At 38.2% G+C, this 57,671-nt stretch carries 58 protein-coding genes (1 of these 58 running past the window's edge); 34 read left to right on the forward strand and 24 right to left on the reverse strand.

All coding sequences use genetic code 11. The features are described from left to right. Positions 1–477 precede the first annotated feature (477 nt). The 4 genes from EGI31_RS09280 to eutC are packed head-to-tail and all read left to right on the forward strand — an operon-like array spanning position 478 to position 3,959. The gene (locus EGI31_RS09280) at positions 478–1,314 is read left to right on the forward strand and encodes an amino acid permease (protein ID WP_255036953.1); all 837 of its coding nucleotides are present in this window, start codon (positions 478–480) and stop codon (positions 1,312–1,314) included. A 30-nt stretch (positions 1,315–1,344) separates the two neighbouring features. Beyond that, positions 1,345–1,809 carry an APC family permease gene (locus tag EGI31_RS09285; RefSeq protein ID WP_255036954.1) on the forward strand — a complete coding sequence of 155 codons (465 nt, stop codon included), beginning with the start codon at positions 1,345–1,347 and terminating at the stop codon, positions 1,807–1,809. 13 nt (positions 1,810–1,822) lie between these two features. Further along, complete coding sequence (locus tag EGI31_RS09290) at positions 1,823–3,199, forward strand: ethanolamine ammonia-lyase subunit EutB (RefSeq protein WP_255036955.1); 1,377 nt, start codon at positions 1,823–1,825, stop codon at positions 3,197–3,199. Next, the gene (eutC, locus tag EGI31_RS09295; RefSeq protein ID WP_255036956.1) at positions 3,189–3,959 is read left to right on the forward strand and encodes an ethanolamine ammonia-lyase subunit EutC; all 771 of its coding nucleotides are present in this window, start codon (positions 3,189–3,191) and stop codon (positions 3,957–3,959) included. The genes EGI31_RS09290 and eutC overlap by 11 nt, the downstream gene beginning before the upstream one ends. A gap of 30 nt (positions 3,960–3,989) precedes the next feature. Here eutC and EGI31_RS09300 read toward each other — a convergent pair whose 3' ends face one another. Together EGI31_RS09300 and msrC are read right to left on the reverse strand one after the other, a co-directional pair. Next, positions 3,990–4,490 carry a hypothetical protein gene (locus EGI31_RS09300; protein ID WP_255036957.1) on the reverse strand — a complete coding sequence of 167 codons (501 nt, stop codon included), beginning with the start codon at positions 4,488–4,490 and terminating at the stop codon, positions 3,990–3,992. A gap of 157 nt (positions 4,491–4,647) precedes the next feature. Beyond that, entirely contained in the window at positions 4,648–5,136 is a 489-nt protein-coding gene (gene msrC, locus EGI31_RS09305; RefSeq protein ID WP_255036958.1) for a free L-methionine (R)-S-oxide reductase MsrC, read from the reverse strand. A 94-nt stretch (positions 5,137–5,230) separates the two neighbouring features. Here msrC and EGI31_RS09310 point away from each other — a divergent pair, with 94 nt between their 5' ends. The 4 genes from EGI31_RS09310 (at position 5,231) to EGI31_RS09325 (ending at position 7,478) form a co-directional block, all read left to right on the forward strand. Beyond that, the gene (locus tag EGI31_RS09310; RefSeq protein ID WP_255036959.1) at positions 5,231–6,154 is read left to right on the forward strand and encodes a carbohydrate kinase family protein; all 924 of its coding nucleotides are present in this window, start codon (positions 5,231–5,233) and stop codon (positions 6,152–6,154) included. Between the two features lie 97 nt (positions 6,155–6,251). Next, the gene (locus EGI31_RS09315; protein WP_255036960.1) at positions 6,252–6,656 is read left to right on the forward strand and encodes a transcriptional regulator; all 405 of its coding nucleotides are present in this window, start codon (positions 6,252–6,254) and stop codon (positions 6,654–6,656) included. A gap of 48 nt (positions 6,657–6,704) precedes the next feature. After that, positions 6,705–7,073 carry a DoxX family protein gene (locus EGI31_RS09320; protein WP_255036961.1) on the forward strand — a complete coding sequence of 123 codons (369 nt, stop codon included), beginning with the start codon at positions 6,705–6,707 and terminating at the stop codon, positions 7,071–7,073. A 42-nt stretch (positions 7,074–7,115) separates the two neighbouring features. Further along, the gene (locus EGI31_RS09325; protein WP_255036962.1) at positions 7,116–7,478 is read left to right on the forward strand and encodes a DoxX family protein; all 363 of its coding nucleotides are present in this window, start codon (positions 7,116–7,118) and stop codon (positions 7,476–7,478) included. A gap of 64 nt (positions 7,479–7,542) precedes the next feature. On the opposite strand, the gene EGI31_RS09330 is transcribed toward EGI31_RS09325, so the two are convergent. Genes EGI31_RS09330 through EGI31_RS09340 form a run of 3 tightly spaced genes read right to left on the reverse strand, consistent with a single transcriptional unit; the run spans position 7,543 to position 9,631 of the window. Beyond that, a complete protein-coding gene (locus EGI31_RS09330; RefSeq protein ID WP_255036963.1) occupies positions 7,543–8,154 on the reverse strand; it encodes a hypothetical protein in 612 nt (203 codons plus the stop codon). Between the two features lie 42 nt (positions 8,155–8,196). After that, a complete protein-coding gene (mazG, locus tag EGI31_RS09335; protein WP_255036964.1) occupies positions 8,197–9,012 on the reverse strand; it encodes a nucleoside triphosphate pyrophosphohydrolase in 816 nt (271 codons plus the stop codon). A 1-nt stretch (position 9,013) separates the two neighbouring features. Next, entirely contained in the window at positions 9,014–9,631 is a 618-nt protein-coding gene (locus EGI31_RS09340) for a thioredoxin family protein (protein ID WP_255036965.1), read from the reverse strand. 131 nt (positions 9,632–9,762) lie between these two features. On the opposite strand from EGI31_RS09340, the gene EGI31_RS09345 reads away from it, so the two are divergent. The 3 genes from EGI31_RS09345 (at position 9,763) to EGI31_RS09355 (ending at position 12,757) form a co-directional block, all read left to right on the forward strand. Continuing rightward, the gene (locus EGI31_RS09345) at positions 9,763–11,241 is read left to right on the forward strand and encodes a zinc-binding dehydrogenase (protein ID WP_255036966.1); all 1,479 of its coding nucleotides are present in this window, start codon (positions 9,763–9,765) and stop codon (positions 11,239–11,241) included. 281 nt (positions 11,242–11,522) lie between these two features. After that, positions 11,523–11,723 carry a hypothetical protein gene (locus EGI31_RS09350; RefSeq protein ID WP_255036967.1) on the forward strand — a complete coding sequence of 67 codons (201 nt, stop codon included), beginning with the start codon at positions 11,523–11,525 and terminating at the stop codon, positions 11,721–11,723. A gap of 2 nt (positions 11,724–11,725) precedes the next feature. Beyond that, positions 11,726–12,757 carry a hypothetical protein gene (locus EGI31_RS09355; RefSeq protein ID WP_255036968.1) on the forward strand — a complete coding sequence of 344 codons (1,032 nt, stop codon included), beginning with the start codon at positions 11,726–11,728 and terminating at the stop codon, positions 12,755–12,757. A 159-nt stretch (positions 12,758–12,916) separates the two neighbouring features. On the opposite strand, the gene EGI31_RS09360 is transcribed toward EGI31_RS09355, so the two are convergent. Then, the gene (locus EGI31_RS09360; RefSeq protein WP_255036969.1) at positions 12,917–13,306 is read right to left on the reverse strand and encodes a VOC family protein; all 390 of its coding nucleotides are present in this window, start codon (positions 13,304–13,306) and stop codon (positions 12,917–12,919) included. 124 nt (positions 13,307–13,430) lie between these two features. Here EGI31_RS09360 and EGI31_RS09365 point away from each other — a divergent pair, with 124 nt between their 5' ends. Together EGI31_RS09365 and EGI31_RS09370 are read left to right on the forward strand one after the other, a co-directional pair. Then, the gene (locus tag EGI31_RS09365) at positions 13,431–14,138 is read left to right on the forward strand and encodes a 2-phosphosulfolactate phosphatase (RefSeq protein ID WP_255036970.1); all 708 of its coding nucleotides are present in this window, start codon (positions 13,431–13,433) and stop codon (positions 14,136–14,138) included. Between the two features lie 69 nt (positions 14,139–14,207). After that, complete coding sequence (locus EGI31_RS09370) at positions 14,208–14,477, forward strand: hypothetical protein (RefSeq protein ID WP_255036971.1); 270 nt, start codon at positions 14,208–14,210, stop codon at positions 14,475–14,477. Here the strand turns inward: EGI31_RS09370 and EGI31_RS09375 are convergent. The 4 genes from EGI31_RS09375 to EGI31_RS09390 all read right to left on the reverse strand — a co-directional run bounded on the left by EGI31_RS09375 (position 14,474) and on the right by EGI31_RS09390 (position 20,713). Then, a complete protein-coding gene (locus EGI31_RS09375) occupies positions 14,474–16,840 on the reverse strand; it encodes a PA14 domain-containing protein (protein WP_255036972.1) in 2,367 nt (788 codons plus the stop codon). The genes EGI31_RS09370 and EGI31_RS09375 overlap by 4 nt on opposite strands. A gap of 5 nt (positions 16,841–16,845) precedes the next feature. Next, the gene (locus tag EGI31_RS09380; RefSeq protein WP_255036973.1) at positions 16,846–18,360 is read right to left on the reverse strand and encodes a DUF1501 domain-containing protein; all 1,515 of its coding nucleotides are present in this window, start codon (positions 18,358–18,360) and stop codon (positions 16,846–16,848) included. Between the two features lie 3 nt (positions 18,361–18,363). After that, positions 18,364–20,271, reverse strand: a complete 1,908-nt coding sequence (locus tag EGI31_RS09385) for a DUF1800 family protein (RefSeq protein WP_255036974.1) — start codon at positions 20,269–20,271, stop codon at positions 18,364–18,366. Positions 20,272–20,362: 91 nt separating this feature from the next. Beyond that, positions 20,363–20,713 carry a YraN family protein gene (locus EGI31_RS09390; protein WP_255036975.1) on the reverse strand — a complete coding sequence of 117 codons (351 nt, stop codon included), beginning with the start codon at positions 20,711–20,713 and terminating at the stop codon, positions 20,363–20,365. A gap of 126 nt (positions 20,714–20,839) precedes the next feature. On the opposite strand from EGI31_RS09390, the gene lipB reads away from it, so the two are divergent. The 5 genes from lipB (at position 20,840) to EGI31_RS09415 (ending at position 26,603) form a co-directional block, all read left to right on the forward strand. Continuing rightward, positions 20,840–21,541: a lipoyl(octanoyl) transferase LipB gene (gene lipB / locus EGI31_RS09395; RefSeq protein WP_255036976.1), complete on the forward strand. Its 702-nt coding sequence runs from the start codon at positions 20,840–20,842 to the stop codon at positions 21,539–21,541. Further along, positions 21,538–22,548, forward strand: a complete 1,011-nt coding sequence (locus EGI31_RS09400; protein ID WP_255036977.1) for a dipeptide epimerase — start codon at positions 21,538–21,540, stop codon at positions 22,546–22,548. The genes lipB and EGI31_RS09400 overlap by 4 nt, the downstream gene beginning before the upstream one ends. Before the next feature lie 151 nt (positions 22,549–22,699). Next, positions 22,700–23,221 carry an META domain-containing protein gene (locus EGI31_RS09405; RefSeq protein ID WP_255036978.1) on the forward strand — a complete coding sequence of 174 codons (522 nt, stop codon included), beginning with the start codon at positions 22,700–22,702 and terminating at the stop codon, positions 23,219–23,221. A 112-nt stretch (positions 23,222–23,333) separates the two neighbouring features. After that, positions 23,334–24,338, forward strand: a complete 1,005-nt coding sequence (locus EGI31_RS09410; RefSeq protein WP_255036979.1) for an SMP-30/gluconolactonase/LRE family protein — start codon at positions 23,334–23,336, stop codon at positions 24,336–24,338. Positions 24,339–24,470: 132 nt separating this feature from the next. Beyond that, entirely contained in the window at positions 24,471–26,603 is a 2,133-nt protein-coding gene (locus EGI31_RS09415) for a peptidylprolyl isomerase (protein WP_255036980.1), read from the forward strand. A 139-nt stretch (positions 26,604–26,742) separates the two neighbouring features. On the opposite strand, the gene EGI31_RS09420 is transcribed toward EGI31_RS09415, so the two are convergent. Next, positions 26,743–28,116, reverse strand: coding sequence for a Gfo/Idh/MocA family oxidoreductase (locus EGI31_RS09420; protein WP_255036981.1), 1,374 nt, complete (start codon positions 28,114–28,116; stop codon positions 26,743–26,745). Between the two features lie 213 nt (positions 28,117–28,329). Beyond that, positions 28,330–30,426, reverse strand: coding sequence for an ATP-dependent DNA helicase RecG (recG, locus tag EGI31_RS09425; protein WP_255036982.1), 2,097 nt, complete (start codon positions 30,424–30,426; stop codon positions 28,330–28,332). A gap of 74 nt (positions 30,427–30,500) precedes the next feature. On the opposite strand from recG, the gene EGI31_RS09430 reads away from it, so the two are divergent. Continuing rightward, the gene (locus EGI31_RS09430; protein WP_255036983.1) at positions 30,501–32,309 is read left to right on the forward strand and encodes a MutS-related protein; all 1,809 of its coding nucleotides are present in this window, start codon (positions 30,501–30,503) and stop codon (positions 32,307–32,309) included. A 10-nt stretch (positions 32,310–32,319) separates the two neighbouring features. On the opposite strand, the gene EGI31_RS09435 is transcribed toward EGI31_RS09430, so the two are convergent. After that, positions 32,320–33,102 carry an alpha/beta fold hydrolase gene (locus tag EGI31_RS09435; RefSeq protein WP_255036984.1) on the reverse strand — a complete coding sequence of 261 codons (783 nt, stop codon included), beginning with the start codon at positions 33,100–33,102 and terminating at the stop codon, positions 32,320–32,322. 174 nt (positions 33,103–33,276) lie between these two features. Between EGI31_RS09435 and EGI31_RS09440 the strand changes: the two genes are divergently transcribed. After that, entirely contained in the window at positions 33,277–33,792 is a 516-nt protein-coding gene (locus EGI31_RS09440) for a YceI family protein (protein ID WP_255036985.1), read from the forward strand. Between the two features lie 106 nt (positions 33,793–33,898). On the opposite strand, the gene prfB is transcribed toward EGI31_RS09440, so the two are convergent. From prfB to EGI31_RS09475, 7 genes are all read right to left on the reverse strand, one after another. Further along, a protein-coding gene (gene prfB, locus EGI31_RS09445) for a peptide chain release factor 2 (RefSeq protein WP_255036986.1) occupies positions 33,899–34,976 on the reverse strand; the annotation gives its coding sequence in 2 pieces (ribosomal slippage) (positions 33,899–34,924 and positions 34,926–34,976; 1,077 coding nt in all). A 127-nt stretch (positions 34,977–35,103) separates the two neighbouring features. After that, positions 35,104–36,324, reverse strand: a complete 1,221-nt coding sequence (locus EGI31_RS09450) for an ISL3 family transposase (protein WP_255036987.1) — start codon at positions 36,322–36,324, stop codon at positions 35,104–35,106. 88 nt (positions 36,325–36,412) lie between these two features. Then, a complete protein-coding gene (locus EGI31_RS09455; RefSeq protein WP_255036988.1) occupies positions 36,413–36,769 on the reverse strand; it encodes a hypothetical protein in 357 nt (118 codons plus the stop codon). Between the two features lie 185 nt (positions 36,770–36,954). Continuing rightward, positions 36,955–40,311 carry an efflux RND transporter permease subunit gene (locus EGI31_RS09460; protein WP_255037016.1) on the reverse strand — a complete coding sequence of 1,119 codons (3,357 nt, stop codon included), beginning with the start codon at positions 40,309–40,311 and terminating at the stop codon, positions 36,955–36,957. Between the two features lie 79 nt (positions 40,312–40,390). Further along, positions 40,391–41,530: an efflux RND transporter periplasmic adaptor subunit gene (locus tag EGI31_RS09465; RefSeq protein ID WP_255036989.1), complete on the reverse strand. Its 1,140-nt coding sequence runs from the start codon at positions 41,528–41,530 to the stop codon at positions 40,391–40,393. Positions 41,531–41,552: 22 nt separating this feature from the next. Further along, positions 41,553–42,893 carry a TolC family protein gene (locus tag EGI31_RS09470; RefSeq protein ID WP_255036990.1) on the reverse strand — a complete coding sequence of 447 codons (1,341 nt, stop codon included), beginning with the start codon at positions 42,891–42,893 and terminating at the stop codon, positions 41,553–41,555. A gap of 5 nt (positions 42,894–42,898) precedes the next feature. Further along, positions 42,899–43,495 (reverse strand): TetR/AcrR family transcriptional regulator, encoded by a 597-nt coding sequence (locus EGI31_RS09475; protein ID WP_255036991.1) that lies wholly within the window; start codon positions 43,493–43,495, stop codon positions 42,899–42,901. A gap of 307 nt (positions 43,496–43,802) precedes the next feature. Here EGI31_RS09475 and EGI31_RS09480 point away from each other — a divergent pair, with 307 nt between their 5' ends. From EGI31_RS09480 to porT, 3 genes are read left to right on the forward strand one after another with little or no spacing between them, the layout of a single operon-like run. Beyond that, complete coding sequence (locus EGI31_RS09480) at positions 43,803–44,828, forward strand: quinone-dependent dihydroorotate dehydrogenase (protein ID WP_255036992.1); 1,026 nt, start codon at positions 43,803–43,805, stop codon at positions 44,826–44,828. After that, complete coding sequence (gene ubiE / locus EGI31_RS09485) at positions 44,828–45,553, forward strand: bifunctional demethylmenaquinone methyltransferase/2-methoxy-6-polyprenyl-1,4-benzoquinol methylase UbiE (RefSeq protein WP_255036993.1); 726 nt, start codon at positions 44,828–44,830, stop codon at positions 45,551–45,553. The genes EGI31_RS09480 and ubiE overlap by 1 nt, the downstream gene beginning before the upstream one ends. Next, positions 45,526–46,239, forward strand: a complete 714-nt coding sequence (gene porT / locus EGI31_RS09490; RefSeq protein WP_255036994.1) for a type IX secretion/gliding motility protein PorT/SprT — start codon at positions 45,526–45,528, stop codon at positions 46,237–46,239. The genes ubiE and porT overlap by 28 nt, the downstream gene beginning before the upstream one ends. Here porT and EGI31_RS09495 read toward each other — a convergent pair. Next, positions 46,214–46,978 carry a copper homeostasis protein CutC gene (locus EGI31_RS09495; protein ID WP_255036995.1) on the reverse strand — a complete coding sequence of 255 codons (765 nt, stop codon included), beginning with the start codon at positions 46,976–46,978 and terminating at the stop codon, positions 46,214–46,216. The genes porT and EGI31_RS09495 overlap by 26 nt on opposite strands. A gap of 161 nt (positions 46,979–47,139) precedes the next feature. On the opposite strand from EGI31_RS09495, the gene EGI31_RS09500 reads away from it, so the two are divergent. The 11 genes from EGI31_RS09500 to EGI31_RS09550 all read left to right on the forward strand — a co-directional run bounded on the left by EGI31_RS09500 (position 47,140) and on the right by EGI31_RS09550 (position 54,975). Next, positions 47,140–47,361, forward strand: a complete 222-nt coding sequence (locus EGI31_RS09500) for a DUF2795 domain-containing protein (RefSeq protein ID WP_013409416.1) — start codon at positions 47,140–47,142, stop codon at positions 47,359–47,361. A 97-nt stretch (positions 47,362–47,458) separates the two neighbouring features. Further along, positions 47,459–48,127 carry an RNA-binding domain-containing protein gene (locus tag EGI31_RS09505; protein WP_255036996.1) on the forward strand — a complete coding sequence of 223 codons (669 nt, stop codon included), beginning with the start codon at positions 47,459–47,461 and terminating at the stop codon, positions 48,125–48,127. 171 nt (positions 48,128–48,298) lie between these two features. Then, positions 48,299–49,468: a porin gene (locus EGI31_RS09510; RefSeq protein WP_255036997.1), complete on the forward strand. Its 1,170-nt coding sequence runs from the start codon at positions 48,299–48,301 to the stop codon at positions 49,466–49,468. 184 nt (positions 49,469–49,652) lie between these two features. Then, positions 49,653–50,093: a nuclear transport factor 2 family protein gene (locus EGI31_RS09515; RefSeq protein ID WP_255036998.1), complete on the forward strand. Its 441-nt coding sequence runs from the start codon at positions 49,653–49,655 to the stop codon at positions 50,091–50,093. Between the two features lie 189 nt (positions 50,094–50,282). Beyond that, positions 50,283–50,813 carry a DUF8737 domain-containing protein gene (locus EGI31_RS09520; protein WP_255036999.1) on the forward strand — a complete coding sequence of 177 codons (531 nt, stop codon included), beginning with the start codon at positions 50,283–50,285 and terminating at the stop codon, positions 50,811–50,813. A gap of 131 nt (positions 50,814–50,944) precedes the next feature. Then, entirely contained in the window at positions 50,945–51,295 is a 351-nt protein-coding gene (locus EGI31_RS09525; RefSeq protein WP_255037000.1) for a hypothetical protein, read from the forward strand. Positions 51,296–51,321: 26 nt separating this feature from the next. After that, on the forward strand, positions 51,322–51,807 hold the full coding sequence (locus tag EGI31_RS09530; RefSeq protein ID WP_255037001.1) for a DoxX family protein: 486 nt from the start codon (positions 51,322–51,324) through the stop codon (positions 51,805–51,807). Next, positions 51,804–52,157: a hypothetical protein gene (locus tag EGI31_RS09535; RefSeq protein WP_255037002.1), complete on the forward strand. Its 354-nt coding sequence runs from the start codon at positions 51,804–51,806 to the stop codon at positions 52,155–52,157. Before EGI31_RS09530 ends, EGI31_RS09535 begins: the two co-directional genes overlap by 4 nt. 4 nt (positions 52,158–52,161) lie before the next feature. Continuing rightward, positions 52,162–52,821 (forward strand): GIN domain-containing protein, encoded by a 660-nt coding sequence (locus tag EGI31_RS09540; protein WP_255037003.1) that lies wholly within the window; start codon positions 52,162–52,164, stop codon positions 52,819–52,821. A gap of 42 nt (positions 52,822–52,863) precedes the next feature. After that, complete coding sequence (locus EGI31_RS09545; RefSeq protein WP_255037004.1) at positions 52,864–53,901, forward strand: serine hydrolase domain-containing protein; 1,038 nt, start codon at positions 52,864–52,866, stop codon at positions 53,899–53,901. Continuing rightward, positions 53,902–54,975 carry a helix-turn-helix domain-containing protein gene (locus EGI31_RS09550; RefSeq protein ID WP_255037005.1) on the forward strand — a complete coding sequence of 358 codons (1,074 nt, stop codon included), beginning with the start codon at positions 53,902–53,904 and terminating at the stop codon, positions 54,973–54,975. It begins immediately after the preceding gene. 15 nt (positions 54,976–54,990) lie between these two features. Here EGI31_RS09550 and EGI31_RS09555 read toward each other — a convergent pair whose 3' ends face one another. The 3 genes in view from EGI31_RS09555 to EGI31_RS09565 are tightly spaced (at most 53 nt apart) and all read right to left on the reverse strand, a layout consistent with a single transcriptional unit that may run on beyond the window. After that, entirely contained in the window at positions 54,991–55,785 is a 795-nt protein-coding gene (locus EGI31_RS09555; RefSeq protein ID WP_255037006.1) for a 2-oxo acid dehydrogenase subunit E2, read from the reverse strand. Between the two features lie 19 nt (positions 55,786–55,804). Further along, positions 55,805–56,224 (reverse strand): clan AA aspartic protease, encoded by a 420-nt coding sequence (locus EGI31_RS09560; protein ID WP_255037007.1) that lies wholly within the window; start codon positions 56,222–56,224, stop codon positions 55,805–55,807. 53 nt (positions 56,225–56,277) lie between these two features. Then, a protein-coding gene (locus EGI31_RS09565; protein ID WP_255037008.1) for an outer membrane protein assembly factor BamB family protein crosses the window boundary here: on the reverse strand, positions 56,278–57,671 show its 3' portion. The gene runs 712 nt beyond the window's last position; only the last 1,394 of its 2,106 coding nucleotides appear in the window; its start codon lies off the right edge, out of view; its stop codon occupies positions 56,278–56,280.

A 57,671-nucleotide genomic window follows, 5' to 3' on the forward strand; every position in this document is an offset into this window, starting at 1 on the left:
GGGAAAATTTGGTTTTGTACGCTAAAAATTACACTCAGTTTGGAAAAGGAAGGGACGCTCGATATGTATAAACTATTATGATTATTGTAGCGGGGCTTCGTTAAGCTCAGACTGACAACGTTTGTCTCCCTGAGCCTGTCGAAGGGGCGTTTTGTACATAAAAACTGTATTGAATATTGGGGCGGGGCTTCGACAAGCTCAGCCTGACAGTTTTGTCTCCCTGAGCCTGTCGAAGGGACGCTCGATATGTATAAACTATTATGATTATTGTAGCGGGGCTTCGTTAAGCTCAGACTGACAACGTTTGTCTCCCTGAGCCTGTCGAAGGGAAGTTATCAATGGAAAAAAATAAAAAGTAACTCAACAAATTACTGGACTTATCCAATTAAAGATTAAACTTTTTGAAGGCAAAACATTTGATTCTGTGGAGTTAAAAAATCTATTCTGTATTTTGTTCATAGAAACCCTAAAATCAGAATGGCATCAGGTAGCTTTGAAACTAAACAAAAGAAAATAGGAGCGTTTTCGATTTGGGCCATTGGCGTAGGATTGGTAATTTCCGGTGAGTCATTTGGCTGGAATCTGGGTTGGGCGATCACTGGGCCAATTGGTTTTTTTGTGCCGGTTCTAGTCACCGCCATATTGTATTACGCATTGGTGCTTTGTCTGATAGAGTTGGCTTGTGTGTATCCTAATGCCGATGGCCCACACATTTACATAAAAAATGCATTTGGCAAAAAATGGGCTGAGATTATTTCCATACTGATTTTGTTTGAATTTCTTTTCGTCAATCCTGCTATTGCCACCTCCATAGGAGAATATTTAGGTTTTTTAACGGACCATTTAGAAAAAACGAATTGGATAGCCACTGGATTCATCGCCTTCTTTTGTTTGGTGAGTTTGTTCAATTTTAATTTGGGTGTTCAAGTCATCATTACGCTCACCTTACTGGCTATTTTCGAACTTTTAATATTTTCCGGAGCCATAGTTTCAGAATTTTCCTTTTCCAATTTATCCCAAAACAAGCAATTTGGCGAGCTTACATTTGATAGTTTCGTGCGGGCAATGCCGTTTGCGATTTGGATGTTTTTGGCTATTGAAGGCATTTCTATAGTTTCAAAAAATACGGAGCAGGAAAAACTCAGGAAAACTTTGGGAATCGGTTACAAATCTGCCTTCTGGACTTTGGCCATTTTGGCCACAATGGTTCTTCTTTTGGCTGCTGGGGGTATAAATTTAAATCCCGAAAATTGGGAAATCATCAGCAAAGACAACCATCCGATGCCGGCCACATTGGCCTTAATTCTGGGCTAAAACAATACCATTACTCAAATATTTACCTTTTTGGGTCTATTCGGGCTAATAGCTTCGCTTCAAGGAATTGCCTTCACCACTACTTTTCAGATAGAATATTTTCTCAAAAGAATTTTTCCTGAAAGTAAATTTAATCGGGCAATTGCCGCCACTTTGGTGTTTGTAATAAGTCTCTTGGCCATTTGGGGAAGTACAACCTCTTTGTTGATAGAACTTTCAGTTTTTGGAGCCGTTTGTATGTATTTTGGAGTAAGTTTCAGTTTGATAGTACTTCGCAAAAAGAAAGAAGAAAACCTAAAAACAATTTTAGAAGGAGAAAATGATGAGTTCCTAAACAAACATCATCATGTTGATTTCAAAAGCATTATCCATAAAGTTTTCCCCTATTTAGCCTTGATTTTATCAGTTTTTTGTATGCTTATTTTGGCGTATCTTCATCCCGTAATTGTCGGAACTATTGTTGTTTTGATCATCATTTATCTGATTTTCTCCTAAAAAAATACGCCAAATGGAGTTTCGATATACGGTTAATAACTTTACATATAATTTTAAAGATCTTAAGACGCTCATGGCCAAAGCCAGTCCCTATCGGACAGGTGATGCTTTGGCAGGGATTTCAGCCGAAACCAACGAGGAACGAGTGGCGGCACAATTTGCTCTGGGTGAAGTGCCACTAAGTCTGTTTCTGACCGAGCATCTGATTCCCTACGAATCCGACGAAGTTACGCGTCTAATTGTGGATTCTCATTACCAAAATAGTTTTTCGAGCATCAATCACCTAACTGTCGGGGATTTCAGAAATTGGTTGCTCTTAGACACCACCAATCAGGTCGTTCTGGATCAAGTAAAAATGGGATTGACGCCCGAAATGGTCGCCGCAGTTTCGAAAATCATGCGAAATCAGGACCTTATTGCAGTCGCTCAAAAATGCGAGGTTATATCTAGATTTAGGACAACGGTTGGACAAAAAGGGAGACTTTCAATCAGACTCCAGCCGAATCATCCTACCGATAGCCAAAGTGGAATTTTGGCAAGCACGATAGATGGTTTGATGTATGGTTGTGGAGATGCAGTGATTGGAATAAATCCAGCAACAGATAGCCCGGAAGTAGTAAGTAATCTTTTGAAAATGCTAGACGAAGTCAGGGAAAAACTGGAAATCCCTACACAATCTTGCGTTTTGAGTCATATTACTACCACGTTGAATAACATAAAAGACGCACCCGTTGATTTGGTTTTTCAGTCTATTGGTGGTACCGAAAAAACCAACAGTTCTTTTGGAATAAACCTAAATATTCTGAACGAAGGATATGAAGCTGCAATGGAATTGAAAAGAGGAACTGTCGGTCAGCAAGTTATGTATTTTGAAACGGGTCAAGGCTCATCACTTTCGGCCAATGCACACCATGGCGTGGACCAACAAACCTGCGAGGCAAGGGCGTATGCCGTTGCGAGAAAATTCAATCCTTTTCTTGTAAATTCTGTTGTTGGTTTTATTGGTCCGGAATATCTTTTTGATGGAAAACAAATCATCAGAGCGGCCTTGGAGGATCATTTCTGTGCAAAACTGCTAGGACTACCGATGGGAATGGATGTTTGCTATACTAATCATGCTGAGGCCGATCAAGATGACATGGACAATCTAATGACGTTGTTGGGAGTGGCTGATTGTAATTTTTTCATGGGAGTACCAGGAGCCGACGATATCATGCTCAACTACCAATCCACCTCTTTTCACGATGCCATGTATATGCGAAAAGTTTTGAAAAAACGCCCTGCTCCGGAATTCGAGGCATGGCTTTTAGCTCAGGGAATAATTAATGAAAAAGGTGAACGAAACGCCTTGAATAGCAAACATTTATTGCTAAATATGCATGGAAAATAAACTTATACAAACTGACCCGAGCGAACTACTCAAAACCCAAACCAACGCTAGAATTGGGCTGGGAAATGTAGGAGGAGCCTTACCTACTCAGCAAACTTTATCACTTAAACTCGACCATGCAAGAGCCAAAGATGCCGTCTTTTCACCCTTGAATATAGAGCTTTTGGCCGATGCCCTTTCAGAATTCCAACTACCATTTTTCCTATTAAAAAGTAAAGCTGAAAACAAAATAGAATACTTAAAAAGGCCAGATTTGGGTAGGAGATTAGAAAAACATTCTCTGGAAATTTTAGAAAAAAACAATGAAAAAACAGACATTGTCCTAGTCATTACCGATGGGCTTTCGGCTGATGCAGTAAATACCCAAGTTATAAATGTCTTGAAACAGCTTATTCCTGAATGGTCTAAAAAACATAAAATAGCACTGGCTTTAGTAGAAAATGGCCGGGTAGCCATTGCTGACGAAATTGGAGAACGCTTAGGTGGCAAATTCACAGCCATTTTTATTGGAGAAAGGCCTGGATTATCCTCGCCACATAGTATGGGAATTTACACCACTTTTCAACCAAAAGTCGGACTTACGGATGAAAGCAGAAACTGTATCTCAAATATTCATCCCGATGGATTGAGCATTCCTCAAGCAATTCGAATCCTGAATTATTACAAGGAAGAATCTTACATTAATCAATACAGTGGTTTTAAACTGAAACTCGACCTAAATCTAATTGAAGAACAAAAAAATACCCCAACCATTGGCTGAGGTAATTTTAAGGCATTTAAGAACCTTTCATTATTTTGACAAATCAACCACAGAATTTTCGGTCAATTTGAGTGTGTTCATCACATTCTGTAAATTATTTTTATCCACCATACTGGCAAATTTTCCTGGAACAATTACCACCCTGAAAGTCTTGCCCAATCTCCAAGAATTATTGAGTCTCATTCTGTCGAAATTGGCATCTAGAAATATACTAAAGTCTAACTTTGTGAAGTCAAAATTATATTGATGGATACCATTATCTGAAGTATAGACTTGAGGTAAAGGTTTCCAGATATCCGCCCCAGTTTTGTCCAATCCAACAAATTCATACACCAAAAGAACATCGGAATCAAAAATAACCGGATTGAGATTATAGTAATTTCGGAAGCTATTGCCCGGGGTAAAATCGGCTTTAACTTCAAAGACCTCAGCTAAGAGTTCATTAGTAATAGGTTGAGGATTATCATTTACTGTACAAGACTGAAACAATCCAGTTGAGAGCAGCAGTCCTAAAATTAATAGCTTTTTCATGATCGTAATTTTTAAGTGTTAAAATTCTATTTCTGAGATTTATCACTTAGATGCATGAAAAGCCACCTGGGTTTGCACAAAAATTAGAACGGATTGTAAACTTTTTATAAAAAGCTCATAATCAGTGTTAAGGAAAATGTTAATGGGAAAAACAACCTCAAATTTTAGCTCCTAAAACCTTTAAGAGTTTCTCTAGCCAAACTTTATCTAACTCCGAAAAGTCATTCAAAAGGTCAGAATCGACATCTAAAACACCACAAATTTCACCTTTTGAATTGAACACTGGAACTACAATCTCAGATTTTGAAGCCGAACTACAGGCAATATGACCAGGAAACTCGTCAACATTGGGCACAATTACGGTTTGCTCAGAGGAAAAACTGTGGCCACATACGCCTCTGTCATAACGAATACGTGTGCAGGCAATAGGTCCTTGAAATGGCCCTAGAACCAATTCTCCTGCCTGGTTATCCATATAAAACCCTACCCAGTAAAAATCAAAAGCTTGTTTTAAAGCAGCTGAAATATTGGCCAAATTGGCGATTAAGTCTGTTTCTGAAGAGATTAGAGCCTCTATTTGTGGTATAACTGCCTCATAAATTTCGGCTCTTTCAGTAGTTTCTGGAATGTATAAATTTTCTGCCATTAGATGTTCTGTTTCAAAATGGCTAACAAAAATCCGCTTTTAAAGTTTGTTTTGGTCAGAAATTTCCCAATTTTTGTTTTCAAATACAAAACCTATGAACAAAAGAGAATACGGCTTGGTAGCGGTGGGAGAACTACTGGGTGATTTTATCGGCACCGAAATAAGCACCAACCTCTTCGATACCCAAAAATTCGAAAGATTCCAAGGCGGTAGCCCAGCCAATTTAGCCTCCAATATGGCTCGTTTGGGATTTAAAACCGCCATAATAAGTGCAGTGGGCACCGATAACCTGGGAAAATATCTGGTAGAAAAAGTAACTGAGGCAGGAGTAGATACAAGTTTGGTTATTTATGACAAAACCGAACCTAGCAGCATAGTTTTGGTATCTCGAACTACTGAAACGCCAGATTTTATACCTTACCGCACGGCCGATCGGATGATAAATCCTGAAAATATTCCTGACGAATTACTTCAGAAATGCTCGGTTTTTCATACCACTTGTTGGCCTTTGAGTAAGCAGCCCTCACAAGCTTCGGTTTTAGATGCCGCCAAAAGGGCAAAAAAGGCAGGCTGCATTTTAAGTGCAGATTTGAACTATGCCGAGAGAGTTTGGCCCAATAGGAAAGAAGCCCACGCCGTCATAAAAGAATATCTATCAAACGAAGCCTTAATAAAACTAAGCGAAGACGACGCCGAACGCTTTTATGGAAGAGCTGTTGAAATGGAAGAAGTATTCAAAGATTTCCACAGTTGGGGAGCCACACTGATTTGTTATACTTTAGGAGGTAAAGGAAGCGTAGTTTCTGACGGTAAAGAGTTGGTATTCAATAAACCTGAAGCTATAAATGTAGTGGACGCAACAGGTGCAGGGGATTCCTTTTGGTCGGGTTTTTTAGCCGCATATCTTTCAGGTAAAAGTTCAAAAGAATGTGCCCAAGCAGGTGCCAATATGGCTAAAATTAAGTTGACCACGGTAGGGCCGATTAAGCATGAGGTGAAGTTGGAGGGTCTGTTTTAATCGAAAAATCGTCGTAAATGACACAGAAATTGACGTAATCTGACAACATAGTAGTTTTCAATCCTTCATAATTTTGACAAAATTTAATTTGAAAAAGATGGAAGACTATATTTTCGAAAATGACATAGTTTTGGCTTGCAAAAGAGCCAGCAAATTCCCAGAAGGAGTGGAAGAAGCATTTCAAGTATTACATGCGAATATTCCATTTTCGACAGACCGAAAATTCATGAGTTTGTCGTGGATGAATGAGTCGGGTGACATTGTTTATCTTGCCGGAGCAGAGTTGATTGACGGGGAGTCTTTTCCTGATCTCGAAATTTTTCATTTCAAAAAAGGAAAATATCGAGGTACGGTGATAGAAGATTTCATGAAAGACATACCTCAAATGGGCAAATTATTCCAAGAACTTTGCAGAGATCCTCAACTTGACCCTGAAGGATATTGCGTGGAATGGTATTTTAATGAATCAGACGTGAAGTGTTTCGTAAGATTGAAAGATTGAACTCATTAGAAATATTTTAAGTTTAAAAAAATTATAAACCCTATAAACATGAAAAAAGACAAAATCATCTATTGGATTTCTACGGGATTCATTTTTTTATTTGAAGGAGTCATGCCTGCACTCACTTCTCAAACCGAACTAGCAAAAGAAGGTATTGCACATTTAGGTTATCGACCTTATTTTGGAGTGATGCTGGTTATCTTTAAAGTTTTGGGTGCTTTGGCCCTAATTCTGCCCCAAGTTCCGGCAAAAGTTAAAGAGTGGGCTTATGCCGGATTTGGATTTGTTTTTATTTCGGCATTTGTAGGCCATGTTTCGGTAGATGGACTAAACGGCATGGCGCTTTTCCCCTTGGTAGTTTTTGCGATTATGATTGTTTCTTACATCTACTATCACAAATTGAGAAACAAAAACTAAGCAGATTTTATACTCTCTTGCAATAATTTAACCCCTAGCGATATGAAAAAAGACAAAATTATTTTTTGGGTCACAACCGCGATAGTGGCTGTATTAATTGGACTTACTCCCATTTTAACTTGGAACGACCCTGACGGAAAGGCACTTATGGAACACTTGGGCTATCCGTCTTATTTTGCTCCAATGTTAAATACTTTTAAAATTTTAGGAGCCATTGTGTTACTGGTACCGCAAATTCCAGGAAGAATTAAAGAATGGGCATACGCCGGTTTCGCAATTGATTTCATTGCAGCCACTGTCAGTTTAGTTGTTGTGGATGGGCCAGTGGGTTTATCGTTTTTCCCTTTGATTTTTTTAGTAATATTGGTAGTTTCTTACATTTACAAAGAAAAATTGGCCAAATAAATATTTTCGAATAACACAGTTGACAACTTTTCGAAAGTTGTCAACTGTAAATCGCGATTATGGGTCACATAGGTTTTAACCAGAATCTATAGATTTGAACTCCTAAAAGGATTAAAAAAAATATTGAATTAAGTAGAAGATTGTGTTTAATATTAGAATACAGTTCCCTATTTAATTTGGAAATATTTACAAAATTATGCCCATCAACTTGAATTTGAACAACTTGCACCTTAAATTCTTCTTCTAGCATTTGATTATTACTGAATATCTTACCGTTTCTATTTTGAAAATCATCAACCATTTTTTTGTAATTTATTGATGTTTTTTCGTTTGTAAATACTCTGAATTTAAGGTTTTGTTTTGAAAGCAAGTCTATTAATTCCTTTCTTTTTTCTATGCAGTTCAATGTCTCATTATCTATTTCAAAATAAAAACCATTAATCAATTCAATTATAAAAACCTCACCTGATGACCGAGATGATAATTTTTGAAATGATCGCCCTTGATTATAAAACTCTCCGATATCATACATATCAGACTGATTAATAACAAAAGAATTGGTATAAATTTTTAGTAGGTCATTAATAAATGAAATAAAAAAACCTAAAAGGAAAAATGAAATAATAATCTTTTTAAATGCATCAATTATCTGGATTTTGTGGAATTGAATTTTCATATAAAAAGACCGATTTATTATCGTTTAAATTAATAAATGCATTCAAATCTTCTTCGCTTCCTCCCAAAAAACATCCATCTCAGCCAAAGTCATATCCGAGAGCTTTTTGTTCATTTCCAAGGCTTTAGATTCTAAATATTGGAATCGCTTAATGAATTTCTTATTGGTACGCTCCAAGGCTGTTTCAGGATTAATATCTATAAATCGGGCGTAGTTTACCAACGAAAACAGCACATCTCCGAACTCAGCTTCCGCTTTTTCTTGATCGATTGTTTCGTGGGTTTCTGCGTTGAAATGTTCTTTGAATTCCTGCATTTCCTCTTCTACTTTGGCCCAAACTTGTGCCTTTTCTTCCCAATCAAACCCTACTCCACGGGCTTTTTCTTGAATTCTCATAGCTTTTACCAAGGCTGGTAATGATTTTGGAACGCCTCCCAAAACAGACTTGTTTCCTTCTTTGAGCTTAAGTTGCTCCCAGTTTTTCTTTACCTCTTCCTCATCGGCCACCACTACGTCGCCATAAATGTGCGGATGTCTGTTGATAAGTTTTTCACAAATACCATTCAACACATCTGTAATGTCAAAATCCTCTATTTCAGAACCAATTTTGGCATAAAATACCAAATGCAGCATAATGTCACCCAGCTCTTTCTTGATTTCTTGAAGATCATTTTCAAGAATGGCATCAGAGAGTTCATAGGTTTCTTCAATCGTCAAATGGCGAAGACTTTCAAGCGTCTGTTTTCGGTCCCAAGGGCATTTTTCACGAAGATCGTCCATGATGTCGAGCAGGCGATTGAAAGCTAACAGTTCGTTTGCTCTGTTTTTGGGAATGATTGGTGGTAGGTTTACTGACATATTATTTCCACCTGATGGCACAGCCAATAGGTTTTGTTTGTTCGGTGATGATGGGTTTATTTTCTAAAAGACTCTGAACGGCGTCATCCAGATAATTTTTTGTAATACCACTAGGGTCCTGCGGATTATCGTCTATGGCTCCAGAATACCTCAAAATGTATTTAAATCCTTCTTTTTTTACCACAAAAACATGTGGCAAACGCAAGGCTCCAAATGTTTTGGCCACGCTTTGTTTTTCATCTCTTAGAATCGGAAATACGAAGCCCTTTTCTTTGGCTCGGGCCTGAATGTTCTCGAGTTTGTCTTCCTCATAAGCCTCCGCATCGTTTGGGTTTATGGCTATCACAGGGTACGATTTCAAGGTATATTTCTTGTCAATGGCTATAAGTCTGTCCTCATAACTCTTTGAAAACGGGCAGTAATTGCTCGTAAAAACAATAATAAAACCTTTGGCCGAAGGAAAAGATGCAAAGGAATATAGTTTTCCGTTGATACTTCTGAGTGAAAAATCCTTCACTTCATCTCCAACTTTGTAGGCGGCAACGGCTGTTGTTTTCGAGGTTTTTTCTGTAAAACTCAAAAATATGATGGCCAATAAGATAAGAAAACGAAAATGCATGATGGGTCTTTTGGATTCGAAACGAATAAAGTGAACAAATGATACCTCAATTGTTTGTCCAAAATTAATATAAAACCAAAGATTTCTTAGATTTGAGAATTGAATATTTCGGAAAGCCTTAAATAAAGAATATGAAAGCCTTGCTTTGCACCCATTTCGGACCAGCCGAAAATCTCGTTTTTCAGGAAATTCCAAATCCTGAGCCAAAAGAAAACGAGGTTTTGATAAAAGTGGCCGCTTGCAGTGCCAATTTCCCAGATACCCTCATCATCGAAAACAAATATCAGTTTAAACCAACATTGCCTTTTTCTCCAGGTGGAGAAGTTGCTGGCATAATTTTGAAAATTGGCGAAAATGTAAAAAACCTAGCCGTTGGCCAGCGGGTTTTCGCATTGTGTGGCTGGGGGGGCTTTGCAGAAGAAGTTTGTGTTACCTCCGACCGGATTTTCCCTTTACCTCCTTATATGGATTATGTCTCTGGAGCCAGTTTGATGTACAATTTTGGCACCTCTTACCATGCCTTAAAGAACAGAGCACATTTGCAAAATGGTGAAACCTTACTGGTGCTGGGTGCCGCCGGAGGAGTAGGTTTAGCTGCTGTGGAACTTGGTAAATTAATGGGGGCAAATGTGATAGCTGCGGCTTCAACTGACAATAAACTGGCCATTTGTAAAGAGAAGGGAGCAGATTTTGTAATTAATTATGAAACCGAAGACCTCAGAGAAAAAATAAAAGAATATACCCAAGGCAAAGGTATTGATGTAGTTTATGACCCCGTGGGAGACAAATATGCCGAGCCTGCTTTGCGAAGCATAGCCTGGAAAGGCCGATATTTGGTGGTGGGTTTTGCGGGTGGAGAAATTCCTAAGTTACCTTTTAATTTAGCTCTCCTGAAAGGTTGTTCGGTGGTCGGCGTATTTTGGGGACAGTTTTCAAAACTGCAGCCCAAAGAAAACATGGAAAATATTCTTGAGCTAGCCCAATGGTTTAAAGAAGGCCAACTGAAACCACACATTTTCAAAAAATACAGTTTGGCAGACTCAGCCCAAGCCTTAGTCCACTTGCGTGAAAGAAAAGTGGTAGGAAAAGCCGTTGTTATTTGTGATGAAGAGCTTGTAAATGAGCCTATTGTAATCGTTTCTGAATCCGAAAAAACAAAGAAAATTTTCCAAAACTTTGATGAAATCAAAAATGCTGTTGGTCAAATAATTGGAGAAAGCCCTTGGTTGAAAATTACGCAAGAAATTATTGACGATTTTGCAAAATCGACCTTTGATGAACAATGGATTCATGTAAATCCTGAAAAAGCTGCTCAAAGTCCATTTGGCAGTACTATTGCCCATGGTTTGTTGACTTTGTCACTTAGCCCTAAGTTTTTGGGAGATATTTACGAAGTAAAAAACTCGAAAATGGGCATCAATTACGGCTCAGACAAAGTACGATTTCTACAACCCATAAAAGTAAACACCAACATAAAAATGGTGGCCAAGCTTCTTGAAGCTTTTGACGCTCCAAATGGTGGATTAAAAATGAAAATAGAGGCTACTTACTTCGTGGAAAATAACCCTCGGCCTGTGTGTGTGGCGGAGCTTTTGAGCGTGATTTATTAAAATGATTTTGTTACTTTTAAGCCGCCAACGGCGATTCGACAACAGAGTTCTAGAAAGCACCGAAAGCCAGGACATTATTGGGAGCTCGGGGTGTGAAGCTGATTTTATAATAACTTTATTTGATATTGATTTGCTATGCACATATGACGCCGTAGTAACAGGTACCCAACAAATATTTCGAGTTTAAATCTGTTCAGAATTTACCGCCGAGCAATTTTGCCGATCAGTTCACCAAGGATTTAAACAATCCCGCCGTCACCAATCTCAACCAATTAAAATGGATGTTTGATAAAACTAAATATTTAAAAAAAGCCGGTAATACCGAAGCTACTTTTGTTGCAGATATGAAAAGGGCGATTGATGGATTGACTTTCAGCAACACTCAAGCAGCAAAATTCATAAATGACATTCCAAATCCTTCTGGAAGTGACTTAAAGGATTTTATTAAAGCAAATTTTTCATCAATTTTCGAATTGAAATAAAAATGAAACGACTTTATACACAATACGATATTGATTTGCTACAAAAAGTAGATGATGAAATAATAATGTCATCACATGGGAAATTAATAAATACTAGAGATGAGATTTTAGATCTCACTTTGTCTGAAGAATTTTATTTTTCCAATAGTTTCATTGTTAGTAAAAATCGTGAAACTCTTGTAATCTACAGCAAGAATTTTTGCGAATTAAAGCAAATTGAAAAGAGCAATTTAATAAATATAAGCTTTTTTGACAACATAAATAATTTTATTCTTCGGTATGCCCTTACAGACAATCAGTACGAGATTTACATTGATAATATACTTATTAAATCTGAGGAATTTATTATAGGTAGACTTTTAAATAAAAATTATAGATTGCATTTTAGTGAACGTTTTAGACCTATTCAAGATTTTCGATGTTCTGACCTATTAGATGAAAAAACTTATTGGGAATATACCTGCCCTACAGGCTTGCATGCTTCCAATACTTGGGTGGTAAGAGGCGAGTACCTACTATTCTGTGAAAATACCGACGGCTCATACCAAGGCAACATCAAGAAAATACATTTGCCCACTGGAGAGCTAAAGTGGGAGGCCGCTGTACCGATGACAAGGCTGCACTACAATGAGCCTCAGGGGCTTTTTATATCTTTTTGGGCTAATGTTGACTACGGGCAGTATTTTCAAATCATCGACATAGACAATGAAACGTTAGAGTTTGGCAATCCTATAACAGATGTTATACTACAGAATTTACCCTCTACCGAAGGCACGCTATATCTGTATGAGCGTAAATTGTATTTTACTGATTTTAGCAATGCCTATGGCGACCAAATACCCAAAATAATGTTTGGATGCTTTGATATTGATACCAAAGAGGTAGAATTCTTACAAGAAGTACCCGAAGCTAAAGGAGACGGATTTGCTCAAATAATCTATAGCGACAATAAACTTTACCTGAGGTCCTTTGGAAATAAACTCTATGTATATGAACACGAAATCACAGCATCATTAGTAACAAAGACACCTTAGACATAGACAAAACCTACCACCTCGAAAGCCACGGTACCATCAACGACAGTGCGGCACCACATGTGACAGACGAGTTTATAGTAATACCCGACGGGCTGGGCAATTTGGAGGTGATAAAGAGATGAGGGGAGTACGTCAAGAGGAATTTTTGAGTTTAATTTACTCAGGATTCGAATGCACCCCAATTCTATTTCCTTCGGTATCGATAAAAACACCCATGTATCCGTTGTCTTCAGATATCAAGGTCTTCGGAATAGTCACCTTGCCTCCGGCTTTCTCGACTTTTGAAAGCACCGAATCTACATCAGGATTGGCATTCAGATAAATCAAAGGGCCATGGCTTTCTGATGAAAAATAAAAACCCGGACTTGTTTTAACCAGTGCTCCACCAACACCAGTTGCTGGGTCAGAAATAGGGAATAATCTCATCTGAAAACCAGGAAATTCCATCGGAATCATCTGAATTTCGAAAATCGTCTCATAAAACTTTTGAGCTCTATCCAAATCTTCTGCCGGTATTTCGAACCAACTTATGGCGTTATCTTTCATTTTTTTGATATTGTTATTAAGTAAAGTTATCAATTTTTCGAAATTACATTTTCCAAAAACTAAAAATATTTTGTTCAGAAAAACTCACATATTTATACTTTTGCCTAATTTTTAATATTCAAGAATGAAAAACATAGACGTTTGTCTGTCTCCTGACCTCCTGCATTTGCATAAAATCAACAATTCTATTGTAGTGGTAACCGATATTTTTAGAGCTACTTCGTGCATGGTAACGGGTTTCGCTTACGGTGTAAAAAGCATAATACCAGTAGCAAGTGTGGAAGAATGTAAAACCCTCCAAAACATGGGCTACGTGGCGGCGGCGGAAAGAGACGCTCAAAAAGTTGAAGGATTTGACCTTGATAATTCGCCTTTTAGCTATATGGACGAAAGACTAATAGGTGGAAAAATTGCGATGACCACCACAAACGGTACTTTATCTATCTCAAAAGCTAAAACCGACGCTGTTAAGGTAATTGTAGGTGCTTTTTTGAACTTGGCCGCAGTAGTAAATCACCTAAAAAACCAACCTTATGATGTTTTGGTGCTTTGTGCTGGCTGGAAAGGCCGCCCGAATCTGGAAGACACCCTTTTTGCTGGTGCCGTGGTAGATGCTCTCAAAGACGAATATTTTGTGGCAGAAGATTCGGCGATATTAGCCATGAGAACTTATCAACAAGCAAAAAATGATATGTTGGGATATCTTGCTAACTCATCGCATATCCGTAGATTGCAGGGCTTAGGTATCAACAAAGACATCAGCTATTGCTTACAAAACGACCTTTACGATGTTCTGCCTGTTTTGAGAGGAAACGAATTGGTGATTCATTGAGGCTGTAAAGAACACGGATTAATACAAATTAGACACAGATTTCATTTTATAAAATTATCTTATCAAACTATGGCATCTTCATTTAACATTGACTATCCAGGCTCGGCATCTGATTTTGTGGTAAATGCCAACAAAGCCATCAAAACCAAAGGTGGAATATTTACTGGAGACCAAAATTCAGGAACTTTCGCTCTAAAAACATTGATAGGCTCTGTTAAAGGGAGTTACAAAGTAATTGGCGGTATCGGCGATGAAACCAAAGTTGCCATAACCATCAATCAAAAACCCATGCTGGTGCCTATGTCGAAAATTCAAGAGGTGATAGAAGGCTATTTTTAAGGCACTTCAAAAAACTCCGAAATCACATTCTTGTTGATTTTCAGCATGATTTCGTACCGCCCTTTCTTAAGTTTTTGGGTAGGAATGAGTTTGGTCTGCGTACCTAAGTTTTCCTGAAAACCTTCAACTAAAGTTACTATTACGTTACCTTTTTCCGATTTAAGTTGGAGCAACACATCTCCGGGCTCGTTTAATCTGAAAATTACTTTTTTGGTATTGTTTGTTTCTTCATCACCAATTGAAAGGCCCTTCATTGCGTTTTGTTCTTGTATTTGCCTTTGACCAAGAGCTTCGTTGGCTGCAAATTGCTGTTGAATACAGCTGGCTATTTCAGCCGAAAAAACAGCAGAATTTTTTACCTCAAATCCTGGTAAAAGCACAATGCTGTTCCCCGCAGTGAATGAAATATTCTGTGTATTTGGCACCAAACTAGCAGATTCTATCCGTTTTTTTGCAGCAAAAAGCGAGTCTGATAGGCTAATTTTGCCCAATGCCAGGGTGTCTGAACCACAATTGATATCCACACCTCTACAGTTGCAATTTGCATCAAATTTATCGTAAGAAGTAAGCGGATCGCCATCGTCACATGGAGTGTCCTTAGGGTTACAAAGCGTAGCTTCGAAGGTAATTTTACTAAAACCCGAGCAGGTTGCATCTCCATGGTTATTAAGTGCCGAAATCAAAATATACTTGGCTTTCGAGTCATTGAAGTTTGGGCCTACAAAACCAGAATAATCAACCAATCCAGGAGCCTGAGGCCAGTTGTAAACACCTCCAAGAGGTTGCCAAGTTATTCCGTCTGAAGAATAATCTACCACCACTTGTCTGAATCCTTTATTGGTTTGATTGGCCACGTTATAATTCCAAACCCGGGCCTCTTTGAATTTATAAATATCATTAAAGTCATACCTTATCCAATGCTGACTCGTACTTCTAGCAGGATTGGGATTTGGAGCTGTGGCACACGAAGTCCAAGAAGCCTCCTCTATTGGATTGAGATTATCTGTTGGACTACAATCATCATACAGTTTATATCTTGCCCCGAGGTCGTCACAATCCGGCCCTGAGCATGGAGTACCTGCACAATTGCAGTTTCCATCAATCCTGTCGTTATTTGTAAATGGATTCCCATCGTCGCAGAGGGTATTTTGAGCAATGCACGACACCTCGCATTTGTAGTCATAAACATAAAAATCGGGTATTTTTTTCCATGTTTTCTGAGGATGAAAAGGGGTTTTCCAAAAAAGATGAAAATGGTCTCTCCAAGAACTTTCTTTGTGCCTAAACTCAAAATAATAATATTTACCTTTCTCCATCAAAATAGGCCCTGACTTCTGCATGATAGAATTGTTGTATTCATATTCTCCAACACCCGAAAAAACAAACAACTGATGGTTCTGCTTATACTCAATAGAGTCGTTTTTACTCAAAAAGAAGAAGGTCTGATTATCCCCTGTCAAGTTAAATTCATACATGCCCGTGACAGGAACTGTCAAATAACCCTGAATAAGTGTACCATAGTTATCTTTAAATGACTGCTTTAATGGTCCAAAAACTCCATTTAAATCCTCCCTTCTATCAGGTACCAAAGGGAATTTCGGAGCATTCAGAAGATCATTTTCTACATATGAGCCCGTGATGTTATCGTAATAATAAGCCTGAAGAGTTCCTTTTGTTCCAATACATGCGTTAACGGTGGGTACAGTACCTACGCAATTGCAAAAACCATCTTGTTGGTCGTTGGTAGTTAGGTTATTACCATCGTTACATGTCGTTCCTCTTGGTGGACAAGTAGTTCCGCAGGTGTATTCATAGATATAATTAAAATCTACAATTCTCCAGGCTGTTTCTGTGTTTTTTTTCCAATACAAATTCGCGAAATCTCCTCCACCACCTTCTAAATTCAATATCTCGAAATAATAATACTGACCACCTACCAATGTGATTTCAGAGGAGGTTTGTTGGGGATACTTGTTGTGTTCGGTAATACCCGTATAATTCGGAACCTCCGCCCGTTTTATTTTATTCGTAGGATTCTGACTTGGACTTAAATAAAAGTAAATTCTATCATCGCCAGTTAGATTAAAGCTATAGGTAGCGGTAGTGGGCACCATTATATACCCTCTTACTAATCCAGCATAAAGGTCATTGAAATTATAAGGCGTTGCCAAAGTTGGAATCATCTGGAAACCGTCAGGAGTTTCAGGATAAAATTCTAACGCAAACAAAGCGTTGGTGTCCGGAGTAGAAGTAAAACCCGACCAATAACTCCATTTTACCTGTCCTGCCGGACCAACGCAACTTTGCCCTTTGGAATAGAAATATCCAAAAAACATCAGAACCAAAAGTATATTTATTTTCATGGCTATTAATAAGTTAGACAGTCCAGTGGGTGATTTACAGATGAAATAGGACTTTGATTGAAATTCATGAAACCAATAGGATAATTGTTGGCTGAATAAGAATAGAAATTACCCAAATTGGGTAAAACATAGCACAAATCAGACGGACTCACGCCATACCAAAGAGCTAGCTCGGCATACATTTCGTCTGTCGAAACGGTTGGTATGAAGTTCCCGCGGTAAGAAATGTTTCTGTCATTGGTATTGCTCAAATTCAGTTTTGGATAAGCTCCAAATATCCTTCCACCGTTTACTGCTCCGCCCATTATCATGTTGTTACCTCCCCAAGCGTGGTCTGAGCCATTTCCATTTGAAGTAAGTGTTCGGGCAAAATCTGAAATAGTGAATGTCGTTACATTTTCAGAAATTCCCAGCTCAACGGTACTATCATAAAATGCCTTCATGGCCTGACTAACCACTGGAAGTCGAGAGTTTAACCCTCCCAATAAGCCATCGTGCATATCCCAACCACCGTAAGTGACAAAAAATATCTGCCTTTTGGTACCAAGTTGCTGTCTTACACTCATTACTTTGGTGATGGCAGCTAGGTCTTGAGCTAAGGATGTATTTGGAAATGTGGTGGTGATAGTTGGCACTCTTTTCAGTGCTTCTTTGAATATTTCGAACGAACCCATACTTTCTTTAGCAGTGGCCGAATATGTTTTTTGCAAAAGATTGGAATATGTTTGACCCACCAAACTGTCAATGGCGTTGATTCGCATGTCTTGCAAAATACCTTGGTTTCCCCACCAAGTTGGAAAAGATTGCAGTCCAACATTGTTGGGATCCACATTTCGGCTTATTGAATATTCCGCTACCATTTTTCCTCTTTGAAAAACGTTTTTCCCGGCCAAAGAAATGTTCATCGAAATACCATTGTTCGAATTGCTTGCATTCAAAATATCGGCCATTCTTCCACCAACTCCTAAGGCATCTCGGCTCTGTGGAACAGATGTTTGCCACTGCATAATTTGGTCAGAATGAGAATAGATGCCCAAAGGTATTTTTTTCAAAGAGTTATGATACTGTGAGGGTGTAGCTATTGGCTCAACCAATGTGCCTATATTCGATACAAATGATAATTTGCCTGAGTTGAACAAATCCCTCACTCCAGTCATCTGAGGGTGAACTCCGTAAGCCGAGTAAGCACAATTTAGCCCTCTAAAACTTGAGCATTGTGGATTGTTCAAGGCCAAAAAACTAGCAGGAGTTTGTGCAACTGCCAAATCGGTTCTTAAAGCTAAGTATTCCGAGAAACCATTGTCCCCACCAGAAGTTGTTCCTGTAGGCATAAGCATATTAAAGGAGTCTATTCCTCCTGCAAAAAGTATACATACAATGGCTTTATAGTCTTCTCCAGGTGCATTGCTTTTGGTCGATGTCAGACCGTTAAGTGCTCCCAAGCTTGTCAAAGAGCTAAGCAAAGTGGTGCTGCCCATCGCTCCGCAGCCTATATTTTTTATAAAATTCCGTCTGTTCATGGCTTATTTGTTTATGAGGTAATCAGGTGCAATCATTATCAAGAAAATGCCCATTCGTAGTCGCCTGTCAGCCAAGGTGGCGTCGGGCACACCATTGACATCGTAAGTCATTGGCATGTTTAAAAGCACATTTTGAATAATTGACATATTCTCGGGTTTGATTCTACCCTGAGCCAATATCAAATTATACTTGTCTAAAAATTCTCTAATTCTATTGTCTTTAGCCAATACATAGTCGGCCGAAATATTGAAGTTTGGATCTTGGTCTGGTTTATAAACTTCACCACTGAAAATACCCCAATATTCCACCGGGTCGTTGGAAATGATCCACTTATGCAGTCCATTCATATAATTGGCAAACGAAAGAGAGTTGAGCATTTGAAACTCAGGACCTACTTTTCCAGCGGCTTGCAAGGGACCATCAGGAACATACCCGGGTTGGTAAAAATTAAATACGGAAGGTGAATACAAGGGCTTTTGCTCTATCCTATCGTACAAATCCACCATTACATTCCGGTATGTTCCACTTTGGTTTCTAAGTTCGAGTCCATTCACCAAATTCATATATCGTAGAAAGGGCTCTCTTAAATGTCCGTATGCCACATTTTCTTTTTCGGCACAGCAATCTCTTGCTTCGGGGTCGAGCAAAATGGCCCGAATCACTGCCTTCAAATCTCCTCTTACTCCCGCACCGTTGTTATTAAAAACAGTCGCAATTCTATCAACAAATTCAGGAGTGGGATTGGAACTTACCAAATGCTGAATAAGTCTTCTTGCCATGAATGGCCCAACATTTGGGTGGTTAAAAATAATATCTAACGCATCTTTGATATCTAATTTACCATCCGTCACTGGTCTAGATGGTACGGTTTGATTTAAAAATGTTTTTGTTCCGGGTTCATGGCCATTTACAATTCGCCAACTGGTTGGATTGGCCCACCATCTGATATATTTGTCACTAGAGTCTCTCGGGAAAAACTTGAGCGGTTTGGTGTAACTCCATTTGGTCACATTGTTATTGTCTCCAAGGTACCTGCTGTGCGACCACGACAAACCTGTAAATACTTTGGCGAGGTTACCAATATCGTCATTATCATAAGTGGGAATAGACTTCCCGTTTGCATCTTTCTTTTCAGTACCGTTATTATTCAATTCAAACAAGCCAATCGAAAACAATTGTAAAATTTCGCGTGCATAATTTTCATCTGGAAATACTTGTTTTTTGGTGGGATTCGAAGCTGAAATTGCCAATGTGTCTGTGGCGTGGTTGTTCATGTAAGTCAAATAAACGGCCATCGCAGGATGATACGTTATACTGTCAATCAAGCTTCTGTAATTTCCAAAGGCATTTTTGTTGAGCATATCATAATAACTTGCCAGTGCATAAGGATTATCGTCAAACGCTGATATTCTAGAGGTTACAAAGATTTGACTTAAAGCCAAACTAACTCTCCATCTGAGTCTATCCGCCGCGACCATGTTAGCCTGAAACCAAGCCACATCAAATGCCCAATCATCAATAAATACATTGCTTAAGGTGTAATTTCCAGTCGGATTTCGTGCGGTCAAAGAATCAACCATACTTTGGTGCATATTCTGCACATAATTCTGAAGATTAAAGCTTGGGCTCATAGCAAACTGCTGATCGAGCCAAGCCTCTATTCCTTGATTCTGAAGTCCTTGGATTTCAGATAATTTTGGGCCTAAAGTAGCCTGTGAAAGGAATCTAGAACTGGCCTTGGAGTTGGGCATATAACCGGTGCTCATCAGGGTTTTTATTCCATTAGATGCATTGGAGCTGGCATTTACAGTTACACCTTTAATATTTCCCTTACCAAATGTCTTGTTGGTTTGGGCATATGAAACTCGAAAGCACAGCAAAGCCGTTACACAGAGTATAAAGTTTTTCATTGGCAAAGTGAATATGAGTAATAATCCTTTGGATTACATGCAATTTCGTTGCCAGACTTTAAAAAGAAGTTAAATTTATATTAAAAGCGGCTTAAAAAAATGCATCCTCAAAATGCAGAATTTCAAATTGGGGCTTTTCGATAATGGAAATAAAATCAAAACGAGCTTCGCCATGCCAAGGAAATTTGTGCAAATAGGCCTCCGCTCCTCGTTTCACTGCGTTTTGCTTTCCTTTCCCCATTGTTCCTTCAGGAAAACCATAGTCGGCGTTTACTTTGAGCCTAACCTCGACAAAAACAAGCATATCATCTTTTGAGCAAATAATATCTATTTCGGAATTGTGTGAGGTAAAATTTCGTTCTAATATAATATAACCCTTGTCAATCAGATATTTCACAGCGTAATCTTCGCCTTCTTTTCCTTTGTCGAGTTTTTCGCTCATATTTGTGCTTGATTTTTAACCCAAAGGTATTTTTAATTGTCAAAATATCAAATGTCAATACTGACTTTGGTTGAGTTTTAATTCAAATACTGTCAGAAGACTTAGTCCTTTTCATTAAATATCGGCATGAAGAACAAAAAAGTAGAATATATTAATCTGGGTTTAATAGATTATAAGAAGGCCTGGGACTTTCAGGAAGAATTATTCAAAAAAATTGTTGACATTAAAGTTAACAATCGAAACAATCAAACCGAAGATATAACACCCAACTACCTAATTTTCTGCCAGCACCCACATGTGTACACACTCGGAAAAAGCGGGAAACTGGAGAATCTACTGTTGGATGAAAAAGGTTTGGACGAAAAAGAGGCCACTTTTTACAAAATAAACCGAGGTGGAGACATCACCTATCATGGACCTGGGCAATTGGTGGTATATCCAATCCTTGACCTTGACAATTTCTTTACTGACATTCACAAATACATGCGTTACCTAGAGGAAGCCGTCATAAGTATCTGTGCCGATTATGGAATAAATGCAGGCCGAATAGATGGACTTACTGGCGTTTGGATAAACGACGAAAATCCAAGAAAACTCTGTGCAATGGGCGTAAAATCTAGCAGGTGGGTAACTATGCACGGGTTGGCTTTGAATGTGAACACTGACCTGAATTATTTCGGGAATATTGTTCCGTGCGGAATTGACGACAAAGCCGTTTCATCCATTCAAAAAGAACTTAATCGTGAAATTGACATGAACGAGGCATCTGAAAAACTAAGAAGGCACCTATCTGAACTTTTTGAAATGGAACTTATAACACAACCATGAAAATAAAAACTCATACCATCTCCCTTAAAAGCAAGTATCCGTTCAGAATAGCTCATGGTGTAAGAAATGAAACTGATACTTTTATAGTGGAACTTTCATACAAAAAATTCACTGGATTTGGAGAAGCAACTCCCGTTCCATACTACGGCATTACGCCAGAAGTTATGAACTCGGTAATAGCCGAAAACAAAGAAATGATAGAAAATATCATCTGGGAGCATCCAGGCAAATATTGGGAAGCACTGAATCCATTCATTGGCCATAATCACTTCGTGCAATGTGCTATTGACATCGCAGCATATGATATTTGGGGTCAAAAAAATGGGAAACCTGTGCACAAAATGCTCGGTCTGGACAATTCAAAAGTTCCTTTTTCGGATTACACATTGGGTATTGACGAAATACCCATGATGATTGAGAAAATGAAGGAATTTGATTTCCCTATCTACAAAATAAAACTCGGAACCCTCAATGATATCGAAATCGTAAAGGCCCTCAGAAACGAAACTGAGGCTATATTTCGTGTCGATGCGAATACGGGTTGGACAGTGGAAGAAACCATAAAAAACTCCGAAGAACTATCAAACCTTGGAGTAGAATTTATAGAACAACCGCTCAAATCCGATGATTTTGAAGGAATGAAAGAGGTAATTAAACATACCAAATTACCTATCATAGCCGACGAAAGTTGTGTTGTGGAAGCCGATGTTGAACGATGCATCGGTCATTTTTCTGGTGTAAATATAAAACTTGCAAAATGTGGTGGCATAACTCCAGCCATTAGAATGATCAAAACCGCAAGAGCCGCCAAAATGAAAGTAATGATGGGCTGCATGACCGAAAGCAGTATTGGCATTTCGGCCATTGCTCAACTTTTACCACTGCTCGATTACGTAGATATGGATGGAGCCATGCTCATTTCAAATGACCCTGCCGAGGGAGTAAAACTCGAAAACGGAAAAGTGATTTATTGTGACAGAAATGGTATTGGGGCGATATTGAGGTGAAATACATTTGTTAGTAACCATTTAGTTACTAACCAAATGGTTACTAACTTTTTTGGCACTAACCAGGTGGTTACCCTAAGTTTCAAAAAAAAGATTCACCAATTGCAACCTTTTAGAAAAAATAATGGTCTAACTAAAAAACAAAAATAACATGTACAAAGCACTTATAATTTTTCTACTAATGCCATTATTGAAAATCGATTCTTGCACCAAAATCGAGGTAGCTGCAGATACTTCAGTAAGCACCAATATTATCGGTAAATGGGTTCTAAAGTACAAATTCTTGGGTGATGCTATTGATACTCCTTGTGGCTATGCAGTTACAAATGCACGAGACATAACGATAGAAATTGAAGACAATCCCGACTCATCAAAACCTAACGAACTCAGACTATCAGGCAATTCTGCGGTAAACCTTTATAATGGCGGTTTTATAATTACTGGTTTTGACGAAAAAACCGGAATAGGAACAATGAAGATCGGAGCATTGGGAAGCACAAAAATGGCAGGCCCTCCTGAACTAATGGAATGTGAAACCAATTATTTCAACATGCTCAATGAATTCTCCGAATTTAGAGTTCAAGAAGGCAAATTGCATATAGGAAGGTTTAAGAAAGATCCTACTCCATCACGTGATGGTGGAACTTATTTTATTTACGAAAAAGCCAAATAAGGCTAATACAAACCAAAATTTCTAGAAAGGAAGTCAGAAATGGCTTCCTTTTTTGTTTTTCGACAAAAATTAATACTTTTAAGTCATATTCGGAAGAAAACATTCAACCACTATGAAAAAATTAACTCTTAGTTTAACCCTAATGATTACAACCTACTTTTCTTCAGCACAAAAACCCAAAATCGGGAAAATTATTTCTAATGACCCTTCACTTTCAACACTTATTGATGTCAATTCACAATTAGAAATTCTAGGTGAAGGATTTGAATGGTCGGACGGGCCCATTTGGGTAAAAGATGGTAACTATTTATTGTTTTCGGATGTGCCGAAGAACATCATTTACAAGTGGAAAGAAGGTGAAAAAATCACGGAATTCCTTAATCCATCGGGTTATACCGGAATAATGCCTTATAGCAACGAACCTGGTAGTAATGGCCTTACGCTTACAAATGATGGAAAATTCCTGTTGGCTTGCGAACACGGCGACAGGAGAATCACCAAAATGCCTTTAGCTGGTAAAGGAGGCAAGTTTGCTCTTGCTGATACATGGGAAGGGAAACGATTTAACAGTCCAAATGATCTTGTGCAAGCGAAGTCTGGTCATATCTATTTTACCGACCCTCCATACGGTTTACCTGACTTCGTGGACGATAAGAGCAGAGAAATTGAATATTTCGGCGTTTACAGAATAAGCCCGGACCGAAAAGTAACTTTAGAAATAAAAGATTTAGTAAGACCCAACGGGGTGGCATTATCTCCCGATCACAAAACGCTTTATGTGGCACAATCTGACGAAAAAGCCTATATTTTGGGCTATCCCATCAACTCAGATGGAAGCGTGGGCAAAGGAAAACTGCTGTTTGATGCTTCTTATTTAAACAAAGAAGGACTAAAAGGAGCTCCAGATGGCCTTAAAGTAGATGAAAAAGGAAACATTTTCACCACAGGGCCTGGAGGGGTAATAATTCTGAGCCCTCAAGGCAAACTTTTGGGGAGAATAGAGACTGGAGCCGCCACGGCAAATTTGGCATGGGGTGAAGACGGTAGCACGCTATTTATAACTGCTGATATGTACCTTTTAAAAATAAAAACCAAAACAAAAGGGGCTAACTTCTGAGTGGCACTAATTTTGTAAAAAATAAAACAAATTAGAAAACTTTGATAATCAATGGGAATATTCCTATTTTTGCACCTCAAAAAATTTTCACAATATAAAAAGAATTGAAAATCAGTATTTTTAAAAAATAAAATGGCAATAGTTAACAAAATCAGAGAAAGATCAGGAATAGCAGTAGCGGTTATCGCCGTGGCATTATTGTTATTTATTGTGGGTGGAGATATCTTTTCTAACCAAGGCGGTGGACTTTTTGGTTCTTCGACCAATCAAGTAGGTGAAATAAACGGCACTAAAATAGATTATCAACAGTACATTGCACTAGTTGAAGCACAAAAACTACAATATGAAGGCTCTACCGGTAGATCTGCTAACGAACAAGAAATTGCTCAAATAAGAGAGCAAGTTTGGGAAAAACTGATTTTTGAAAACGTTTATGTAGAAGAATTCGAGAAATTAGGTATAACGGTTTCTGATGATGAATTGAGAGAATTGATCCAAGGTGCTAAAAATATGCACCCTTATGTTAAGCAACAGTTCTCTGACCAACAAGGAAATTTCAATGCTGCTCAGCACGCTGAATTCATCAGATCATATACGAGCGGAAGTATGCCAGCAGCTCAAAAAGCGATGTGGGATAATTTCAAAAGAGAATTGAAAACCATCAGAATGAGAGAGAAATACTCTAACCTTCTGAACAAAGCATCTTTTGTTACAACCGCTGAAGCCAAGGCGGAGTACATCGCTAATACTGAAAAAGCAAGTGGTAAGTTTTTGTTTGTTCCTTTTTATTCTATTCAAGACTCTACTATTAAAGTTGAAGACAGCGAAATTAAAGATTACTACAGCAAGCATACTGACGAATTTACACCATTTGATAGCAGAAGCATCACTTATGTAGCTTATCAATTGTCTCCAACCAAAGACGACAGTGCTGCATTGAATACCGAAATCAGAACTTTGGCCAAAGGTCTTGCAGCGGCACCAAACGCTCAGACTTACGCCAACTCAAATACAGACATCAGAACTCCATACTTGAGATCAGCAAACGAAATGACTCCAGAGCTTAAAGCAGCTCTTTCAACAGCCATTGTTGGATCATTGGTTGGTCCTTTTAAAGAAGGAAATACTTACAGCATTCATAAATTTGAGGGCACAGAAACAGATTCTTTGTACACCGTTAGAGCCAGTCATATTCTTATCAGATCGGACTCTACAATGTCTGACAGTGCTAAAGCGGCTGCAAGAACCAAAGCACAAGACATTTTGAACCAAGCGAAATCAGGAGCTGACTTCGCCATGTTGGCAAGCCAAAATGGTACAGATGGTACAGCACAAAATGGTGGAGATTTAGGTTCGTTCCAAAACAATGGAGCAATGGTTAAGCCATTTGAGTCTGCCATATTTGGTTTTTCAGGTACGGGAGTTATTCCTAATCTTGTTACAACAGACTTTGGTTATCACATCGTAAAAGTTACTGAGCCTAAGACCAATACAAAATACAAATTGGCTTCAATCAATAAAGAACTTCAGGTGGGTGAATTAGCTGCTAACGAAATATTCCAAAAAGCAGAAAACCTCAGAGCAAGTGTTAAAACTATTAAAGACTTGGAGGCTGCTGTGAAGAAAGACAACTCTTTGACGCTTTTGAATGCTGAAAATCTATTGCCAAATAGCACAAACGTTAACACTATTCAAAATGCTAGAGAAATTGTTAACTGGGCATACAGCAAAGATGCCGAAGAAGGAGACGTAGCTGACAGAGTTTTTGTTTTGGGAGAAACTTATGTTATCGCCGCCCTTAAATCTTCTGCAGACAAAGAAGACCCTGAAGCAATGGATTTCAAAGATGCCATTACTGTAAAAGTAAGAAATGAGAAGAAAACTGAAAAAATCATGGCCAAGCTAGGTGATGGAAAAGGTGACCTAACGGCTCTTTCTAAAAAATATGGTGCTGGTGCATTGGTTGAAACCGTAACGGACGTGAATTTCTTCAGCGGAATGTTGAATAGTGCTGGTTTTGACCCAATAGCTTTGGGTAAATTATTTGGCTTGAAAGCTGGTCAAAGAAGTAAAGTATTTGCAGGCGAGTCAGGTGTATTTGTAATGGAAACTACTGCAAAAACTCCAGCTCCAGCAATCACGGACTATACAGCTTACAAACAACAGGTTGAACAAAGAACTGGTATGGGACGTATGGGCATGATAGGTGAGCAGATACTTAGAGAAAATGCTAAAATCGTAGATAATAGAGCTAAGTTGTTCTAAAAATCTATAATCAATATTTATAAAAATACCTTCGACGCTAATCGAAGGTATTTTTTTTGCCCACAGTTGACAACTTTACTTCTTACAGTTGACAACTTTCTAAAAGTTGTCAACTGTAAATTGATGGCAATTTCAATCCCTAAACATTCTTATAATCAGGATGAATCCACGGTTGACGGTATTTCCTTGTCAACTTTGCTGTCGCTTCTTTGTCTCCAACTATTATCTTCTTAACGGGATCATAAACCACCGGACGGCCAAGTTCCATGGAGATATTGGCCAAAATACAACATGCAGTAGAAATATGGCCTTCGAGGATATCGGCAACAGGTTTTGTTTTGTTTTCAATTGCCGCCAGAAAATCCAACATATGCAATCTCGTAGCGGGAGCAGCATTTAGCTCAATTCTTTCTTCTGTCAAGTCCTCAGGATATTTTTCCTTTTCAAAAACCACATCCTTGTGTATTTTTTCACCATTATTATTTCCATTCGGTACAAAATCATAACGCATGGTTGAAGCTTTCAAAGTTCCCTTTTCTCCATAAATAAACAATGCCCATGGATAATCAGGATCCGGAGGTGTTCCCCATGACCGGTGTGTCCAAACACAATTCAATTCGTCATGCTCAAAAACAGCAGTCTGGGTATCCGCAATGTTTGATTTAGCTTCTTTGTTCATATAAATTCCGCCGACCGCACTTATCTTTTTAGGCCAACCTAAGCCTAACATCCATCTGGCGGTATCGTACATATGCACGCACATGTCGCCCGTGATGCCGTTGCCATACTCCATAAATGTTCTCCACCACCGTATATGAGGAATTCCATCATAAGGCCGCATTGGGGCTGGACCCGTCCACATTTCGTAGTCAAAAAAGTCTGGGACAGGCTCAAGTGGTGGATTAGCGTTGTTACGCATTGAATAATAACAGCACATTTCTACATGCTTTATTTTACCCAACATTCCCGTGTCAATGATATTCTTTTTGGCGTCTATCAGGTGAGGCGTGCTTTTCCGTTGAGTACCCACCTGAACCACTTTGTTGTATTTTCTAGCGGCGGCTACCATGGCTTCGCCTTCCATTACGTCCACACTGATAGGTTTTTGTACATAGACATTAGCTCCTGCCTTCACGGCATCGATCATCATCAATGAATGCCAATGGTCTGGTGTTCCGATGAGTACAATATCTAGCTCGTTTTCTTTCAGAAGCTTACGATAATCACCATAAAGTTCTGGTCTTTTACCTGAACTTTGTCTTTTAGAGACAAGCTCCGCAGCCGCATTGAGCATGTTTTTGTCTACGTCACAAAGTGCTACCACGTCCACAGTTGCCACTTGAATAAGTCTAAATAGGTCACTTTTACCGTACCATCCAGTACCAATGAGAGCCACACGATAAGTTTTATTCGGATTCAGAATGTCCATGGCGTTGGCACCAAAATGGCTTAAAGCCAATGTAGCGGCCGCACCTTTTAGAAAATGCCGACGATTAATATTGAAGTTTTTCATTTATTGGGTTGAATATTTTTTGTTTGTAAATATAGAAAAAATAGTTTCAGAAATCATTTTAAGAACTTAATGATTCTTGGATATTTAAATTCCTAATTTACTCGAAATGAGGGAAAATAAGGATTCTCGAACAAAATTTCACTAAAAAGAGCAAACTTTTAAACGAAAAATGAATCCGTGTCTAATCCGTATAATCGGTGTTCTATCAAAGACTCAACTAATCCTGTTCCAACTCAATTCTTTATTCTTGATTTTGTCGATATGAAGTTTTATGGGCAGGTTATCAGCCATTTCGAGCTCTGGGTCGCTTTTGAGTATCTTAAACGCCTCCTCACGGGCTATTTTTAGTATTCCCTCATCTTTTGCTAAGTTAGCTATTTTAAGGTCTATTAGGCCGCTTTGCTGCGTTCCGCCCATATCCCCCGGTCCACGGAGTTCGAGATCCACCTGAGATATCACAAATCCGTTCTCGGTTTGGACCATCGTTTGCAGACGCTTTTGGGTATCTTTAGAGAGTTTGTAGTCGGTCATGAGTATACAAAACGACTGGTCGGCTCCCCTACCTACACGGCCACGCAACTGATGCAACTGCGACAAACCAAACCGCTGAGCACTTTCTATCACCATTACACTGGCGTTGGGTACGTCCACTCCTACTTCTATCACGGTGGTGGCTACCATTATTTTGGTTTCACCTTTTTTGAAACGTTGCATTTCAAATTCTTTATCCTTGGGTTTCATTTTGCCATGAACAATACTTAGTGGAACACCCGGAAACGCTCTTTCTATGGATTCGTAACCATCATATAGGTTTTTTAAATCCAACTTTTCTGATTCTTCAATCAGCGGAAAAACCATATAAATCTGTCGGCCTTTTTTGAGTTCATCACGCATAAACTCAAAAACCTTCAGCCTATTGGCGTCGTAACGATGCACCGTTATTATAGGCTTTCTGCCCGGAGGCATTTCATCTATTTCCGAGTGATCTAAGTCTCCAAAAAGCGTCATGGCTAAAGTGCGGGGAATGGGCGTAGCCGTCATGACCATCATGTGCGGATAGAAATTCTTGTTTTTCTCCCAAAGTTTAGCCCTTTGAGCCACACCAAAACGGTGTTGCTCGTCAATGACACAAAGGCCAAGGTTTTTGAATTGCACAATGTCTTCCAAAAGTGCGTGCGTTCCTACCAGTATTTTTAATTCGCCATTTAACAGTGCTTCGTGAATAATGGCACGCTCCTTTTTCTTGGACGAACCCGTCAGAATTTCAATTCTAACTCCCAGCAAATCACCATATTTTTTCAAATTGGCGTAATGTTGTTGGGCCAAAATCTCCGTTGGAGCCATCATACAAGCCTGTGCACCACTGTCAATGGCCATAAGCATCGAAATAAACGCCACAATGGTTTTTCCGCTTCCAACGTCTCCCTGAATCAGCCGATTCATTTGTTTGCCCGATTTCAAATCAGCAAATATTTCTTTTATAACCCGCTTTTGAGCACCAGTAAGATCAAATGGCAAATGCTTGTTGTAGAATTCTGTTATTAAAGAGGTTTTTTGAAAAACTTGTCCTGCATAATCGTTTTTCCGAACCAAACTCAGTTTTATAAGCCTTAACTGATTATAGAAAAGTTCTTCAAACTTTAATCTCCGTTGTGCCTGGTGCAGTTCCGCCTGAGATTTTGGCACATGCAACCACCTCAAGGCATGCTTTTTAGCAACCAAGCGGTATTTGGTGAGCAAAGATTCCGGAATGGTTTCGTTGATATACGGATCTGCAATGTCTAAAAGGTTCTTAACCCAAATACTTATCAGCTTACTCTCAATATATCGCTTCCTTAGTTTTTCGGTAAGCGAATATATAGCCTGAAAATAGCCTTTTTTGTTATTACTCGGCGTAAGAAGTTCTATTTCTGGATGTGTTATAGAGTAGTTTCCGCCAAACCAAACAGGCTTACCGTAAACCACGTACTCGGCATTGAGCTTGAGATATTTCTGAAAATACGTGATACTTTGAAACCAAACCAACTCCATGTGGCTGGTGGAATCTCTAAATGTTGCAACCAGCCTTTGTTTACCAACTCCGCTTCCTATGAGTTCAATAGAAGCTATTCTTCCCACTATTTGGGCCGCAAACATATCTTCGGTTATATCGGCTATTCGATGAAACTGCGTACGATCTTCGTGTCTAAAGGGATAATATTCGAGCAAGTCGGCGAAAGTAAATATGCCCAGCTCTTTGTTGAGCCATTCGGCCTTTTGTGGGCCAACGCCTCGTAGGGATTCTATTTTGGTTTCAAAAAACGAAGACATGGAACAAAAATAGGCATTTGAGCCGTTATTTGATTAATTCTCAATTATTTTTGCCTTTTCAACCAGATTATTCAATGATACAATTTTACCAAACACAACTTCAGTCGCTCCTTGAAAACAGAGAAGTTCTACAAAAAAACTATAACAAAACCTCCACCTATCGTCTCATTTTCCTTATTGTCGGCTTACTAGGTGTGATAAAAGCGTTTTCCATTAATCCCTATTTGGGTATCATCGCATTGGTCGTGTTTTTGGGTGGATTTTATTATTTGGTAAAATATCATGAGAAAACTGAAGAGGATTTACACCAAAATGATAATCAACAGACCTTAATAAAAAATGAAATTGGGATTGTAAACAATGAAGTCAACTCGATTTATGGCGATGGAAGCGATTTTTCAAACCCACATCATATTTTTTCAGCAGATTTAGATTTATTCGGCCAAAACTCACTCTTTCAACTTCTGAATCGTGCAAAAACAAGATGGGGATTAGAATTATTGGCGAAAAACATGTTGGAAATAGAATCGGATGGAGAGGTTTTGCAAAAAAAACAAGAAGCGACAGCAGAATTAAAAGAAAAAACCACTTGGCGTTTAAGATTTTTGGCTTCTTTGATTCATATTCCTAATAGTCAAGCGGATTCGTCTCATCAAATATCCAAAATTACGGTTCCCCCCAAATTGGCCTTAGGTACTTTCTTGAAATATTATGGCAAAGTTGTCCCATTGGTTTGGCTGGCCTTGTTTGTGGGTTTTTATTTTCTAAAATTTGAGGGAATTGGTTTTGGAATTGGAGGTTTGGTACTTTTTCATTTTTATCTAAATGGCCTCAATAAGAAAATCACGGAGCCTTATCTTGAACAAATATCAGTAACTGGACGAGCTTTACAGAGCTTTTCAAAAGCGGCCGAACTAATTGCCAATGAAGAATATACTTCAAAAATTTTACAAGAAGCTCTAAAAGATTTTCCGAGGGCTGACCTGAAATCCAAAAACCCAATAGAAGGCTTTTCGTTGATTGTGAAGCGTTTGGAGATGCGTAGAAACATGATAGCCTCACTTTTTTTGATAAGTGCGAGACCTTTTGAACCCATAGAAACCCTGAAAATGGGCGAATGGATAGAACGAAATCCTAATTTTTTTAATGAGATATTTAAGGCAATCGCCATGCTTGAGTACTTTGCAAGTCTGGGAACATTGCAATTCAATAATCCAGAGTGGTGTTTACCTGATTTTCATGAAGAAGACCAAAATTTCATATCAGCAGCACAGATAGGTCATCCACTCATTAAAGGTCACAAGACTGTCTGCAATGATTTTGAACTCAATGATCACAACAGAGTAAATCTAATCACTGGTAGCAATATGTCTGGCAAAAGCACATTTTTAAGAACGGTGGGCATAAACCTGATATTAGCCAATATGGGAGCACCAGTTTTTGCCAGAAAACTAAGTTTAAGACTTGGAATGGAGCCCATTTGTTATATGCGAATCACGGATTCTATTTACGAAAACGCCTCCACTTTCAAGGCAGAAATAGAACGTATAAAGCTCGTACTCGCAGCACTTAATAATGGCAAACTGCATATATTTCTGATAGACGAAATGCTGAGAGGAACCAACTCGGAAGACAAACTAAAAGGCTCGATGGCTCTATTTGAAAAACTTGTGAACGAAAACGCCATCGCACTGCTTGCAACACATGATTTGAGGTTATCGGAAATTTCCGCAAAACACACCAATAAGGTTAAAAACTTCTATTTTGAATACTCCACATCGAATGGAGAGCTTATTTTTGACTATTTGATAAAAGAAGGAGTTTGCAAAAGTTTTAATGCATCTATTTTACTCGAAGCAATTGGTTTGAAAATGAATAACTAAAAAAGAAATATTAAACAGCCCTAGACTGAAGAAATTTTGTAGTTTCTTGATTGAAAATAAAGGGCTGATCGATATTTACTACATGGCCGCTTTGCTCTATTACTTTGAGAACCGCAGACTTGTGATTTGCCACCAGCTTTCGGATGGATGGCAAAAACATATGGTCCTCAGAACCCATGATGTAGAGCGTGGAAATTCCGGTGTCTTTAATTCTAAAAAATCTAAGGAGTGGATTAACCTCCGACACCAAGGTAAACCATCTTTGAAATTCCTTTTGATAAAGCTTTTTGGCTTCATTGATAAAAAGATTACGCGATTCCTTATGGCTCTTTTTGGGCAAAATGACGAAGGCAAAAATTCGGTAAAGAATGAGATAAGGTAAAACTGACTTTAACCAAACACCTAATCTCATCAAAATTTGCCCTTTAAGGTTAAGCTGCATAACGGCTCCAGCCAAAACCATACTTTTAACTTTTCCTGGAAAATGCTCACTTATCTCTCGAATAATAATGGTTCCAAGCGAAATACCCACAAAGTGGCTTGATGTTATATTTAAATGATCAAGCACATCAACTACTTCAGAACTTATGCTTTTGAAGGTATATTTCTTAAGAAACTTATAATCTACTTTTTTCGATTTTCCATGGCCACGCAAATCAATCAGTAAAACGTTGAAATGCTGCTTAAAATGCTTTAGCTGTTTGTACCAAATAGCACTGCTCCCTCCCGCTCCATGAACGAAAGTGACCCAGTCGGCCTCAGAAGAGAGTTCAAATTTTGTAAAATGCAGCATACTTTTGTAAACGAAATACTTGAAAATAAGTTGGAAAAAATGATAAAAGATTGGAATTTTAGAAACCCCGTATTGAAAAACGAAAAAAAAACAACTAATTTTTGAACCAAACTACATTGACATTAGTTATTAATGTATATACATATTTTGTAATAACATAAAATAATTAATACGATGGCAATCTGGAAAATCGACCCAATGCACTCAGAAGTGCAATTCAAAGTAAAACACTTGATGATAAGCACTGTAACTGGTGACTTCAAAGCTTATGACGCCACAGCAGAAACCGCTGGTGATGATTCATTTGAAAATGCTCAAATCAGTTTTTCAGCTCAAATTGACTCAATCTCAACAGGAAATGAGCAACGTGATGGTCACTTGAAATCTGGCGAATTTTTTGACGCCGAAGCATTTCCAACTTTAAGTTTTGTTTCAACATCTTATGCAAATAACTTATTGAAAGGAAACTTGACAATCAAAGACGTAACCAAAGAAGTAGAACTTGATGCTGAATTTGGTGGTTTAATGACTGATTTCTACGGACAAACCAAAGCTGGTTTTGAGATCTCTGGTAAAATCAACCGCAAAGATTTCGGTTTGACTTGGTCAGCCGTAACCGAAGCTGGCGGCGTAGTGGTTAGCGATGATGTGAAATTGATTTTGAACGTTCAATTGACCAAGCAAGCGTAAGTTGGATTTTTGATTGTAAATTTTTGATTTACGATTTTGGAGATAAAGAGAAAAGGCATTTTCAGAAATTGAAAATGCCTTTCTTTTTTAATCTTCGAATTACCTATCAATCCAACATCAAATAAGCCTTAATAAAATCGTCCAAATCACCGTCCATTACTGACTGAATATCAGAGGTTTCATGGCCTGAACGTGCATCTTTCACTAGTTTATATGGATGAAAAACATAGTTGCGAATTTGAGATCCCCACTCAATGTTTTTCTTTGAAGACTCTATGTCTGCACGTGCTGCGTTTCGCTTTTCTACTTCAATCTGGTACAAACGTGACCTAAGCATGTTCATGGCGTGCTCTTTATTGGCCAACTGACTACGCTCAATTTGGCAAACAATCACAATTCCTGACGGCTTGTGGGTAAGTTGCACCTTGGTTTCCACCTTGTTTACGTTTTGTCCACCAGCTCCACCAGACCTTGAAGTTTGTATTTCAATATCCGCAGGATTTATGGCAATTTCAATCGTATCGTCCACCAATGGATAGGCATATACCGAGGCAAAAGATGTATGACGACGGGCGTTGGAGTCAAAAGGCGAAATACGCACCAAACGGTGTACGCCATTCTCTGACTTTAAAAATCCGTAAGCCATTGGCCCATCAATCTGCATCGAAGCCGACTTTATACCCGCTCCATCACCGTCTTGCCAGTCGATTTGGGTTACTTTGTATTTGTGTTTTTGAGCCCACATGAGGTACATACGGTAGAGCATACTTGCCCAGTCTTGGCTTTCTGTACCGCCAGCACCCGAGTTGATTTCTATCACCGCCGAAAACTGGTCTTCCTCGTTCGAAAGCATTTTCTTGAGTTCAAGTTCCTCAATGATAGCCTCTGTTTTTTTGCCTTCAGCTTTGATTTCTTCCTCCGAGACTTCGTCCATTTGATAGAACTCGTGGAGAGTTTCAAGGTCGCTGATAGAAGTTTCTGCTTCTTCGTAGGCCTCAGTCCAGTTCTTAAGGGTCTGGATTTCCTTTACAATTTTTTGTGCATGATCGGAGTCGTTCCAGAACTCCGGTTGGGCCTGTTGATTTTCTAAATCCCCGAGCTTCTCTTTCCGGTTATCGTAGTCAAAGATACCTCCTCAAAGCCGACACTCTGGCTCTCAAATCTTTCAACGCGTCTGTTGTCATGATTTCCTTAAATGGTTAAAAATTAATTAAAAAGTCTGCAAAGGTAGGCAGAAATGAGGGGAAATGGAAGTTTGGAATTTAAGAAATATGGAATTTGAATTTTAATTAATAAATAAAATTTTAGGCTCTATGTTGAATAGAATGGGTAATTAAAATTGAGTTTACCCGCGATTAAGTAAATCATATTAATAAAATTGTTTTTATTTCTGTATCCTCGAGCCCTGGCTTTAGCTAATTGAATTTTACTATTAGTTCCTTCTAAAATTCCGTTTGATATATGATATTTTGAATAATTTGTAATTCCTTTCCAATGCTTCATAACTGTGTCTGCAAATTTTTCAAATTGAGGTATCATTGCTTCTTTTACCATATCACACCAGTATGCTAAAAACCCTTGTGCTTCTTGAGGTGATTTGATAGACCAAAAATCGTCAAATAGTATTTTCAAACGATAAGCTGCACCTAATCGTGGTAATGCTTCTAATGACATATCTCGCTGTATTTTTTGAGATACAGTCATGTTTTTGTCATTTTTGAGAAACAAATACTTTTGCCCTTTTAGCATTAGGTGAGCCTTTAGTTCTTGTTTTCTTAAGTCGTCCATACTTTTATTCAATAATGCTTTTACATGATACCTGTCAAACACTATTTGAGCATTTGAAAACTCTGATTCTACACCGCTGATAAAAGAGGGGGACAAGTCTATACAAACTTGTTTAATGCTCTCTCTAAGTGTGCCTTTAGTTTCGAGATAATCAGCGATTTTAGTAATGGTATCCGCTCCTTTACCCTCGGTGGCATGTACTACCCTTGAAGTCTTCATGTCGACCGCAACGGTTATATAATCATGCCCCTTTTTAGAACTTGTCTCGTCTATTCCTAATGTTGAAATATTACCATGATCTGCATCAGAATACGCAATACCAAGCCAATAGTTAAAGATATTCCAAATACGATTCGGATAGACTCCAATCACTTTACCTACCTTGTTAACTGGCATTTCTTGCTCTATTAATAGCATACTAAACGCTTCAAACAAAAGTGTAAATCCACTGCCTTCTCGTGCCCAAGGAACTGATACTTGCTCAACTTTATTTTCAAGCGTTCTAACCCGAGGAATTTTACAATGTAAATAACATTTATGCTCAAAAAAATTCTGATGTCGCCACTTCCTTTCTACCCTGTCATGAACCGTACTTTTGCCAGTCTTATCAACAAAAAAACCAATTTTGTAATCGATAGTTAAATGCAGCTCTTTTTGTCCTTCACCTTCCAAAAACTCAACTTTTGAAACACACCAAGGTTCATTTAAACCTAAAGCCAATTGAAATATTTGTTCGCTATTCATTAAACAAATATCAGAAACAAATTTTATCTTACCCACTTAATTCAACATAACACCAAATTTTAATAAACATGGCAACAGCAACAAATCCTCAATCCACAGGCTTAAAAGTATATCTACATTCCTCAATACACAGTGGATTGATGTTAATGGTGTTGTTTTCGTTGAAAACCAGCCTATGCGTCCACAATGCCTTGTTACAAGATGGTCTAAACTCAATGGCTTGCTGGGACGGATTCGTTTGAATTTCGAATACTTCATATTTACCCCCACACTCAAAAGCTCCATCCCCTTTGTTTGAGTTAGAAACCAAATATTCTCCATTTGCTTTAAATTCAATTATTACCCCATCTTTGACTTTCCTTAAAACACAAGCGTTTCCTGGGCTAATGCAGGTTTCAAATAGTTGCCATTTCCCCAAAATGGTATCTCTTTTTGAATACACCATATCATCGCTATTTGAATTACAGGAAGCAATTTGAAACAATAAAAAAATGTAACTGCCAATTAATCGCATAAAATAAGGTTTTTTGAAATATATGATTCTTATACACTCATAATGGTTGCAAAACCGTATTTACAAAAAAACCTCCCATTTGCATGAGAGGTTTTTCAAAACTGAAGCTCAGAATATTACTTCTTCCAAAGTTTTACCTTCAAACGCTCATTGATATAGTACATACACGGCACTATCACCAAAGTAAGAATTGTTGAGAAGGTTAAACCGTAGATTATCGTCCACGCTAAAATATTCCAGAATACAGCACTGTCACCGCCCGTATGAATAACAGGATTAAGATCCACGAACATGGCTCCGAAGTCTACGGTAAGACCCAAAGCAAGCGGGATAAGACCAAGCACTGCTGAAGCAGCTGTTAATAATACTGGTGTTAGTCTTGTAGAACCTGCTTCAATAATTGCCTCTTTTAGCCCATATCCTCTGGCTATTAACTCGTCAGTAAATTCGATTAACAAGATACCGTTTTTAACCACTATACCAGCTAGGGCAATTATACCAACCCCGGACATGATTACTGAGAATGTTTTGCCGAACAACATAAAGCCAAGAAGAACACCGATTAGACTCAAAAGAATCGTCACAAAAATGATAAGTGGCTTAACGATAGAATTAAACTGTGCCGCCAAAATCAAATAAATCAATACCAATGACACCAAAAAGGCTCCACCTAAAAAGGCCATTGATTCTGCTTGTTCTTCCTGTTCTCCGCCTTGACGAATTACATAGCCGGCTGGCAAGGTTATTCCACTGATGGCATTGAATATCTCCTTGTTTACTTCTGTAGGATTGTAAGGTAAAATTACGTCCGACGATAAAGTAATGATACGCTCGTTGTCTTTTCGGTTGATTTGAGAAAACGTTGAGGTATAGCTGATATCTGCCACGGACGAAAGAGGAACGTTTCTTAGTACTCCACCCATATTCATATCGCGGTAAGTTACGTTCATGTTCAGTAGCTTTTCAATCTGATTTCGGTCCTCTTGTTTTAGACGCAACTGAATAGGATACTCGTCTTCTGTATCACGGAATTTAGAGATTTCTGTTCCAAAAAGTGCGGTACGAATAGCCATTGCGATTGTTGCCGAGCTAATACCTTCTCTTGATGCCTTTTCACGATCTACATTGACTATAATCTCAGGCTTATTAGTTACTAAGTCAGACTTCAGTTCTTCGATGCCCTTAATTCCGGCCTCTTCAATTTTTCTTCTAACCTCTTTCTCGATTCGAATCATTTCATCGAATTCTTTACCAACTATTTCAATGGCAATAGGCTTACCGGTTGGAGGTCCATTAGATTCTCTTTGGACCGAAATCTCGGCACCAGGAATACCCATTGTTTTTTCCCTTACCTTATTAAGTATCCCCTCTGAGGACACACCACCTCTTTCGCCCTTTTTCACAAAGGCAATCGTCACTTTCGACTTGTGAGGAGTAGCATTTCTATCAGGGTTCATTGGGTCGCCTGCGTTCTTACCCACATTCGAAATCACAGAGTTTACAGCCAATTCCGCTTTGTTTTCTCTGATTACTTCAAAAACTCTTCGTTCGATTTCTTTGGTCACCTCATCTGTTTTGGTAGCATCTGTACCAACAGGAAGAACATTGTAAACATAGATATAATCAGGCTCTGCACTTGGGAAAAATATGACTTCTGGCTTAACGATTCCCATCAAAACGATGGTAAAAATCAACAAACCAAACATACTTATAACGGCCCAAATGGGCTTACTACCCGAAATCAACCACGAAATAAGCGTTCTATAGTTGTATTTTAGCTTAGGCAATAACTTATCTTGAAAAGGCAAAATGAGTTTTGGAGTAAGTATGAAATGATTGAAAATATAAAGTATAATAATCAACACCGTAAAGTTCGCTACGCCTCTGAAAACAGTATTTCCACCAAAAGAGATTAAATATGAAAGAGCCGCAACAGCTCCAAGAACAATAAGTGGCTTCTTTAGAGATTTCCAACCTTTGTCTAAGTGGTGTTCTTCTTCGTCACGTTTCATAAACGAAATAGCGAAGATGGGGTTCATCACATAAGCCACTATCAATGAAGCTAACAAAGTGAATATAAGCGTGTAAGGTAAATATTTCATGAACTCGCCCACAATACCGTCCCAGAATAGTAGTGGAAAAAATGGTGCGATTGTGGTTAAAGTACCTGAAAGTACCGGCACAAAAACTTCAGAAGCTGCCAATTTCACGGCCTCAGTTATAGTTAAATGCTTGTGCATATTGAAAATCCTGTGGGAGTTTTCTATAACCACAATGGCATCATCCACTACAATACCCAAGCCCAAAAGGAATGCAAAAAGCACCATGGTATTGAGCGTAAAGCCCATCAAAAGCAAAGGATAAAAAGCCAATAAAGCTGAAAGTGGAACCGAAAGACCAACGAAAATGGCATCACGAACACCCATGAAGAACATCAATACAAACACCACAAACAAGAAACCAAGAACCACGGTATTGATAAGGTCATCAAGGTCAGCTTTTGTTCTTTCACTCGAGTCGGCTGTAATCGTTATTTTTAAGCCTTCGGGCATATCTCCCGCCTTAAACTCTGCTAGAATCTCTTCAATTTTTTCAGAAGCAATAACGAGGTTTTCCCCTCCACGTTTTATGACGTTCAAGGTTACTACCGACTTATTATCTAATCTCGCAAAGTCCTGACGCTCGGCATTAGAATCCACCACATCAGCAATATCGCCAAGCTTTACTGTAGCTCCTTGTCCTGAGCGGATTATTACGTTCTTGATTTGATCGATAGATTTAAATTCCCCAGCTACTCTAAGTGAACGTCTCACGTCTTGAACATTAAGTTCACCACCCGATATGTTCACGTTTTCACCTTGAATGGCCGACTGAATGTCATAAAATGCAATCCCGTAAGATTTCATTTTATTAACATCCAAGTTGATTTGAATCTCTCTGGTCAAAGCTCCAACAATGTCCACTCTTGTGATTTCGGACATAGCTTCAATTTTGTCTTGAAGCTGCTCACCGTAAGATTTGAGTTTTTCCAATGGAAAATTACCCGAAATGTTGATGTTCATTATCGGAAATTCAGAGAAGTTAACCTCTACTGCAGAAGGGTCCTGTGTCAAATCCTTCGGAAGGTCTCTTTTTGCCCTTTCGATAGCACTTTTGCATCGTTCTTTGGCAACCACCACATCGACATCGGTTTCAAACTCAACTATAATTACCGATACGTCCTGAAGAGCATTGGATTTTATTTTCTTTACTCCTTTTTCAGATTTTAGTTGTTTCTCTAAAGGCTTGTTTATGAGGTTCTCTATGTCCACCGGAGTGGTACCTGCATATACCGTTTGCACAACTACCTGAGGAACAACAATCTCAGGAAACTGCTCCTTTGGTAGACCATTGAATATAAAATAGCCCGCAATTGTTACCAAAAAAGTTATTAAATAGACCGTGGTTTTGTTTTTGGCCAAACCTCCAATCATATTATATATAAACCCTTTGGCTTCAGGAAGCTTAGATTCATGTATATTTTTTTCGTTCATTTTAATGTTATTTTTGGTATCAATAATTGATCAATTGGCCGTCAACAATCTCCTGATAACCCTGAGTAATCAATAAGTCACCCGAAGTAAGGCCTGAGATTATTTCAATTTTTCCATCATACGATAGACCTGTTTTCACCACTTTGGCTCTAGCAATTTTCTTGTTGCCTTCGGTTTCTGCCACGTATACAATAGAACCTTGCTCAGTATTTTGTACAAAACTCTCAGTGATTACAATAGCGGCACCTTTTGACTGGTCGTTTACGTTCATTATGGCCGTTAAATTTGGCTTAAGTGATTTGTCAAAGTTTGGTACTTTGGCCTCTACAGCAAATGTTCTCGAAACCTGATTGATGGTTTGGCTAACATATGAAAGCTTTGCCGAGATTTCTTTTTGAAGGTCTGGGAATTTGATTTTTACCATGTCTCCTTTAGAAATAGTTCCTGCATATGTATCAGGTACATTAGCCACCACTTTCAAGTCACTAAAGTTAACGATCCTTACAATTCCTATTCCTGGAGCAGCTATTTCACCGGCTTTGAGTCTAACTTCGTCTACAACACCAGAGATAGGGGATATCACTACGTTGAGTCCATCTTGAGATTTTAGCGTATTAATTCTTCTTTCAAGTGACTCAACTGCAGACTTCGCTTGGATATACTGAACCTCAGTTCCAATTTTTTGATCCCAAAGATTTTTTTGTCTTTCAAAAATCGTTTTTGCAGTTTCCAACTGAATTTCTACCTCTTGAATTGAATTTCTCAAAATAGAATTGTCGATGGTAGCAATTTTCTGACCTTTGGTTACATAGTCTCCAATTTTTACAAAAACTCTTGTCAAGGCTCCACCTGTTTGTGGGCTTACAAACACGTTGTTTTCTGCCTCTAGTCTACCTGTTGCCTCCACAAAGTGTTGAAAGTTTTCGGTAACGATTGGCGAAACCGCAACCGTCTTAATTTTCTGCTCCTTGTTTGGTTCTAGCTTGTCTATCTCACTTTGTAATTTTTGAATTTTATCTGTAAGCGTACTTGCTTCTTTTTGAAGAGTTGCCAATTGAGCCTTTTTACCTGCCAAAGAGTTATCTTCTTTTTTGCCACATGAAACGGTGACAAAAACCATCAAACTCATTAATAGTATGCTAGTGAATGCTTTTTTCATTTTATTCTTAAATATATAGTTTTTACTGTTTAATTAATTTTCCTTGTGCTTTGTCCAAGTCTACTTTGGCTATAAGCACATCATATAATGCACTGAAATAATTGTTCTGTGCTTGTTTTAGGTCAGACTCAGCATTTACAACCTCTAGGTTTGTTCCCAATCCTTGCTGATATTTGATTTTAGAAACTCTCAAAACTTCCGCAGCCAAATCCATGTTCCGGGTTTGTATATCTAGAGCCTCAAAACCATTTCTAATGTTAATTTTTGCTTGCTCATTTTCAAGCTTGAAAGACTCCTTCAAGATTTCCATTCCGTTGTCAATCTTGATAATGTTGAGTCTTTGACGCTCTACTTGTACCTTTCTTAAACCTGAGTCATAAATGGGAATTCTGACGCCCAGAGTCAGGGCTGAAGAACCAAACCACCTCTCAAATGGATTAAATTGAGGATTGCTATGGCCGGCTCCCAAGTTACCACTAAACGAAACCGACGGAAAAACACCTTTTTGATATCTCTCCATATTTAAAAGCGTAAGTTTCTTATTGGTTTGCATTTGCAAAAACTCTATTCGGTTTTCCGGATTAACTTCCTCTCCTACTAGGTTTTTGATCATTTTAACGTCATCGTTGTTGAGCGTTTCTTTTAGGGTGATTCTGGCATCTTGTGGATAGGACATTTGAAACTTCAAGAGCTGATATGTCAAACTTATCAAATTAGTAAGCTTTTGTTTTTCGGTAATGAGGTTGTTTCGCTGAACATTTAACCTGTCCACATCGATTTTTTCAACAAAACCTTGCTTCACATATTGTTCGGTTTGGTAAATGGCCGTGTCCATTCTAGATATGTTTAAATCTAAAATTTTTGCCCTTTGCTCTGCAACCAAAGCTGAATAATAGGCTTTTATAACATTCTCTGCCACCGTTACTTTAGACTTGGTTAAATCTTGACTAGCCATGAGCCTATACGTATCTGCAGCCCGCAGACCTACTAACCAAGTGGCATCAAAAATCAGCTGGTTTACTCCAATACCGGCTTGACCGCCCCAAGGAACACCAAACTTAAACTTAACCACCTCCCCCTCAGCAGCTTCTGGGTTGAAGTTTTTGGCATCTATAAGCTGAGTTGGAACAATAGCGTTATAAGTATAGCCAAATTGACCGTTGATTTGTGGCATACCGGCATACTTTATTTCCTTAATCTGCAGCTCGGCATCTTGCATGCCAACTAATGAGTTTTTAACACTGGGATGGCTCTTAATCGCATAATCCACGGCCTCTTCTATCGAAAAGGCAGATTGTGCTCGTGCATTTGTAGCAAACAATATTGCTATCAATGCCAGTAGTAATAGTTTTGTTTTTTTCATAAATATTAAATTGCTAAACGTGTTTTTTCGTAAATTTCTAAGCCTTTTGCGGTAACTATTCCTCTAATAAAGTGATCTATACTTTCCAACTGCACCTTCAAAATATTGTATAAGTTTGGCGGAAAAAGCTCCATGTTAAAGGCCATATCTATGGTTTCGACCCTTAGTTTTGACATGATCTCTACATTTATCTCAGACCTGTAGAGTTTTTGAGCTATTCCTTCATTCAAATTTTTCTTAACTATTTCGAGGTGAACGGTTTTAAAATCCATATACTTTTTCCACGAATTGGGATGATATTTTTTCATATCAAAAAAAAGTACGACGTTTACGTTCTCCAGCATTTCACGCATCATTTTAGTCGAAAACATCAGCTCCTCTATTGGGTTTTTCGATGCGTCGATAATCATACAAGTCTTGGTCATCTGATTAGACATTGCATTTTCGGTCACTTTTTCTACTAAATCATCCTTGTCAGCGAAATAATGGTAAATTGTTTTTTTGGATATGCCCAGCTCTTTGGCAATATCGTCCATGGTAACGCTTCGGATTCCGAAACGAAAAAACATGGACTCTGCGGTATCAATTATTCTTTGCTGCATATCGTAGAAAACTCAGGAAACTTTCAAAAGGTTCAAAGTTTTTATTATTTTTTTTAGATGCAATTATCGTGCAATTTTATGCTTACTTAAATTTGAGAAAATCAGAAATATATAAATGGCTAATTTTCAGGCATAAATGGTTACGAATTCAAATGCAGAATTTCATTTAAATATTTATTAAATGGTACTATTTAAAGATATAATTAAATTTATCCAAAAAATGAACGTGTAAAAAACCCCCAGATCCTACCAATTTGCCATTACCATGATTTAGAATTAATTTTGTCAATTAAACCAATCAAAAGTCTTGTCTTTCTATAAAAATCTCGTTTTCCCTATTCTTACTAAGTTTGACCCGGAGCGAATTCATTATTTCGCAATGGATTGTTTGAGTTTTGTTTGTAAAATCCCTGGTGTAAAAAAAATAATTAAGTTCAATTTAGATGTAAAATCTGCGAGTTTACATCGTAATTTTCTTGGTTTAGATTTTAAAAATCCAGTGGGATTGGCTGCCGGTTTTGACAAAAACGCACTTTGGATTGACGAGTTGGATTGTCTGGGCTTTGGATTTATAGAAATAGGTACTGTTACACCAAAGCCACAAGATGGCAACCCAAAACCTCGGTTATTCAGATTAAAAAAGGATGAAGCATTAATAAATCGTATGGGTTTTAACAACGGCGGCGTAGAAGAAGTAGTTAAAAACCTGAAAAAACGAAATTCAAAAATCATAGTTGGTGGAAATATTGGTAAAAACAAATTGACCGAAAACGAAGATGCTCTCAGCGATTATTTGATTGCATTCAAAGGACTGGCAGACCATGTCGACTATTTTGTGGTGAATGTTTCTTCACCTAATACCCCTGGCCTTAGGGACTTACAAGAAAAAGAACCACTAAAGAAAATACTCGCTGCACTACAAATAGAAAACCAAAAGCACAAAAAACCCGTTTTACTTAAAATAGCTCCAGATCTCACAGACTCACAGCTCGATGATATTGTGGAAATAGTAACAGAAACAGGTATATCTGGCGTAATAGCCACCAATACTACCTTGTCGAGAGCAGATTTAAAAACAGATAACGAGGAAGTAGAAAAAATTGGAGCGGGCGGATTGTCAGGTAAACCATTGAGAGATCGCTCTACCCAGGTTATTAAGTACTTGAGTCAAAAAGGTGGTGGGAAGTTTGGCATAATTGGTGCAGGTGGAATTTATACCGCAAAAGACGCCAAAGAAAAGTTGGAAGCCGGTGCGAGCTTGATTCAAGTTTATTCTGGGTTTATATATGAAGGGCCGTCAATAGCAAAAAATATCAATAAAGAACTAATATAATGAGTGTAGTACCCTACAAAAACAGTAGCGATAGTAAAAAAGATCAAGTAGCCGACATGTTTGATAGCATATCGGGGAAGTACGACTTTCTGAACAGGCTACTGAGTGGCGGCGTGGATATTTATTGGAGAAAAAAAGCCTTGGGCATGATCAAGGATAGAAAAAACGACTTGGTGCTGGACATCGCCACAGGTACGGGCGACTTGGCCATCGAAGCCAACAAAATCTTGAAAGTTGAGAAAATTATTGGGGTTGATATTTCGGAGGGAATGCTCAATGTGGGCAAGGAAAAAATCAAAAAACTTGGACTAAGCAACAAAATAGACCTCCAGATGGGCGATTCGGAGAAACTATTGTTCGACAACAATACTTTTGACACGGTTATCGTTTCATTTGGTGTCCGTAATTTTGAGAATCTACTAAAAGGGCTCACCGACATGTGCAGAGTTTTGAAGCCGGGCGGTACATGTTTGGTGGTAGAATTCTCAAAACCGGCAAATTTTCCATTTAAACAATTCTATTGGTTTTACTCTACTAAGATTCTACCTATAATCGGCAAGTTAGTGTCCAAAGACAGCTCGGCATATAGTTATTTGCCCGAGTCAGTCAAAGCTTTTCCCGATGGTAGAGCCTTTTTAGATGTTTTCGAACAGGCAGGTTTTAGAGAAACCTCCGTAAAAACCCTTACATTTGGTATATGCTCAATCTATTTAGGAAAAAAATAACGCTAATACTAGTTCTGATATTAACTGTTAATTTGGCCCAAAGTCAAATACGCACGAAGTATCAGCCCAACTACGATAACAAAAAAGTACACTTTGGATATTTTTTGGGCTTAGCAAATACCAAGTACAACATTAAATTTAATAACTCTTACCTAGCAGATGTAAACAAAGGCAAAGTTTACGCCATCAGCTCACCTACTTCTACGGGTATAAAGGCCGGTGGTTTGGTCAATATTTATATTAACGACTACCTTGATTTTAGGTTTTCGCCACTATCAGTGGCAATTTACTCAAGAAAACTGCTCGAAAATGATAGTATTGCTCACAATCAAGAAGACAAAGCTTGGTTTGAAATTCCGGTACAACTAAAGTATAAATCCGAGCGAAGACATAACTCAAGAATGTTTGTTTTTGCGGGATTGAAGTATGGTTTTGAGACCAACGTGGTTAACAAAAAAAACAATGCTACGCTTGTCAACAACTTTACCACCAAAACCAGCGATTTTTCGGTAGAGTATGGCATGGGTCTGGAACTTTTTAGAGAATATTTTAAAGTGACCCCCGAGCTTCACTTTTCACATGGCATTAGAAACATGGTAAATCCTGGCGGAAATAGGTCGAGTTTTTTGAGTTATGTGGACAAACTCAAAACACATTCGGTTACGATGTATATAGTCTTTCAATAGCCTCTCTGGCCATTTTTATAGTTTCCACATCTGCTTCTATATTCATAAATTCATCTGCATCTTCGGCTCCCATTTTTATATTCGGATTTCTGTAAGTCATTAAACTTGGAAAAGCCTTTTTAGCCGAAAAATGAAATGCATCGACATTTACCGCAGCTATTTCAGGAATATTCCGTGGATTTACACCGCTTCCAGCCATAATATTTATTCTGTTAGCTGCCGTTTGCTTGTATTCTTTTAAATTGCCTATTGCCTCCGGTGCGGTAGGGAACTGTCCAGAAGTAAGTATATTTTCTATGCCCAAAGAAATCAACTGTTCTATGGCCAAATGTGGGTTTTTGCACATATCAAAGGCCCGATGAAAAGTTACTGGAAAATCACCAATAGCTTTCAGCAATCTGGCGTTTCCAGCCATATCAATATTTCCATCAGACTGAAGCATACCTATTACGAAGCCAGCGGGCTGCAGTTTTTTCAAAAGTTTAATGTCGGCCAACATCACTTGGATTTCATCCTCGTTGTATAAAAAGTCTCCACCGCGAGGTCGAATCATTACATAAACTGGAATATTTACCTGATCAAGAACAGAGCTCAAAAGACCAACGCTTGGCGTGGTGCCACCTTCTAAAAAACCCCCACAAAGTTCAATACGGTTGGCCCTACCTAACTCTGCATTTTTACATGATTTTAGACTGAAACAGCAGATTTCCAAAAGTTTTTTTTTAGCAAAATCGGTCATTTATATAAATTTAAAATGCTGAAAATAAAGCAAATAGCCCTATTTGATGTTTTTTTTGGGAATTTATGACAATTTTTTTTATTAATTACGTTTTACTGTCAAAGTTTTTTATACTTTTGCAGCCAAATTTAAAAGGTTTATTAACTAAAACGAGTGGGAATATGTACTGGACACTAGAACTTGTTTCTTATTTGGAAGACGCCCCATGGCCAGCAACTAAAGACGAATTGATAGATTTTTCTATAAGGTCAGGAGCTCCAAATGAAGTGATTGAGAATTTGTCAGAATTGGAAGACGACGGTCAACCCTACGAAAATATCGAGGAGATTTGGCCTGATTATCCAACCAAAGAAGACTTCTTCTTTAATGAAGACGAATATTAAGCATATTGTCTGATTTAATAAAATAAACACCTCCCGAAAGAGGTGTTTTTTTTGTGGTTTCTGTATAGTATATTTGGCCAACAGAGCCTATAATATCATGACTATTTCTAAAAACTTTGAAAGGCCCGATCTCAAAAACCTAAGACAGCTCGTTCGCCAAGGCGAAGGCCAGCAGCTAGAGTTTAAGCTCAAGAGCAATCATCCTGATAAAATCATGAAGGAAGTGGTGGCTTTTGCCAACTCAGAGGGCGGTAAGTTGCTGATAGGCGTGGCTGACGACAAAGAACTGATAGGCCTCAAATATCCTGATGAAGACGAGTACATAATCTCTAAAAGTATTGAAAAGTACATTTTCCCGGAGGTGGAGTACAGTTTAGAAAAAGTGAGGCTCGATAACGAAAAAGAAGTACTGATTTATGACATTTTTGCGAGCGAGAAAAAACCACACTGCCTAGACTTGAAGGGAATTCCAGACGAACGGAAGATATTTGTTAGAAGTGCAGACAAATCAATACAAGCCAGCAAGGAGGTTAAAGAAATACTTAAGGGTAGGAAAAAAGACAAAGGATACAAATTTGCTTACGGCGAAAAGGAAAGGACTTTGATGCAATACCTCGATCGGCATCAGGAAGTTACGGTAAGTAAATTTGCTGAAATAGCCGAAATTCCGAAAAAAACTGCGAGCCGAACAATGGTTTTACTGGTGTTGGCTGGGGTTTTAAGGGTAAATCCCAACGAGATTGAAGATACTTTTTCGATGGTTTGAAGCGATGAACCTTGAAAAATAATGAAAAATTAACAATTTGGTAACACAGCATTTTTATTCTTCTTAAATAAAACAACAATTTTTGCAGAAATTTTGGAATTGGGCATTCAATTCTGAAATTAGGGACGAAAGTTCTGAAATATATTACCAATATGATTTAAGATGAAGAAAATGATGCTAGCCACATATTTTGTGGCGGTAAGTACGCTTGTATTTGCTCAAAAAAAAGGTACTTCCACAAAAATGACATTCGGCAAAGGAGTACAGTTTGCCTCCGAAGACTCCTTGTTTACTTTGGGTATTAATGGCCGAGTACAGAGTCTTTTTGAAGGAAAAGTCGACCTCAACAAAGAGACATTTGGAGCTGATTTTTTGCTCCGAAGAGCTCGTTTGAATTTTCAAGGAACTGCACTAAATCCCAAATTTACCTATAGAATTCAAATAGGTTTCGCTCATGGCGACATTACTTCTGCAAACGCCGATGCAGAAAATAATCTGATTTTGAGAGATGCAATGCTCAACTACCAGGCTGCAAAGTGGCTTAAAATAGGCTTTGGACAGACCAAATTGCCTGGCAATAGACAACGGCAGGTGTCGTCTGCCAACTTGCAATTGGTGGAACGCTCGGTGGTAAACAATAATTTTACACTTGACAGAGACAAGGGAATATGGTTTTACACCAACTTTAAATTCAATAAGACTATTTTGAAGCCTACATTGGCCATTTCAAGTGGAGAAGGGAGAATTGTTTCTAACAAAAATGGCAAGCTGAGCTATACGCTTAGAACAGAAATACTGCCATTGGGCGAATTCAAAAATAATGGAGATTACGTTGAATCATCTCTTGAGTTTGAACCGAAACCTAAACTCGCTGTGGCTGGCGTATATAGCTACAACCAGGCTTCAGTTCGGACAATGGGTCAGTTGGGCAATTATCTTTACAACTCTGCAACGTCCGATATCAAATATTATGGTGGAGACCTGCTATTCAAGGTCAAGGGATTTTCGTTTGAATCAGAGCTTTATAGAAGGGAGTCGAGTGCGGGTGTAATTATAAATGCCGAGGACACAAGACTTAAAAATCATGTTATAGCAGGGACAGGTTTCTTGATGCAATCAGGGTATTTGATTACCAAAAAAGATGAGATTGCGGTTAGATACGGCCAAATTACCCCAGATGAAAAAATGCAATCAGTGATGAACAAACAGCAGGAATATGTTCTCGGATACTCTCACTACTTTGCCAAGCATAGTCTTAAAATACAAACTGACGCCACATATTGGGTAAATGGTACTAGTGAAAGTCTTATTTACAGGTTATCTAGCGTTGTAACTTTTTAACATTAGGTTCCTTTTTATTATTCTGAAAATTGCTTTTTTCGGATAATTTCTTGAGCGTTTTTTCCATAATCTTAGATATCAAACCGACAAGTATAAAACTATTTGTCGGTTTTTTTATTTCTTGCCATTTGGCAAGTGAAAAATCAAGACTTAAATTTTATGTTTGTCAATAAAATAACAGAACATGAAAAAAGTACTATTTGGATTTTTACTGGCAAGTATCTTTGCATCCTGCAACTCCGAAAAAACTACGGAGTCAAATGATCATCAAGCACTTATAAAGACTTATTTCGAAAACTTTAATGCACACAACTGGCAAAAAATGGCTGAAATGTATGCCGATACTGCCGATTTTAAAGACCCGAGTTTAGGAATAGGAATAGTAAAACAAACCCACGAGCAAACTATCAAAAAATATAGTGAATTAGCCACTACATTTCCCGACCTAAAAGACCAAGTAGTGGCAACTTACCCTTCTGGTAATAAGCACATTGTAGTGGAATTTGTTTCTTCGGGTACAGCTCCTGATGGGTCAAAGTTCGAGCTACCCATTTGCACGATTTTTACCATTGAAAACGGCAAGATAACTCAGGACTTTACTTATTATGATAATTCTCAGGAGTAACAAATTTTAAAATCAATCATAATGCTACCGAATTCACCCTTTTCCCTCAATGTATTTTTCGTTCTTACCACATTTCTTTGTTTATTTTTGATTTTTGTAATTCTAAAATCTTCTAAATTAAGCAGAACGAAATCATTACAGATTTGTGCAATTTTGGTGTGTTGGCTGGGCATTCAAGCCTACATTACCATGAGTGGAACCTACGCAAAGAATCCCAACTCTTTTCCTCCAAAAATAGTATTGATGGGCATTTTGCCCATGACCGTTCTAATAATTTCACTTTTGATTAATCCGAAAACTAGAAAGATAATTGATTCACTTTCAATAAGTAACTTAACCTACCTACACCTTGTCAGAATTCCGGTTGAAATAGCCTTGTATTGGCTATTTTTACAAAAAGCCATTCCCCAAATCATGACTTTTGAGGGGCGAAATTTCGATATTTTGGCAGGAATAACTGCACCCATCATGGTCTATTTGTATAAAAAAGGAATGAATCCCAAATTATTGATTGGCTGGAATATCATTTCTATGGTCTTACTCCTAAACATAGTTTTCACGGCTATCTTCTCTACCGAAACACCCTTACAAAAATTTGGCTTTGAGCAGCCCAATATTGCCATTATACACTTCCCGTTTAGTTGGTTAGCAACTTTTATTGTTCCAGCTGTTTTGTTTTCTCATCTGGCGTCTCTTCGAATTTTGATCCAAAAAGCATGAAAATCAGCCTATTTTGCTTCAAATTATAATTTGAGCCGTCTCAAATGATGTTTTGAAACGCTTCTCGAGCTTTAACCCTTCAAATTTGTAACATCAAATCGCAACGGTGCGGTTTCTAAAATTTTACAAAAATGAAAAAGTTCTCTTATGGTGTTTTGGCCATCACAATGTTGTTTACAGCATGCAAAACTCTTACTTCAACTACTTACATTAAGCCCAATGATGCTTTTATCTTAGGTAATAATGAGCATAGAGAATTTAAAGTACGTTTAAAAAATATTTCAAATAGCAATTTGGAGATTTGGAGAACACCCCTTGGAGGTGGTCAGCATTCTAAAGTTTTGGTAAAGCCTACAGAGACTATTCAAGTAAAGGTAGAAGAGAATACCGCTTTGAGAATCAACAATAACAGCAATGAACAAGCAACGGTTGAACTTTTAGTTAAAGGAGATACTGGCTTGTCAATGGGATATAAAAAGTAAATCAATAACATAAAAACCAATTTAAAATGAAAGAATTACTTAGGAAAATATTAACTCCAAAAAAGCTGGATTTGAGTTTGGATCTAGCCGTGGCTATTCCACGAATAGTTTATGGTTATTTACTAACCGCAGAATTTGGTTCGCCTAAGTTCGGATTGCCGTGGTCTGACCCAGACAAAAACCTTGGACTTTTTGAAGTAGCCTTTTGGTTTCCCAATGATGTTGCTGAATACGGAGGTATTTTTGCCATGATGCCCGCCTTTTTGGCTTGGATGGCCGCATTCAGTGAAGGAGTGGGTGGTATAGCTTGGATTTTAGGATTTCAGACTCGTATTTTTTCTTTTCTCATATTTTGTACCATGCTAGTGGTGGTATTTGTCCATCAGATACAATACGGCTATTGGAATATGTTACCTGGAATGGGTATTTTATGGATATCGGCCATCAGCATGGTTGCCGGCTCTGGACGATTCGGATTAGATTTTATAACTTCTAAATTATTATCAAAATGAGATTATTATTAGCCTTTCTTATATGTTTGACAGCATTGAGCTGTGTACAAAAATCTCACGATCAAACTGTTACGGTGACCTTAGATGTATCTGAAATTCCCGACATAAAAACGGTAGGAGTTAGAGGTAGCGACAAACCACTCAGTTGGCGAGAGGATTTTGAGATGAAACCATTGGTAAAAGACAGTCTTTACACAGCCACATTTTCAGGCAAAACGGGCTTGTTGTTTACCGAAATAAAATTCGTGGTCAATGGTGAGTTTGAATTTAAAGATCAAGACAATAGAAGGGTGGTTTTTGATAAATCTAAAAAAACAATATATCAGGCAAAATTTAATAAAATCAATTGAAATCATGAAAAAGCTAATCATATTAATTCTTATATTTCCGGGCCTAGTAAACGCTCAGCTGTTTGGTTCTGGAAAAGTAATCACTCGTGAATTTACCCTCAAAGATTTCGACAAGGTAAATATTGAGGATTTTGACGGTCAAGTAGAAATAGAAATTGGAAAACCTTTTGCCATAAAAATTGAAATAGATGAAAATCTAGAACCAAGACTAAGAGTAAGCAAGGACAATTCTGAAAATCAATTAAATATCTTTTTAGAAGGCAATAAAAATGGTAGATTGTATTTAGAAAAAACCAGAATAAAAATGAGAATAAGTATGCCTGAGGTGTCAGTAATAAGTCATCGAGGAAATACAAATATGCATGTTCATGGCATTGCAGGAAGGTATTTCAGGCTAGAAACTACTGGAAATGGTGATGTGTTTTTGTCAGGCTCGATAGACGAACTGGATATTAAGAAAAGTGGAAATGGCGGAGTTAAAGCCGAAAAACTTATATCGAAGACGGCCAAAGTAAAGAGCTACGGTAACGGCAATGTAACGGTAAATTCTCAAATTTCCTTAAAGGCTAATGGCACCGGAAACTGTAGCATCATGCAAACTGGGCCCGGTAAGATAGATCCCATGTCGGGAGTGATAGGAAATGGAGATGTGAGGAAAATATAAACAAAGTCACAAACCCTAGGTTTACAAAATAAAATTAGTTTTATGAGAAAAATATTTTTTCTTTTCTTTTTGATCAGCAATTCTTTATTTGCTCAAGACTTCGAATCCGTTTTTAAGAAATATCCTAATTTTAACGGAGTGGTGTTGGTAGCCGATAATGGCAAAATACAGTACCTAAAAGCACAAGGGCTGGCCAATAGACAAGAAAACATTAAACTTTCAACTAATTCTGTTTTTAGAATTTGCTCCATTACCAAGACTTTTACGGCAGCCATTATTCTACAACTCTACGAAGAGGGAAGGTTGTCATTGGAAGATAAAATGGGAAAATACTTACCTAACTACAAAGGCGAAGCGAAGGATAGGGTAAACATACATCAACTTTTGACTTACAGTTCTGGCATTAAAAACCTGGACCAAAATACAGAAGATATGTATGCCCTGAAACTTCCTATTGATACTATTTTGGTCAAATATTGCTCTGGAGTCTTGGTTTCAGAGCCTGGGAAGCAGTTTGATTATAAGAACGCGGAGTATATAATTCTTGGAAAAATCATTGAAAAAATTGAAAATAAGCCCTTTGAGCTCGTCCTTAAAGAAAGAATTTTAGATAAAATAGAAATGGCAAACTCTGGGATGTTAAGTAATGCAAAAGTCATCAAAGGACTTGCTAACAGCTATTTATACGATTCTGAATCCCAGCAGTTTAGCAATGATGACCCTTATTGGATCGAGAATTTCTATGCCTCAGGTGCTATGTACAGCACCGTTCAAGATTTGCTAAAGTTTGACCAAGCAGTCTTTGGTTCCAAATTGTTTAAAAAATCAACCTTAGATTTGATGCTAAAACCTTATCCAGAACTCTGGAATGTAGCCTATGGTTTTTGGGTAAGCGAAAACGAATATTTGGGTAAAAAATATCTTTGTTCTGATCGACAAGGGAGTATTTCTGGAAGCAATACTTCGTGGTTGCATATGATAAATGAAAACAAAACATTCTTGATTTTTGCAAATACAGACGCTGTAAATTTGAATAATCTACGTACCGATTTGATTGAAGTTAGCCTAAAGAAGAAATAAATGTCGATTTACACCACTCCACTCCAATTCGCCTATTTTTTGGGCTTACTGTTTTCAGTCCTTTTATTGAATAGAGGTTTCAAAGAAGAGCGTCTTTCTGATAAGCTTTTGGCTGCGGTTTTGTTTTTATTGACCATGGAAATCCAAGATTATACTTTTGGTTTTTCAGGAATAAATATGCTTTGGGAGGAATTAAACGGCTTCCCAAGGCATTTTTCGCTGGCCTTCCCACCAACAGTTTATTTTTACCTTAATGCCCAAATCAACCGAGATTTCAAGTTTAAACGTACCGACTTTCTTTACTATATCCCTTATGCTATTTATTTCATTATCAATCTTTTTGTTTTCTGCCAAGGGAAGGAATATGTGGATAAATGGCAGGGAAATCCCAATTTGAACTGGCTCAATTGGTTAGAAACCATTACTCTTTGGGTCTTGTATTTTTATTTTTTTATACTTTCCCTAAAAATCTACAAAAACTATAGAAAATGGGCTGAAACACAGTTTTCTGATACCGAAACGATTAGTTTTGAATGGATTCGTAATTTTATCTATTTGATAATAACAGGCGAAGTTTTTAAAACCGGATGGAATCTTGCTGACTATATCATAGACATGCCTTTTGAGAAAGATTGGTGGTGGCATTTGTACACAGTAGCTATTATTTGTTATGTTGGAATCAGCGGTTACGCTCAAACACAACCGAAAACCCTGCATTTTGAAGCGGAAATAATGCCCGAAATAAAAATTGAGGAAAGCACAAAGAAAATTTCTGAAGAATTGATACCTAAAATAAAGCATATATTCTCAACCGAGAAAGTATTCTTGGAACCCGAACTGACGCTTTCGGAATTAGCCTTGAAGCTGAAAACTAACACATCGTTGCTTTCAGCAGCCATAAATCAAGGCTTTGGCAAGAATTTCAACGATTTCGTGAATGAATACAGAATCAGAGAATTTGAAAAGCAGCTGAGCAATCCGGAGAACAAAAATTATACTAAATTGGCGATTGCCCTAGATTGTGGTTTCAATTCTAAGGCTACTTTCAATCGGGCACTGAAGAAGTTTAGCTAAAGGACGTTTTATAAATTACCTCTCCAAAACTTCAGGATTCTTAACCGCGAACTTCAGATATTTAAAAAGTTTTCCGGCATGTGAAGCATCCACCACACGGTGGTCGAGTGCTGCACCTAACGTGATGATTCTGCGGGGAACTACCTCGTTATTAACCACCCAAGGCTTGGTTTGTACGCCTCCCATGATCATCACAAACGAAATATTGGCGAATGGGAATAAGGCAGGAAATCCAATGTCCAGCCCCAATGTGCCTATATTGGAAAGCATGAATGAGCCAAAAGTATGCGGTTGAAGATCGATAAATGGCAAACTTATTCCCCAATCCACAAACAGTTTTTTGATAATGCCCACAATCCAGTTTCTGAACGGATAAGGAATGGCAGCCATGGTGTCTTTTAGCTGCATGGTATTGCTCTCAGACCCTTTTCTTGACTTCTGGATTTCTTTATTGAGCACATCTACAGACTCACTAAAGGTTAATTGATCCGCATTTTTTACAATTACAGACGACATTTCTCCATCAGCTTTGAGTACACTTACCGCACAATTTACAGATGGAAAAGCATAAATATTACCTCGTTTTGAGTAAGTATTCAGTTCTGGAATATCGTTGCTTATGGCTCTTGAAGTAGCCAGCATAAAAAAATGTGTCAGCGTTATTTTTATACCTTCCTTTCTCTTTTTCTCGATATAAAGCTCTAAATCGGTCACATCAATTTCTACAGAACCAAATATTTTAGAGTCATTTGGTTTTTTGTAGATGGTAGAAGCTATTTGTCGCCAAGCAGTATTGAGGTTTTCGGTCAAAATATTTTAATAAAATGGTTTACTTAAGTTTCATTTGAGCAAAATAAGGATGCTCAGGATTTACTATTAATTCTTGACGAAGTGGATGAACCAAAACGTCCATATCTTCCAAAGGAATTGCTCCCAATAGTGGTTCATTACTACCATCTAAAACCAGAGCATTACAAACCGTATTTCTGTTTTTGAATTTTACTTTTACCGGTCCAACCACATCATATTCTTCAATATGGCCATTGGCCAACTGGGCTTTTCTTTTTTCTATAAAAGGAAGCTGAAGTTGCTCTTGTATAGATTCGTTGATACAAAGATTATAAGCACCTGTATCAACCAACATACTCACATTGATTTTTTTTATCTCATCTTCGCCAATGACATATCTTCTTGCCAAGGCCACATCTTCGGCATTTATCAGTTCAATATCTGCATAAACAAGTCCCATAATTGTACGGTTTTTTGACAAAAATAACAATAATAATCTAAATCTGTAACAAGTTACTCCAAAGCAAAAGCTACATACTTATTGCCTTTTGGAGTGCCTAATTTTGTACCTCCACAAGCAATTACAAGATATTGTTTACCGTTTTTAGAATACATTGATGGTGTAGCAAAAGCCGCTGCTGGTAACGCATGCTCCCAAACCAATTTGCCTGTTTTCGCCTCAAATGCTCGCAAGGAAGCATCCTTGGTGGCTGCTATAAAAAGTAATCCGGTTTTGGTAATTACTGGACCACCGTAGTTTTCGGTACCTGTGCCCGTAATGCCTTCTTTTTGCAAAATCGGCTCATTCCCAAGGGGAATTCTCCACAACTGTTTTCCCGAGTTCAGATCTATAGCATTCAAAGTTCCCCAAGGTGGGCCAATGGCGGGCAGACCTCTATTATCCAGAAATTTATTATAACCCGTCATTTTGTAAGCTACACCTGCCTTTTGGCTCATTTGACTGTCTTTGCTTTGCACTTCCTTTTTCTCCTCATTTTTGAGGAAAGCTATCAAGGCTTGTTTTTCCTCGGGTTTTATAAATCCAAAGCCTGGCATCATGCCTTTTCCTGAGTTTATGAAATTAAGTAAAGCGGCATTATCATGTTTTTTACCAATATTGACAAGCGAAGGATAGCCACTTTCAACATTTCCTTCTAAGTCTGGTTGATGACAATTTTGACAATAATTGCGGTAAGTACGTTCTCCAAGCGGCATGCCACTTGTATTTTGAGTAGGTCGCATGGTCTGTATCCAAGCCATCTCGTTGGCGTTGATATAAATTACTCCGTTAGGGTCAACAGCACTTCCACCCCACTCAGCTCCGCCGTCGTAGCCAGGGAAAATTATCGTTCCCTCTTCGCTTGGTGGGTCAAAAAGTCCTTTTTTGTAAGTTCTGAAAGCTTTTACCAATTCGTCTCTGTTTTGTGCATAAGGCGAAATATCTTTCTCAGTGAGTTTATAAGACTCTCTGGCATAGGGTTTTGGAAGTGTTGGAACAGGCTGGGTTGGCCATGTAACTTCTCCTTTTAGCTTAGATTTTGGTACAGGTATTGCGTTGATAGGGAACAATGACTTGCCCGTAACTCTATCAAAAACAAACACATAACCCTGTTTGGTTACTTGAGCCACGGCGTCTATTTTTTTGCCGTATTTGTTTAAGGTTATTAAATTTGGTGGTGCGGGTAAGTCTCTATCCCAAATATCATGGTGAACAAACTGGTAATGCCATTTGAGCTTTCCTGTTCGGGCGTCTAAGGCAAGTAAGCAATTGCTGAAAAGATTTTTCCCGGGTCTGTTGCCACCATAAAAATCGTATGCGGCCGAGCCAGTAGGTACATACAAAATCCCTCTCGACTTGTCCACCGCCATTCCTGACCAGTTATTTGCTGCACCTACATATTCATTTT

The organism is Lacihabitans soyangensis (assembly GCF_024343775.1).
GTDB classification, from domain to species: Bacteria; Bacteroidota; Bacteroidia; order Cytophagales; family Spirosomataceae; genus Leadbetterella; species Leadbetterella soyangensis.

Coding starts and splice junctions, on each gene's coding strand:
- EGI31_RS09440 (WP_255036985.1), top strand. CDS start 33,277: ATGGCAATCTGGAAAATCGACCCAATGCACTCAGAAGTGCAATTCAAA.
- EGI31_RS09360 (WP_255036969.1), bottom strand. CDS start 13,306: ATGAAAGATAACGCCATAAGTTGGTTCGAAATACCGGCAGAAGATTTG.
- EGI31_RS09355 (WP_255036968.1), top strand. CDS start 11,726: ATGAAACGACTTTATACACAATACGATATTGATTTGCTACAAAAAGTA.
- EGI31_RS09540 (WP_255037003.1), top strand. CDS start 52,162: ATGAAAAAGCTAATCATATTAATTCTTATATTTCCGGGCCTAGTAAAC.
- EGI31_RS09340 (WP_255036965.1), bottom strand. CDS start 9,631: ATGCATTTTCGTTTTCTTATCTTATTGGCCATCATATTTTTGAGTTTT.
- EGI31_RS09415 (WP_255036980.1), top strand. CDS start 24,471: ATGGCAATAGTTAACAAAATCAGAGAAAGATCAGGAATAGCAGTAGCG.
- porT (WP_255036994.1), top strand. CDS start 45,526: ATGCTCAATCTATTTAGGAAAAAAATAACGCTAATACTAGTTCTGATA.
- EGI31_RS09410 (WP_255036979.1), top strand. CDS start 23,334: ATGAAAAAATTAACTCTTAGTTTAACCCTAATGATTACAACCTACTTT.
- EGI31_RS09455 (WP_255036988.1), bottom strand. CDS start 36,769: ATGGTGTATTCAAAAAGAGATACCATTTTGGGGAAATGGCAACTATTT.
- EGI31_RS09375 (WP_255036972.1), bottom strand. CDS start 16,840: ATGAAAATAAATATACTTTTGGTTCTGATGTTTTTTGGATATTTCTAT.
- EGI31_RS09520 (WP_255036999.1), top strand. CDS start 50,283: ATGAGTGGAACCTACGCAAAGAATCCCAACTCTTTTCCTCCAAAAATA.
- EGI31_RS09550 (WP_255037005.1), top strand. CDS start 53,902: ATGTCGATTTACACCACTCCACTCCAATTCGCCTATTTTTTGGGCTTA.
- EGI31_RS09465 (WP_255036989.1), bottom strand. CDS start 41,530: ATGAAAAAAGCATTCACTAGCATACTATTAATGAGTTTGATGGTTTTT.
- ubiE (WP_255036993.1), top strand. CDS start 44,828: ATGAGTGTAGTACCCTACAAAAACAGTAGCGATAGTAAAAAAGATCAA.
- recG (WP_255036982.1), bottom strand. CDS start 30,426: ATGTCTTCGTTTTTTGAAACCAAAATAGAATCCCTACGAGGCGTTGGC.
- EGI31_RS09365 (WP_255036970.1), top strand. CDS start 13,431: ATGAAAAACATAGACGTTTGTCTGTCTCCTGACCTCCTGCATTTGCAT.
- EGI31_RS09320 (WP_255036961.1), top strand. CDS start 6,705: ATGAAAAAAGACAAAATCATCTATTGGATTTCTACGGGATTCATTTTT.
- EGI31_RS09545 (WP_255037004.1), top strand. CDS start 52,864: ATGAGAAAAATATTTTTTCTTTTCTTTTTGATCAGCAATTCTTTATTT.
- EGI31_RS09505 (WP_255036996.1), top strand. CDS start 47,459: ATGACTATTTCTAAAAACTTTGAAAGGCCCGATCTCAAAAACCTAAGA.
- EGI31_RS09530 (WP_255037001.1), top strand. CDS start 51,322: ATGAAAGAATTACTTAGGAAAATATTAACTCCAAAAAAGCTGGATTTG.
- EGI31_RS09475 (WP_255036991.1), bottom strand. CDS start 43,495: ATGCAGCAAAGAATAATTGATACCGCAGAGTCCATGTTTTTTCGTTTC.
- EGI31_RS09350 (WP_255036967.1), top strand. CDS start 11,523: ATGTTTGATAAAACTAAATATTTAAAAAAAGCCGGTAATACCGAAGCT.
- EGI31_RS09380 (WP_255036973.1), bottom strand. CDS start 18,360: ATGAACAGACGGAATTTTATAAAAAATATAGGCTGCGGAGCGATGGGC.
- mazG (WP_255036964.1), bottom strand. CDS start 9,012: ATGTCAGTAAACCTACCACCAATCATTCCCAAAAACAGAGCAAACGAA.
- EGI31_RS09435 (WP_255036984.1), bottom strand. CDS start 33,102: ATGCTGCATTTTACAAAATTTGAACTCTCTTCTGAGGCCGACTGGGTC.
- msrC (WP_255036958.1), bottom strand. CDS start 5,136: ATGGCAGAAAATTTATACATTCCAGAAACTACTGAAAGAGCCGAAATT.
- EGI31_RS09500 (WP_013409416.1), top strand. CDS start 47,140: ATGTACTGGACACTAGAACTTGTTTCTTATTTGGAAGACGCCCCATGG.
- EGI31_RS09460 (WP_255037016.1), bottom strand. CDS start 40,311: ATGATTGGAGGTTTGGCCAAAAACAAAACCACGGTCTATTTAATAACT.
- EGI31_RS09560 (WP_255037007.1), bottom strand. CDS start 56,224: ATGGGACTTGTTTATGCAGATATTGAACTGATAAATGCCGAAGATGTG.
- EGI31_RS09495 (WP_255036995.1), bottom strand. CDS start 46,978: ATGACCGATTTTGCTAAAAAAAAACTTTTGGAAATCTGCTGTTTCAGT.
- EGI31_RS09315 (WP_255036960.1), top strand. CDS start 6,252: ATGGAAGACTATATTTTCGAAAATGACATAGTTTTGGCTTGCAAAAGA.
- EGI31_RS09515 (WP_255036998.1), top strand. CDS start 49,653: ATGAAAAAAGTACTATTTGGATTTTTACTGGCAAGTATCTTTGCATCC.
- lipB (WP_255036976.1), top strand. CDS start 20,840: ATGAAGAACAAAAAAGTAGAATATATTAATCTGGGTTTAATAGATTAT.
- EGI31_RS09400 (WP_255036977.1), top strand. CDS start 21,538: ATGAAAATAAAAACTCATACCATCTCCCTTAAAAGCAAGTATCCGTTC.
- EGI31_RS09345 (WP_255036966.1), top strand. CDS start 9,763: ATGAAAGCCTTGCTTTGCACCCATTTCGGACCAGCCGAAAATCTCGTT.
- EGI31_RS09300 (WP_255036957.1), bottom strand. CDS start 4,490: ATGAAAAAGCTATTAATTTTAGGACTGCTGCTCTCAACTGGATTGTTT.
- EGI31_RS09390 (WP_255036975.1), bottom strand. CDS start 20,713: ATGAGCGAAAAACTCGACAAAGGAAAAGAAGGCGAAGATTACGCTGTG.
- EGI31_RS09430 (WP_255036983.1), top strand. CDS start 30,501: ATGATACAATTTTACCAAACACAACTTCAGTCGCTCCTTGAAAACAGA.
- eutC (WP_255036956.1), top strand. CDS start 3,189: ATGGAAAATAAACTTATACAAACTGACCCGAGCGAACTACTCAAAACC.
- EGI31_RS09420 (WP_255036981.1), bottom strand. CDS start 28,116: ATGAAAAACTTCAATATTAATCGTCGGCATTTTCTAAAAGGTGCGGCC.
- EGI31_RS09330 (WP_255036963.1), bottom strand. CDS start 8,154: ATGAAAATTCAATTCCACAAAATCCAGATAATTGATGCATTTAAAAAG.
- EGI31_RS09370 (WP_255036971.1), top strand. CDS start 14,208: ATGGCATCTTCATTTAACATTGACTATCCAGGCTCGGCATCTGATTTT.
- EGI31_RS09310 (WP_255036959.1), top strand. CDS start 5,231: ATGAACAAAAGAGAATACGGCTTGGTAGCGGTGGGAGAACTACTGGGT.
- EGI31_RS09470 (WP_255036990.1), bottom strand. CDS start 42,893: ATGAAAAAAACAAAACTATTACTACTGGCATTGATAGCAATATTGTTT.
- EGI31_RS09405 (WP_255036978.1), top strand. CDS start 22,700: ATGTACAAAGCACTTATAATTTTTCTACTAATGCCATTATTGAAAATC.
- EGI31_RS09510 (WP_255036997.1), top strand. CDS start 48,299: ATGATGCTAGCCACATATTTTGTGGCGGTAAGTACGCTTGTATTTGCT.
- EGI31_RS09280 (WP_255036953.1), top strand. CDS start 478: ATGGCATCAGGTAGCTTTGAAACTAAACAAAAGAAAATAGGAGCGTTT.
- EGI31_RS09290 (WP_255036955.1), top strand. CDS start 1,823: ATGGAGTTTCGATATACGGTTAATAACTTTACATATAATTTTAAAGAT.
- EGI31_RS09535 (WP_255037002.1), top strand. CDS start 51,804: ATGAGATTATTATTAGCCTTTCTTATATGTTTGACAGCATTGAGCTGT.
- EGI31_RS09325 (WP_255036962.1), top strand. CDS start 7,116: ATGAAAAAAGACAAAATTATTTTTTGGGTCACAACCGCGATAGTGGCT.
- EGI31_RS09450 (WP_255036987.1), bottom strand. CDS start 36,324: ATGAATAGCGAACAAATATTTCAATTGGCTTTAGGTTTAAATGAACCT.
- EGI31_RS09385 (WP_255036974.1), bottom strand. CDS start 20,271: ATGAAAAACTTTATACTCTGTGTAACGGCTTTGCTGTGCTTTCGAGTT.
- EGI31_RS09525 (WP_255037000.1), top strand. CDS start 50,945: ATGAAAAAGTTCTCTTATGGTGTTTTGGCCATCACAATGTTGTTTACA.